This window comes from uncultured Pseudacidovorax sp., from assembly GCF_913773995.1.
In the GTDB taxonomy this organism is placed as follows: Bacteria; Pseudomonadota; Gammaproteobacteria; order Burkholderiales; family Burkholderiaceae_C; genus Xenophilus.
Genome location: NZ_CAJYES010000003.1, coordinates 1 through 42,621, shown reverse-complemented (window position 1 = coordinate 42,621; position 42,621 = coordinate 1). Strand labels below are relative to the sequence as shown.

The following is a 42,621-nucleotide window of genomic DNA, read 5'->3' as shown; positions in this document are numbered from 1 at the left end:
TGACCGGCGCGATCGAGCTGCCGAAGGACAAGGAAATGGTGATGCCTGGCGACAACGTGTCGATCACCGTGAAGCTGATCGCCCCGATCGCCATGGAAGAAGGTCTGCGCTTCGCCATCCGTGAAGGTGGTCGTACCGTCGGCGCCGGCGTCGTGGCCAAGATCATCGAGTAATTGATGTTCCGAGACGCTCACTGTCTTGGTGGCGTCTCGAAGCCTGTTGATCAGGTCTTAGGGGTATAGCTCAATTGGCAGAGCGTCGGTCTCCAAAACCGAAGGTTGTAGGTTCGATTCCTACTGCCCCTGCCACCTCCTAGCGGGTGGCGACGGGTCCGGAAGTTCACAGCACGGATCCAGCCGACTCCGATTCGGCGAAAACGAACAGCTTCAAGCCCGCCGCGCTCCGGCGGGCTTCGGCGTCTTGCGAACAGGCGTATACACAGGCCGCAAGGCCAGGAATTTGCCGAGATGGCCACAACTCAAATCGAAACGGTCCAGACGGGCGCTGACAAGGCGAAGCTGGCTGCAGCCGTGCTGCTGCTGCTGGGCTCGCTTGTGGCGTTCTACATGCTGGCCCGGCAGGGGGCATGGGTTCAATGGGGCGTGCTGCTGGTGGGCATGGCTGCGGCCGTGGCTGTCTTTGCGGTGTCCGAGAGCGGAAAACGTCTCTACGGCTTCGGCCGCGACGCTTGGCGCGAAGTGCGCAAGGTCGTTTGGCCGACGCGCAAGGAGGCCATCCAGATGACGGCCTACGTGTTCGCCTTCGCGGTGATCATGGCGCTGTTCCTCTGGGTGACCGACAAGACCCTGGAGTGGGTCTTCTACGACCTGCTGCTGGGCTGGAAAAAGTAATGAACGACACCGTCGACAACGACACCGCTGCCCCGGCACAGCCGGCCAATCCGGACCTGCGTTGGTACGTGGTCCATGCCTACTCCGGCATGGAGAAGGCCGTCGAGCGCAACATCACCGAGCGCATCAACCGCGCAGGCATGCAAGGCAAGTTCGGCCGCATCCTGGTGCCCAGCGAGGAAGTGGTGGACGTCAAGAACGGCCAGAAGCGCACCATGGAGCGCCGCCTCTTCCCGGGCTATGTGCTGGTCGAGATGGTGATGGACGACGACACCTGGCACTTGGTGAAGCACACCAGCAAGGTGACGGGTTTCGTGGGCGGCGCCAAGAACCGGCCTGCGCCGATCTCGCAGCGCGAGGTGGACGAGATCGTCAACCAGATGCAGCAAGGCACCGAGAAGCCCCGCCACAAGGTGGAGTTCATCGTGGGCGAGCTGGTGCGCGTCAAGGAAGGCCCGTTCACCGACTTCAACGGCACCGTCGAAGAAGTGAACTACGAGAAGAACAAGCTGCGCGTGTCCGTGATGATCTTCGGCCGCGCAACGCCGGTGGAGCTGGGCTTCGCCGAGGTCGAGAAGACCTGAGACAGAGACAAGAACGCGACTGGCGGCGCCGGTCGCGGCTTCGGGTGGTCCGCGCCTTTCGACTCGGCGGACCGCTTTTTTCCTGAGTCGCAACCCCGGGGAGCTGCGGACATATCCGCGGCGTCATCACCCGCAAGGAGTCAAGCATGGCGAAGAAAATCGTCGGCTTCATCAAGCTGCAAGTGCCGGCAGGCAAGGCAAACCCCTCGCCGCCGATCGGTCCCGCGCTGGGTCAGCGTGGCCTGAACATCATGGAGTTCTGCAAGGCGTTCAACGCCCAGACCCAGGGCGTCGAGCCCGGTCTGCCGCTGCCGGTGGTGATCACCGCTTTCGCGGACAAGAGCTTCACCTTCATCATCAAGACGCCCCCGGCGACCACGCTGATCAAGAAGGCGATCAAGCTCGACAAGGGCTCGGCCAAGCCGCACACCGACAAGGTCGGCAAGATCACCCGCGCTCAGCTCGAGGAGATCGCCAAGGCCAAGATGAAGGATCTGACTGCCGCCGACCTGGACGCCGCCGTGCGCACCATCGCCGGCTCGGCCCGCTCGATGGGCGTCAACGTGGAGGGCGTGTGAGATGGCCAAGCTGACCAAGAAAGCCAAGGCCCTGCAGGGCAAGGTCGAGACCACCAAGCTGTACCCGCTGGCCGACGCGCTGGCGCTGGTGAAGGAACATGCCACTGCCAAGTTCGATGAGTCCATCGACGTGGCCGTGCAGCTCGGCATCGATGCCAAGAAGTCGGACCAGGTGGTGCGCGGCGCCGTCGTGATGCCCAACGGCACCGGCAAGACCAAGCGCGTGGCCGTGTTCGCCCAGGGCGCCAAGGCCGAGGAAGCCAAGGCTGCCGGCGCCGACATCGTCGGCATGGACGACCTGGCTGCGCAGGTCAAGGCGGGCGACATGCCCTTCGACGTGGTGATCGCCGCTCCCGATGCGATGCGCGTCGTCGGTACCCTGGGTCAGATCCTGGGCCCGCGCGGCCTGATGCCGAACCCCAAGGTCGGCACCGTGACGCCGGACGTCGCCACGGCCGTGAAGAACGCCAAGGCCGGCCAGGTGCAGTTCCGTGTCGACAAGGCCGGCATCATCCACGGCACCATCGGTCGCCGCTCCTTCGACAGCGACAAGCTCCAGGGCAACCTGGTGGCGCTGATCGATGCGCTGAACAAGGCCAAGCCGGCCACCAGCAAGGGCGTGTACCTGCGCAAGGTCGCCGTGTCGTCCACCATGGGTGTGGGCGTGCGCGTGGACACGCAGTCCATCGCCCAGGCCTGAGCCTGAACGTGATTTGCCGTGCTGTCCTCGGACGGCACGGCGGATGTGGTGGGCCGGGGCCTTCTTCCTCAGGGAAGGGGCTCCGGGCCATCCAAGACCGCTGGCGGCGTCGGGGTGCGAACCTCGCCGCCTTAATCGACCCCGGGTCGGCCAGCGCAGATGGCGATCCCACTGCAAGGAATTCCGGTTCCGAAACAGTTGGTCGCTGCATGAAGGCGTCGCCCGGGCAACCGGGCGACATTGAAAAGGAGTAGACCTTGAGTCTGAATCGCAGTGAGAAAGAAGCGGTCATTGCTGAAGTGACCGGCCTCGCCGCTAAAGCTCAAACGCTCGTCCTGGCGGAATACCGTGGCATCACGGTGGCCGACATGACCCGTCTGCGCAACGCAGCCCGCGAAAAGGGTGTGAGCCTGAGTGTTCTGAAGAACACCCTGGCCCGCCGTGCCGTGGCTGGCAGCGCATTCGAGGTCGTCGGCGACCAGATGACCGGTCCGCTGATCTATGGCTTCTCCGAAGACGCCGTCGCTGCCGCCAAGGTGGTGGCCGACTTCGCGAAGACCAACGACAAGTTGGTGATTCGCGGTGGCGCTTTCGCAGGCAAGGCCCTGGACGTGGAAGGCGTGAAGCAACTGGCCAACATTCCTACCAAGGAAGTGCTGCTGGCCCAGCTGTGTGGCTTGCTGATGTCGCCGATCTCCCGCACCGCCGTGGTGCTGGGTGCCCTGGCGGCCAAGCGTGGCGAAGGCGCTGCAGAAGAACCTGCAGCCGAGGCCGCCGCGGCCTGATCCATTGATCGCGCGGCAATCAACCCAATCTGTTTTAGGAAATCAACATGGCATTCGATAAAGACGCATTCCTGACCGCTCTGGACAGCATGACGGTCCTCGAACTCAACGACCTGGTCAAGGCCATCGAAGAGAAGTTCGGCGTGAGCGCCGCTGCAATGGCCGCTCCCGCCGCCGGCGGTGCCGCTGCCGCTCCGGCCGCCGAAGAGAAGACCGAGTTCAACGTCGTGCTGACCGAAGCCGGCGCGAACAAGGTGTCGGTCATCAAGGCGGTGCGCGAAATCACCGGCCTGGGCCTGAAGGAAGCCAAGGACCTGGTGGAAGCCGCTCCCAAGGCCGTGAAGGAAGGCCTGGCCAAGGCCGACGCCGAAGCCGCCAAGAAGAAGCTGGAAGAAGCTGGCGCCAAGGTGGAACTGAAGTAATTCGGTTTCCTCTGGAGGCTGGAAGTGCCCTCGCGGGCCTTCCAGCCTTTGCCGCTTTCAGAGCGCACCCGAAAGCCCCCACCATGCGACGGTTTTCGAGTGCCTTCTGATCCCGACTGCAGAAGGACTCTTGGTTCGGGCGATGTGCAATGCATCGCCGTCCGCCATCGGCTGGTAGTGGCCAGCCGCCAAGCAGGAACGCGCACGCGTTACTGACCCTAGTCGCTGATGATCTCAAGCCCCGGAGCTCTCATGGCCCAAGCATCGACCTACAGTTATACCGAACGCAAGCGAATCCGCAAAAGCTTCGGCAACCGCGACAGCGTCGTCCAGATTCCCTACCTTCTGCAGATGCAGAAGGACGCGTACACCGCTTTCCTGCAAGCCCAGACGGCTCCCCAGAAACGCAGCGACGAAGGCCTGCAAGCCGCGTTCAACGCCGCCTTCCCGATCGTCTCCCACAACGGCTTCGTGGAGATGAAGTTCCTGGAGTACAACCTGGCCAAGCCCGCCTTCGACGTGCGCGAGTGCCAGACCCGCGGGCTGACCTTCGCCTCGGCCGTTCGCGCCAAGGTGCAGCTGATCATCTACGACCGCGAGTCCTCGACCTCGCAGTCCAAGGTGGTCAAGGAAGTGAAGGAGCAAGAGGTCTACATGGGCGAAGTGCCCCTGATGACCGACAAGGGTTCGTTCATCATCAACGGCACGGAGCGGGTGATCGTGTCGCAGCTGCACCGCTCCCCCGGTGTGTTCTTCGAGCATGACAAGGGCAAGACGCACAGCTCGGGCAAGCTGCTGTTCTCGGCCCGCGTGATCCCCTACCGCGGCTCCTGGCTGGACTTCGAGTTCGACCCGAAGGACATCCTGTACTTCCGCGTCGACCGCCGCCGCAAGATGCCGGTCACGATCCTGCTGAAGGCCATCGGCCTGAACCCGGAATCGATCCTGGCGAACTTCTTCGTCAACGACAACTTCCGCCTGATGGACAGCGGCGGCCAGATGGAGTTCGTCTCCGAGCGGCTGCGCGGCGAAGTCGCCCGCTTCGACATCACCGACAAGGCCGGCAAGGTGATCGTGGCCAAGGACAAGCGCGTCACGGCCCGCCACACCCGCGAGCTGGAGCAGTCGGGCACCACGCACATCAGCGTGCCGGAAGACTTCCTGGTCGGCCGCGTGCTGGCCCGCAACATCATCGACCCCGACACGGGCGAGGTGCTGGCCAAGGCCAACGACGAGCTGACCGAGACCGTGCTCAAGAAGCTGCGCACCGCCGGTGTGCAGGAGATCCAGTGCATCTACACGAATGAGCTGGACCAGGGCGCCTACATCAGCCAGACCCTGCGCATCGACGAGACGGCCGACGAGTTCGCCGCCCGCGTCGCGATCTACCGCATGATGCGCCCCGGCGAGCCGCCGACCGAGGACGCCGTGCAGGCCCTGTTCCAGCGCCTGTTCTACAACCCGGACACCTACGACCTGTCGCGCGTGGGCCGGATGAAGTTCAACGCCAAGATCGGCCGCGAAGAGTCCACGGGCCCGATGGTCCTGACCAACGAGGACATCCTCGCCGTGGTCAAGATCCTGGTCGACCTGCGCAACGGCCGCGGCGAAGTCGACGACATCGACCACCTGGGCAACCGTCGCGTGCGTTGCGTCGGCGAACTGGCCGAGAACCAGTACCGCACCGGCCTCGCGCGCATCGAGAAGGCCGTCAAGGAGCGTCTGGGCCAGGCCGAGCAAGAGCCGCTCATGCCGCATGACCTGATCAACAGCAAGCCGATCTCGGCCGCCCTGAAGGAATTCTTCGGCGCCTCGCAGCTGTCGCAGTTCATGGACCAGACCAACCCGCTGTCCGAGATCACGCACAAGCGTCGCGTCTCGGCCCTGGGCCCAGGCGGCCTGACGCGCGAACGCGCCGGCTTCGAAGTGCGCGACGTGCACGTCACGCACTACGGCCGCGTGTGCCCGATCGAGACGCCGGAAGGCCCGAACATCGGTCTGATCAACTCGCTGGCCCTGTATGCCCGCCTGAACGAGTACGGCTTCATCGAGACGCCGTACCGCCGCGTGGTGGACGGCAAGGTCACGATGGACATCGACTACCTGTCGGCCATCGAAGAGGGCAAGTACGTCATCGCCCAGGCCAACGCCGCGCTGGACGACGAAGGCCGCCTGACCGGCGACCTGGTGTCGGCCCGCGAGAAGGGCGAATCGATCCTGGTCGGTGCCGACCGCATCCAATACATGGACGTGTCGCCCGCGCAGATCGTGTCGGTGGCTGCATCGCTCGTGCCCTTCCTGGAGCACGATGACGCGAACCGCGCACTGATGGGCGCCAACATGCAGCGTCAGGCCGTGCCCGTGCTGCGTCCCGAGAAGCCCTTCGTGGGCACCGGCATCGAGCGCGTCTCGGCCGTGGACTCGGGCACCGTGGTCACGGCCACGCGCGGCGGCATCGTCGACTACGTGGACGCCACCCGCATCGTGGTGCGCGTGAACGACGACGAAGCGCAGGCCGGCGAGGTGGGTGTGGACATCTACAACCTCATCAAGTACCAGCGTTCCAACCAGAACACCAACATCCACCAGCGTCCGATCGTCAAGCGCGGCGACAAGCTGGCCAAGGGCGACGTGGTGGCCGACGGTGCCTCCACCGACCTGGGTGAGCTGGCCCTGGGCCAGAACATGCTGATCGGCTTCATGCCGTGGAACGGCTACAACTTCGAAGATTCGATCCTGATCTCCGAACGCGTGGTGGCCGACGACCGCTACACCTCGATCCACATCGAGGAACTGGTGGTCATGGCCCGCGACACCAAGCTGGGCGCCGAGGAAATCACCCGCGACATCCCGAACCTGGCCGAGCAGCAGCTCAACCGCCTGGACGAGTCCGGCATCATCTACGTGGGTGCCGAAGTCACCCCCGGCGACGTGCTGGTGGGCAAGGTCACGCCCAAGGGCGAGACCACGCTGACGCCGGAAGAGAAGCTCCTGCGTGCCATCTTCGGCGAGAAGGCCTCCGACGTGAAGGACACCTCGCTGCGCGTGGACCAGGGCTCCTCGGGCACTGTCATCGACGTGCAGGTCTTCACCCGTGAAGGCATTCAGCGCGACAAGCGCGCCCAGCAGATCATCGACGACGAGCTCAAGCGCTTCCGCCTGGACCTGAACGACCAGCTGCGCATCGTCGAGGCCGACGCCTTCGACCGTATCGAGAAGCTGCTGACCGGCCGCACGGCCAATGGCGGCCCGAACAAGCTGGCCAAGGGCAGCAAGCTGGACAAGGCCTATCTGTCGTCGGTCGAGAAGTTCCACTGGTTCGACATCCGTCCCGCCGAGGACGAGGTCGCCATGCAGCTGGAGTCGATCAAGAACTCGCTGGAGCAGACCCGCCACAGCTTCGACCTGGCCTTCGAAGAGAAGCGCAAGAAGCTCACGCAAGGCGACGAGCTGCCCGCGGGCGTGCTCAAGATGGTCAAGGTGTACCTGGCCGTCAAGCGCCGCCTGCAGCCCGGCGACAAGATGGCGGGCCGCCACGGCAACAAGGGCGTGGTGTCCAAGATCGTCCCGGTCGAGGACATGCCCCACATGGCCGACGGCACGCCGTGCGACATCTGCCTGAACCCGCTGGGCGTGCCCTCGCGGATGAACGTCGGCCAGGTGCTGGAAGTGCACCTGGGCTGGGCCGGCAAGGGCATCGGCCAGCGCATCGGCGACCTGCTGCAGACGCAGGCCAAGGTGGCCGAGCTGCGCCAGTTCCTGGAGCAGTTCTACAACAGCACCGGCCGCAAGGAGAACCTGGACGCCCTGAACGACACCGAGATCGTGGAGATGGCGCACAACCTGCAAAACGGTGTGTCCTTCGCCACCCCGGTGTTCGACGGCGCGGCCGAAGAGGACATCCGCGCGATGCTGAAGCTGGCCTTCCCGGACGACATCGCCAAGCTCAAGGGCCTGACCGACAGCCGCACGCAGGCCTACCTCTACGACGGCCGCACCGGCGATCGCTTCGAGCGCCCCGTGACCGTCGGCTACATGCACTTCCTGAAGCTGCACCACTTGGTGGACGACAAGATGCACGCCCGCTCCACCGGTCCGTACTCGCTCGTCACGCAGCAGCCGCTGGGCGGCAAGGCCCAGTTCGGTGGCCAGCGCTTCGGTGAGATGGAAGTGTGGGCGCTGGAAGCCTACGGCGCCTCCTACGTGCTGCAGGAAATGCTCACCGTCAAGTCCGACGACGTCCAGGGCCGTACCAAGGTCTACGAGAACATCGTCAAGGGCGAGCACGCCATCGAGGCCGGCATGCCGGAATCGTTCAACGTGCTGGTCAAGGAAATCCGCTCGCTGGGTCTCGACATCGAGCTCGAGCGCTCGTAATTGAAAGGGAAAGAGTCACATGAAATCGCTACTCGACCTGTTCAAGCAGTTCACGCCGGATGAGCATTTCGATGCCATCAAGATCGGCATGGCTTCGCCCGAGAAGATCCGTTCGTGGTCTTTCGGCGAGGTGAAGAAGCCCGAGACCATCAACTACCGCACCTTCAAGCCCGAGCGCGACGGCCTGTTCTGCGCCAAGATCTTCGGGCCCATCAAGGACTACGAGTGCCTGTGCGGCAAGTACAAGCGCCTGAAGCACCGCGGCGTCATCTGCGAGAAGTGCGGCGTCGAAGTCACGCAGACCAAGGTGCGCCGCGAGCGCATGGGCCACATTGACCTGGCAGCGCCCTGCGCGCACATCTGGTTCCTGAAGTCGCTGCCGTCGCGTCTGGGCCTGGTGCTGGACATGACGCTGCGCGACATCGAGCGCGTGCTGTACTTCGAAGCCTATGTGATCGTCGACCCCGGCATGACCCCGCTGAAGAAGTTCGGCATCATGACCGAGGACGACTACGAGGCGAAGCGCACCGAATACGGTGACGAGTTCATCGCCAAGATGGGCGCCGAAGGCATCAAGGACCTGCTGCAGTCCATCGAGCTCGACACCGAGATCGAGCGCCTGCGCGGCGACCTGACCGGCTCCGAAGTCAAGGTCAAGAAGAACTCCAAGCGCCTGAAGGTGCTGGAAGCCTTCCGCAAGTCGGGCATCAAGCCCGAGTGGATGGTGCTGGACGTGCTGCCCGTGCTGCCGCCGGACCTGCGTCCGCTGGTGCCGCTGGACGGCGGCCGCTTCGCCACCTCGGACCTGAACGACCTGTACCGCCGCGTCATCAACCGCAATTCGCGTCTGCGCCGCCTGCTGGAGCTGAAGGCCCCGGAAATCATCGCGCGCAACGAGAAGCGGATGCTGCAGGAGGCCGTGGACAGCCTGCTGGACAACGGCCGCCGCGGCAAGGCCATGACGGGCGCCAACAAGCGCGCCCTGAAGTCGCTGGCCGACATGATCAAGGGCAAGAGCGGCCGCTTCCGCCAGAACCTGCTGGGCAAGCGCGTCGACTACTCGGGCCGTTCGGTCATCGTGGTGGGCCCGACGCTCAAGCTGCACCAGTGCGGCCTGCCCAAGCTGATGGCGCTCGAACTCTTCAAGCCCTTCATCTTCTCGCGCCTCGAAGCCATGGGCATCGCGACGACGATCAAGGCGGCCAAGAAGGAAGTGGAAGCCGGCACGCCGGTGGTGTGGGACATCCTGGAAGAGGTGATCAAGGAGCACCCCGTCCTGCTGAACCGCGCCCCCACGCTGCACCGCCTGGGCATCCAGGCCTTCGAGCCGATCCTGATCGAAGGCAAGGCCATCCAGCTGCACCCGCTGGTCTGCGCCGCCTTCAACGCCGACTTCGACGGCGACCAGATGGCCGTCCACGTGCCGCTGTCGGTCGAGGCGCAGGTGGAAGCCCGCACGCTGATGCTGGCCTCCAACAACGTGCTGTTTCCGGCCTCGGGCGAGCCGTCGATCGTGCCGTCGCAGGACGTGGTGCTGGGTCTGTACTACACGACCCGCGACCGCATCAACGGCAAGGGCGAGGGCCTGATCTTCTCCGACATCGGTGAAGTTCAGCGCGCACTCGACGCCGGCCAGGTCGAGCTCACCGCCAAGGTGGCGGTGCGCATCACCGAGTGGAACAAGAACAAGGACACCGGCGAGTTCGAGCCCTCGACCTCCCTGGTGGACACGACCGTCGGCCGCGCGCTGCTGTCGGAGATCCTGCCCAAGGGCCTGCCCTTCAGCAACATCAACAAGGCGCTGAAGAAGAAGGAGATCTCCAAGCTGATCAACGCCTCCTTCCGCCGCTGCGGCCTGAAGGAGACGGTGGTCTTCGCCGATAAGCTGCTGCAGAACGGCTTCCGCCTCGCGACCAAGGCCGGCATCTCGATCGCCATCGACGACATGCTGGTGCCGCCGGAGAAGGAAAAGATCATCGACGACGCCTCGCGCGAGGTGAAGGAGATCGAGCAGCAGTACGTCTCGGGTCTGGTCACGGCCGGCGAGCGCTACAACAAGGTGGTGGACATCTGGGGCCGCGCGGGTGACGCCGTCTCCAAGGTGATGATGGCCCAGCTGTCCAAGCAGAAGGTCACCGACCGCCACGGCAAGGAAGTGGACCAGGAGTCCTTCAACTCCATCTACATGATGGCCGATTCGGGCGCGCGGGGTTCCGCCGCCCAGATCCGCCAGGTGGCCGGCATGCGGGGCCTGATGGCCAAGCCGGACGGCTCGATCATCGAGACGCCCATCACGGCCAACTTCCGCGAAGGCCTGAACGTGCTGGAGTACTTCATCTCCACGCACGGTGCCCGTAAGGGTCTGGCCGACACGGCCCTGAAGACGGCGAACTCGGGTTACCTGACCCGCCGTCTGGTGGACGTGACGCAGGATCTGGTCGTGACCGATCCGGATTGCGGCACCAGCGACGGCACCGCGATGCGCGCCATCGTCGAGGGCGGCGAGGTGATCGAGTCGCTGCGCGACCGAATCCTCGGCCGCACGGCCGCGGACGACGTGCTGCACCCGGAAAACCGCAGCGTGCTGGTCAAGGCCGGCGAGATGCTGGACGAAGACGCCATCGAGATCCTCGAAGCCGCCGGCGTGGACGAGGTGAAGGTGCGCACCGCGCTGACCTGCGCCACCCGCTACGGCCTGTGCGCCAAGTGCTATGGCCGCGACCTCGGCCGCGGCGGCCTGGTGAACATCGGCGAAGCGGTCGGCGTGATCGCCGCCCAGTCGATCGGCGAGCCCGGCACGCAGCTGACGATGCGGACCTTCCACATCGGCGGTGCCGCTTCGCGCGCCGCCATCGCCTCGAGCGTGGAAGCCAAGTCCAACGGCATCATCGGCTTCAACGCCACGATGCGCTACGTGACCAACTCCAAGGGTGAGCTGGTGGTGATTGCCCGTTCGGGCGAGATCATCATCCAGGACGAGCACGGCCGCGAGCGCGAGCGCCACAAGGTGCCGTACGGTGCGACGCTGACCGTCAAGGCCGACCAGCAGATCAAGGCTGGCACGATCCTGGCCAACTGGGACCCGCTGACCCGACCCATCATCACGGAATTCGCCGGCCAGACGAAGTTCGAGAACGTGGAAGAGGGCGTCACCGTGGCCAAGCAGGTCGACGAAGTGACCGGCCTGTCCACGCTGGTGGTGATCGATCCGAAGCGCCGCGGCGCCGCCAAGGTGGTGCGTCCGCTGGTCAAGCTGCTCGACGCGCAGGGCCAGGAAGTCAAGATCCCGGGCACCGACCACTCGGTGGCCATCGGCTTCCAGGTGGGCGCGCTGATCCAGGTGCGCGACGGCCAGGACGTGGGTCCCGGCGAAGTGCTGGCCCGCATCCCGGTCGAAGGCCAGAAGACCCGTGACATCACGGGCGGTCTGCCCCGCGTGGCCGAGCTCTTCGAAGCCCGCTCGCCCAAGGACAAGGGCCTGCTGGCCGAGATGACCGGCACCATTTCCTTCGGCAAGGAGACCAAGGGCAAGATCCGCCTGCAGATCACCGACCCCGAAGGCAAGGTCTGGGAAGAACTCGTGCCCAAGGAGAAGAACATCCTGGTGCACGAAGGCCAGGTGGTGAACAAGGGCGAAGTCGTGGTCGATGGCCCGGCCGATCCGCAGGACATCCTGCGCCTGCTGGGTTCCGAAGAGCTGGCCCGCTACATCGTGGACGAAGTCCAGGACGTGTACAGACTGCAGGGTGTGAAGATCAACGACAAGCACATCGAGGTGATCGTTCGCCAGATGCTGCGCCGCGTCGTGGTCGAGAACCCGGGCGAGTCGGGCTACATCCAGGGCGAGCAGGTCGAGCGTTCGGAGATCCTCAACACCAACGAGCGTCTGCAGCGCGAGGACAAGATCCCGGCGACCTACAGCAACCTGCTGCTGGGCATCACCAAGGCATCGCTGTCCACCGACTCGTTCATCTCCGCGGCCTCCTTCCAGGAAACGACGCGCGTGCTGACCGAAGCGGCCATCATGGGCAAGCGCGACGAGCTGCGCGGCCTGAAGGAAAACGTCATCGTCGGCCGCCTGATTCCCGCGGGTACCGGCCTGGCGTACCACCAGGCCCGCAAGGCCAAGGAAGCCATGGACGAGGCCGAGCGCCGCGCCATCGCCGATGCGGAAGCCGCCGAACTGGCCGCCTCCACCTCGGACGAATCGGCCGACGCCACGGTCGACGCGGGCGAAGCCCCGGCTGGCGAGTAAGCCGTGACGCGCATGGCCCCGTGGGGCCACGCGCTTCCTGCCCAAAGACGACCGCATCGCTTCCATGATCGCGTCCCGACGCCCTCCCGCCCTCATCGGCGCGAGGGCGTTTCTTCATTCATCGCCTGGAGAGGCCTCGCCATGAACGGCTGGGCCAGTTCGCTGACCAGCTGGGGCGTGATCGCCATCGGCGTGTTCTGGTACGTCGGCGCCCACAATCGCCTCGTGCGCCTGCGGGGCGCGGCGGTGCAGGCCTATGCGCAGCTCGATGCCGCGCTGATGGCTCAGGTGCAGCATGTGCAGTCACTCCTCGCCCAGGCGCCGATTGCTGCCGACGAAGCCCAGCGGGGCCTGGACGCCACGCTGCGGGGTGCGTGCGGACAGCTGGCGACTTCGCTGGGCGCCGCCCGGCTCAGGCCGCTGCATGCGCCCACCATGGCTGCGTTGGCGACCGCTGTGCGGGCCTGGGCGGCAGCCTGGCACCAGCATGCACAGGCCGCGGGCCAGGTCCTGCCCACCCTGCTGGCCGACGATTTGCTTGCCGGCACGGCGTGGCCGTTGCCGCCGACCCATGTCGAAGTGGCGCAGGCCCAGTTCAATGCCGCGGTGGCTCAGTACAACGCGGCAGTTCGCCAGTTTCCGGCCATCCTGGTGGCCTGGCTGGCCCGCTTCAAGGTGGCAGCACCCCTGGCTTGAGTGCCGGCCGCCCGTGGCGGCAACCTTCCTGCCGGCGCGCGGCGAGGGCGGCGCGCGGGCACCCATTACCATCGCCGTCTTCCTGTCCCACACCGATGTCCGTCGGAGATTCCTTTTCCCCTTCCGCCCCCCTCGGGCCCCCGCTCTGGCGCCAGCTGCAACTGGTGGCGGGCGTGCTCGCGGCCGTCCGTGGCGGCGCGTCCGGCACCGCCGCGCTTGACGAGGTCGAGCCTGCCCTTCGCCCGGGCGTGCAGGCGATCGCCTTCCAGACCATGCGCTGGCTGGGCCGCGGCGAGGCACTTCGGCGCCACCTGGCCAAGCGCACCCCGCCGCCGGCCGCGGACGCCCTGCTGTGCACGGCGCTGGCACTGGCATGGGACCCCGAGCGCGCGCCTTACGAGCCCTTCACGCTGGTCGATCAGACCGTCGAAGCGGCCAAGCGCCAGCCCCACACCCGCGCGCAGGCCAGCTTCATCAATGCCTGCCTGCGCCGCTTCCTGCGCGAGCGCGACGAACTGGTGGCCGCCACCGAGCGCGAACCGGTGGCCCAGTGGAACCATCCCCGGTGGTGGATCGAGCGCCTGCGACGCGACCACCCCCAGGCCTGGCAGCGCGTGTTGACGGCCGACAACGGCCCGGCGCCACTGACTCTGCGCATCAATGCACGAAAGACGTCGGTCGCCCGCTATCTGCCGGCGCTGGCGGCGATGCAGCTGCCGGCCCGCAAGGTGGCCGAGCAGGGCCTGGAACTGCGTGAAGCGCGTCCCGTCCAGCAGCTGCCCGGCTTCGAGGCCGGTGAGTTCTCGGTCCAGGATGCGGCGGCCCAGCTCGCGGCACCGCTGCTGCTCGAAGGTCTCAAGCCCGCGGGCGCCGCCCTGCGCCTGCTGGACGCCTGCGCCGCGCCCGGGGGCAAGACCGCCCACCTGCTCGAACGGGACGCCGCTGCACCGGTGCAGGTGACCGCACTGGAAATCGATGCCCAGCGCGCCAAGCGGATCGGCGAGAACCTCGCGCGCCTGGGGCTGCAGGCCGAAATCCGGGTGGCCGATGCCGCCCGTCCCGAAAGCTGGTGGGACGGCCAGCCCTACGACGGCATCCTGCTCGATGCGCCCTGCACGGCCTCGGGCATCGTGCGCCGCCATCCCGATGTGCGCTGGCTGCGTCGCGAGAGCGATGTGGAGCAGCTCGCGGTGCAGCAGGCGATGTTGCTGGCGGCGCTGTGGCCGCTGGTCCGCGTCGGCGGGCGGCTGCTTTACTGCACCTGTTCGGTGTTCCGGGAGGAGGGCTCCCGCCAGATCGACGCGTTTCTTGCGCACAACACCAACGCGCGCCTGCTGCCATCGCCCGGCCATTTGCTGCCCCAAGGTGGTGCTGGCCCCCGCGGCCTCCCGGACAATGCGTTGGGTGAGCACGACGGATTCTTCTACGCGCTGCTTGAAAAGCACGCTCCCTGAGCTGGCACGGCGGCGGCTCCTGGCGGGCGCGCTGGGCGCGGGCCTGCTGGCCGCCCTGCCAGCCCTTGCCCAACAGACGCGTGCCGAGCTCACCCAGCTGCGCCTTGAAGCCACGGACGATGGCATCTATCTGAGCGCCGCCGTGCGCTTCGAGCTGCCGGCGGCCGTGTCCGACGTGCTGGACAAGGGCATCGCCCTGCATTTCGTGGCCGAGGCCGAGCTCTTCCGCGAACGCTGGTACTGGACCGATCAGCGTATCGGCCAGGCCGCCCGCTACATGCGGCTCGCGTACCAGCCGCTGATGCGCCGCTGGCGCCTCAATGTGTCACCCACGCCGATCACGCCGCTGGCCTCCAGCGTCACGCTGGGGCAGCATTTCGACACGCTGGACGAGGCCCTGGATGCCGTTCGTCGGATCGGCCGCCTGCGCCTGGCCGATGTGGGCGACATCGCCGAAGGCGGATCGCACCCGGTGGTGTTCCGCTTCCGGCTCGACACCTCGCAGTTGCCCCGGCCGTTCCAGATCGGGTTGGTGGGCCAGTCCGAGTGGAACGTGTCGGTGGAGCGCAGCACCCGGCTGCCGCTGGAGGCGGCGCGGTGACGCAGACGCAGCCCGGTGGGCTTGGCGCAGCCCCCCCCCGCCGGCGCTCTCGGGCGCGGCGCTGGGGGGTCGGGGTGGGCGCGGCGGCCATCACGGCGCTCGGCCTGGTGCTGATGTTCCTGTTGGCCCAGTCGACCAACAACCGCGACCTCTACGAGCAGAACTACGCCCGGCTCTTCGCCGTCAACGTCGTGGTCGCCTCGCTGCTCATGCTGGTGCTGGTGTGGGTGGCCTTCCGCCTGACGCGGCGGCTGCGGCAGGGCAAGTTCGGCAGCCGGTTGCTGATCAAGCTGGCGGCGATCTTCGCGCTGGTAGGCGTGGTGCCCGGGATCCTTGTCTACGCGGTGTCCTACCAGTTCGTCGCGCGCTCCATCGAAAGCTGGTTCGACGTGAAGGTCGAAGGCGCGCTCGATGCGGGCCTCAACCTTGGCCGTGCGACGCTGGACTCCCTGTCCGACGACCTGGCGGCCAAGGCCCGCACCGCCGGCAATCAGTTGGCCAACACGCCCGAGACGGCGCTGCCCGTGGCGCTGGATCGCTTGCGCGAGCAGCTGGGGGCCAACACCGTGCAGGTGTGGACGTCCAACGGCCAACTGGTGGCCAGTGCAGGCGCGCTGCGCTTCGAGCTCAGTCCCGAGCGGCCGAGCCCGCAGCAACTGCGCCAGGTTCGCGCCGACCGCGCGACGGCCCGGATCGAGGGATTGGACGAGACGGCCGAAGCGCCTGCCACCGCCTCTTCAAGGGCGGTGGTCAAGGCCATGGCGCTGGTGCCACGACCCGGCTTCGAACTGAACGAGCCACGCTTCCTGGAGATCGTGCAGCCGCTGCCGCCGGCCATCGTCGCCAATGCCCTGGCGGTGCAGGAGGCCAACCGCGAATACCAGGAACGCGCCCTGGCCCGGGACGGCCTGCGCCGCATGTACATCGGCACGCTCACACTGTGCCTGTTCCTCGCCGTCTTCGGCGCCGTGTTGCTGGCGGTGCTCTTCGGCAACCAGCTCGCCCGTCCGCTGCTGGTGCTGGCCGAGGGCGTGCGCCAGGTGGCGGCCGGCGACCTGCGGCCGACCCAGGTCTCGCGGGCGCGCGACGAGCTCGGCGGCCTCACGCGGTCCTTCGCCGAGATGACGCAGCAGCTGGCGGAGGCGCGCGCCGCGGTCGAGCAGAGCATGAAGCAGCTCGACGCGGCCCGCGCCAATCTGCAGACCATCCTCGACAACCTCACTTCGGGCGTCATCGTGCTGGACGCGGCGGGCACGGTGCTGTCGACCAATCCCGGTGCCACCCGCGTGCTGCGCGCGCCGCTGGCGGCCTACGAGGGGCGGCCGTTGGCGGAGGTGCCGGGCCTGGCGGAGTTCGGGCTGGCCGTGCAGCGCCAGTTCGACGAACTCGAGACCGATGCACGCCAGCATGGCCTGGACCACTGGCAGCATGCCTACGAACTGCATGCCGCGGGCACGGGCGTGCAGCGCAATGCCGTCAACATCGTGGCCCGCGGCGCGCAGCTGCCGGGCGCAGCCCGCCTGCTGGTGTTCGACGACATCTCCGAGATCGTCTCGGCGCAGCGCAGCCAGGCATGGGGCGAGGTGGCGCGGCGACTGGCGCACGAGATCAAGAACCCGCTCACGCCCATCCAGCTGTCGGCCGAACGGCTCGAACTCAAGCTCACCGGCAAGGTCGCGCCCACCGAAGAGGCCGTGCTGCACAAGTCCGTGAGGACCATCGTCGAACAGGTGGATGCGATGAAGCGGTTGGTGAACGAATTCCGCGACTACGCCCGCCTGCCTGCGGCCGAGCTCAAGCCCCTGGAGCTCAACGCCCTGGTTGCCGACGTGCTGAACCTGTACGCCGCCGAGCATGCCGGCGTGCCGGTGCAGACCGAGCTGGATCCCCGCTGCCCGCCCATCCGCGGCGACGCGCAGCAACTGCGTCAGGTGATCCACAACCTGCTGCAGAACGCGCAGGATGCCACCGAGGCTGCGCACGGCGCGTCGCCTGTGCTCATCCGCACGCGGCTCGCCGATTCGGGCCAGCGCGTGCGCCTGGTGGTGCAGGATGGCGGCCATGGCTTTGCGGAGAACATCCTCCAGCGCGCCTTCGAGCCCTACGTGACCACGAAGAGCAAAGGCACCGGCCTGGGGCTTGCTGTGGTCAAGAAGATCGCCGACGAGCATGGTGCGCGCGTCGACCTGTCCAATCGCATGGCCGATGGCGAAGTGGTCGGTGCACAAGTGTCGCTATCATTTACCGTTGCTGCCGCACCCGCGGGTGGCAACACGGCCCACTCCGCGGCCTCGTCGCCTGCCTGAGCGCCGCAGGCCGCAGCAAGCAAGAAAACCCTTCGCATTCATGGCAAACATCCTGGTGGTCGACGACGAACTGGGCATTCGCGACCTGTTGTTCGAGATCCTCAACGACGAAGGGCACAACGTCGAGTTGGCGGAAAACGCCTCCGCCGCCCGAGCGGCCCGCCAGCGCGAGCGTCCCGATCTGGTGCTGCTCGACATCTGGATGCCCGACACCGACGGCGTCACGCTGCTCAAGGAATGGTCGGCGGCCGGCCTCCTGAACATGCCGGTCATCATGATGAGCGGGCATGCCACCATCGATACCGCCGTCGAGGCGACCCGCATCGGCGCCGTTGCCTTCCTCGAAAAGCCGATCACGCTGCAGAAGCTGCTCAAGGAGGTCGAGAAGGGGCTGACACGCGACGACGGCCGCCGCGCCGCGGCAGCGCCGCCACCGCCCGCCGCGGTCGCGCCGGTCAGCGCCCTGCCGGCGAACGTGCCTCCCATCCTGGCGGTGCTGCACCCCGCGGCGCCCGACCCCGGCCCCCAGGCCCGCCAGACCTTCGACCTCGACCGTCCCCTGCGTGAAGTGCGGGACGCTTTCGAGAAGGCCTACTTCGAGTTCCACCTCGCGATGGAGGGGGGCTCGATGACCCGCGTTGCCGAAAAAACAGGGTTGGAGCGCACCCATCTCTACAGAAAACTCAAGCAACTTGGCGTGGACTTGTCGAAAGGGAAAAAAGCTGCGCTATAATCTGAGGCTCGCCTGATGTTGAACAGACAGAAGGCCAGCCTTAAGGCCCGGTAGCTCAGTTGGTAGAGCAGCGGATTGAAAATCCGCGTGTCGGTGGTTCGATTCCGCCCCAGGCCACCAAATTTTCTCTGTGAAATCAGACACTTAGCCCGACTCAACCGAGTCGGGCTTTTTTGTTTTCTCAGCCATGTAGGCGTCATGTAGGCAGTTCGAAGCCAGTCCTTCACGAGGGCGATCGGACGGGGTGGCGTGTAGGGAGCAACTGAAGCCCTACTTCGGCCCGGGCATCTCCAGATGGGCTGCTAAGCCTGCTAGATGTAGCAGATGTAGCAGGAGGGCGATGCCATGACTGCACGGCGGTTGAACACGGCGCTGATCGATGCTCGGACTACATCCGCGAATCCGCGTCCCGTTTGGGCTGATGGTGGGTGGGTGGACGTGTATCAGCCGCTTGACCACGAGGCAGTCCGCATCTAGCACCAAGTGAGTCGCGCAACCTCTGAGCATTAGAGTCGAGGTCACGTTCAGATCGGCCATCGTGGACTCCGTGCATCTTGCTTAGAGAGTGCGCGGAGACTGTGCCGCGCCGGCCGAAGTGGTCGAGGAGCTTTCATTCCGCCCAGCGGGCTCCAGGAGCACGGGCTCGGGCTGCGAATGTCGCCGAGGTTCAGGCACCGTGAATGGACCAAATACAACCACTCTGCGTCGCGGCGTTTCTGTCCAGACGCACTGCCTCAACCACCGTCGACGTCAAGGGGCTATAAGAAAGCCACGAGCACCAGCGCTGGGAGAGTGTGCGCTGTCAGACGCCGTCGGCCAGCCCCAGTCATTTAGTCGCTGTACTTCTTCCGCGCGTGTTTCACGTCTCTGCGCGGCGCACAGGCCAGTAGTGACTGCCTCCCAGCGTTCTCAGGTGCCATACACGCGCTCTCGTGCGTACTCAGTCGGCGCCTGAGGTCGTTACAGCGACGGCTTGCACTCCAAGCCGACCCTGCTCGGGCGTAGGTCCGCGCAGGACGCCCGAAGCAAGTGGAGGTCAGTGAGACGTTCTGTACTCGGCACCGGTCCTGTGTGAGCAAGGCGATTCCTGACTGAAATTGCCATCTGTTCTCTTTGCTTGAACCAGCGCCAAAAATGAGCTGCTCCTTTTGGCGCCTCCAAGTTTGGCAGGACGTTCGCTGGATGGTCCAGACACAGGCGCTTTATAAAGGTCGGAGTGTGACGCTTGAATGATTAAAAAATCTGAGTAAGCAATAACTATGTGGAACTAACTCGGAGCAAGACGGAAAAACGTCGTAGCGAAAGAAAACCGCGTTCTCTGACCTCGTCAGCCGCGTCGAATCACGCGCTAGACCATTGGAGTGCCTGGGCGTGAACCCCGTTGGGCCTTAAATTGGCGGAGCGAACTTGAGGGAACGCTAACTATATCGAAAAAACACCTATCTGTTGATGGTTGTAAGCCACCATCTTGCCGGCAACGCCGTTGCAACATGTGAAGGTCTTGGCTTCATCAATCAACATAACTTGCTAGAGATCGAAGGAATTTGCATGAGAAGCAACGATAAGCCCTGGGGACTCGCTGATGCCGCGGCCCAGCACATTTCGAGATGTGGAGGCGAGGCGAGAAGGATATGGCAACAGTCGAATGTCGAAAGGTACGAAGACATGAACCCAGCCCAGCCATTGGCTCTTGATCGTAGGTCTGTCAGAGGAGCGCTTATGACGATCACTCGCGCGGCGGTCGACCTAATCCATAAGGACTGTTCGATGCTCACGCTCACGCTTGCGGACATGACCAGAGCGAGAGTTACCTGGACGGAAGAGGCTAGAAATCTTCGCGCAGCCATGCTTATTGACCTTTGCGATGTCCTAGAAGAGTTTCCCACCCACAAGTTTTCTCCCTTTGTGCATTGTTTCATGGAGTGGCGGTTCGGTTCGGTTGGCGGGCTCTATCAAGGGTCGGCGCAAGAAAGACCCGTCGATCACCAGATTGCATTACTCAGATTGTTAAACCAAGAAGTCGCTCAACTGCGCAGCGCGCTACGCGATCCTGAGCTTCGTCACGAGCAGCGCATGTTTCAGCGCAACGCCGTTGAAAAGTTTCGAGATTTGCTTAGGAGGGTTGAGGACCTGCGCAGCGTCCATCCTCAAGTACTCGGACTACGCTTCGATCTTCATCTTGACCAACGCGTCCATCAACGCCAAGGGGCGGGCGAAGACGAAAAGCAAGCACAGCTTCAAGAATTCGTGGCGTTGCGCGCCAAGTTTCACGACGCTATGGAGTACATCCTCGGTGAACGGTTCGTGGGGTACTCTTGGTCGCTGGAGTATGGGCGCCTTAGAGGCTTCCACGTCCACTACTGGGTGCACGTGCTTCCACTTAAAAGGCCCGACGATCTAGTCATCCTTAACCTCTTAGAGGCTAAATGGATCACGGCCGCTGGCTTGTACGCTTGGGTTCACAACTGCAACGCAGACCCGACCAAATACTGGAATCGCATAGTAGGACGCACGGATCTTCGAGATGCTAGAACAATCCGCGGTATAAGGCGCTGGGCCGCGTATCAGGTGCTAACGGACGCATTCGCGAAACCGCAGCTTCCGCTCAACGTCAGAACGTTTGGCATGGGAAAATTCCCAAGATTTTTACCCTGCGCTGCCGGGTCTCTGCCGCCAATCCAGATCTCAGTCGCTGAAGCAGAGTCCGAAGGTTTCCTCGATTTCGTCTAAGAACTTGGAATTAGGGTATGTGTCTGATGTAGGCCACGACGGACCGGGATTGACCAGCAGGCCATCGTGTCACAGGTGGATACGTGCGCTCTACGCGCAATTGCTTCACAGCGCAGCCTATGGCCGCAACGTGTGGGCGACACGGATCCGCGAACCGTGCCGCTTTGCAGCCGACGCCTGGGCCCAACGGGCTCGGGCAAGAGCTGGCTGGCGTGCGCGCTGGCGCAGCAGGCCTGCCGGCGGGGGCACTCGGCGCTGTACCTGCGCGTGCCGCGCCTGGCCGAGGAACTGCGCATCCTGCACGGCAAGGGTGGCTTCGCGGCGTGGCTGGCGAATTTGGCGCGCACCGAGGTGCTGGTGCTCGACGACTGGGCCCTGGCCCCGCTGGAGCCGGCGAGCCGGGCCGACCTGCTGGAGGTCATTGACGACCGTGCCGGTACTGCGGCTCGCGCCACGATCCTGACCACGCAACTGCCGGCGGAGCACTGGCATGCCTGGCTGGGCGACCCGACCATGGCCGACGCCATCCTGGATCGATTGCTGGCCAAGGAGCACCGCCTCAGCCTCAAGGGCGACTCGCTGCGCCGTGCGGCGGGCAGCGCTCAGCCCCACGACAAAGGAGGTCCCGAACAGACCCAGTAGGCCCCAAAACTACACTGACTACGCGCAAACCGCCTCTACAACCGCGCGTCGGTCACGATCCCGAAATCAGCGGTCACGATCGCCGAAATACCCAGCACCGCGCCGGACAACATGCTGTTCGCGTCAGGGGGCGTTACCTCTGGCCGAGACCCAGGGCTCGGCGCGCGGCGCGCGTAGCACCCGGCCGCCCACCGCGGCGACGCTCGGTCCACCCTTCACAGGTGGCCACTCATGAACTAAGCTATGACCCGCACAGACTGCTTGCATTCCGTGCAAGTCGTTGTCACATATGCGGTTTCTCGTCGAACAGACCGCCACGGCCCGCACCGATATCTAGAGATAATTGCTTAGTCTCAATAAATTGCTGCACATGGTTCTTTGAATTCAGGTGCGACATGAAAAAAGAAACTCTCAACGTGCTTGACTGGCTTGCGGCCCACGCGCCGCAGCTCGTGCAGCTGCTCACCGCGGTGATCCCCGTGCTGGCGCTGCTGGTCGTCGGCTACGCGCTGCATGTGATCCTCAAGCTGCACGCCTCGGGGAAGAAGAAGTGATCCGCGCGATGCCCTGGCATCGCGCACCGTCCGAGCCGGTGCGCGATGCGCTACCGCTACTGCTCTGGGCGCCCGATGGCGAACTGGCGGCGGCGACCTCGGCTGCGGCCCTGATGCTTTACGTCGCGCTGCTGTTCCAGGCCCGGACCGAGACCCAGGAGGACGGCACCACGGCCGTGATTGCGCATGCGACCTATGACGAGCTGGAAGTGGCCACCGGCCGCCCCCGCGCCATGGTCGCGGACGGGCTGAAGCGCCTGCAGCGGACCGGCCTCGTCACGCCACAAGGTTCGGCCCAGCGGCGCAGCTACGTGCTGACCGGACCGCACGAAAAGTGGTTCAAGCTGCCCTGCCGGGCCATCGTGAAGGACGGCGTCATCCAGCCGTTCACCACCTTCAGCCTGCGCTCGAAACACGAGCTGCATGCCCTCAAGCTCTACCTGTACCTGGCTGCCGTGCGCTCGAACGCCGTCGCTTACACGATGGCCGCCTACGAGACGATCCACGCGCGTACCGGCATCCCGGAGCGCGACATCCGCCGTGCCATCAGCCTGCTCATCAGCAGCGGCCTGCTCATCAACATCGATCGCGAATTCAGCCGGACGCTGAAGGTGAACGAGGCGAACAAGTACTACCTCACCGGGAACGGCGACCTGTTCCCGCGCGAGACGGTGCCGGCCGCCGCCGCATAGCCAAACCGCCGCCATAGGGGGTGACCCCAAGGCCGGATGCACCGCTGTGGTGTAATGTGGTGCATCTCCGCACACACTCGCAGCGCCCCATGGCAGTCACCGCGAAACAGCACGCTCCGGCGAAGGAAGGCACTCGCGCGTCGGTGACCTTCCCCGCAGACCTTTACGCCGAGCTGGAAAGGATCGCCGAAGACAAAAAGGTGTCCGTCGCCTGGGTCGTCCGGGACGCCGTCGAGAAGTACGTCGAGGCGCAGTACCCGCTTTTCCGCCGCCAGTAACGGCGCCGACCCTTCCAAAAATCCCAACAAGACCATGACCACCAAGCAATCACGGGAAGGTGCGCGCCTGTGAGCACGCGCGCCATCCGCCAGAAGATTGCCCGCCTGCAGGCGGGCGGCAAGCCCCGTGTGCTCGATCTTTTCGCCGGTTGCGGCGGGATCTCTCTCGGGTTCTCGGCAGCCGGGTTCTCGATCGCCGGCGCGGTCGAATTCGACCCGGAAGCCGCGGCGTCCCACGGCCGCAACTTCCACGGTGGCGACGCAGCGCATTCGCAGGCCCGCGACATCACGAAGACCAGCCCGGATCAGCTCGTGAAGGACCTGCAGGCCGGTCCGACAGCTGACGCCTTCGACGTGCTCGTCGGCGGCCCGCCCTGCCAGGCTTTCGCCCGCGTCGGCCGCCCCAAGCTGCGCGAGGTGGACAACCACGCCGAAGCGTTCAAGCACGACCCGCGCGCCCAACTCTACATCGATTATCTGCGTTACGTCGAAGCCTTCGCGCCGCTTGCCGTCGTGGTCGAAAACGTCCCCGACGTGTTGAACCACGGCGGCCAGAACATCGCCGAAGAGATCGCCGAAGTCCTAGAGAGCAAGGGCTACATCTGCCGCTACACGCTGCTGAACGCTGCCTTCTACGGCGTGCCCCAGATGCGCGAGCGGATGATCCTGATCGCCTACCGGCGCGAAATCGCCGATGTGGTGACGTTTCCCGAGCCGACACACTTCATCGACCTGCCGCCAGGCTATGAAGGCACCCGCTCGGTGGCACTGAAGTTCCTCGACAGCGGGATCGCGGACGACGCGCACCACTACATCCACGCGCCAAAGGCCACGCGCTCGCTGCCGCAGGCCATCACTGCGGAAGATGCACTCGGCGATCTGCCATCCATCGACGCGCGCAAGCTGCTCAAAAGCGGTAAGCTGCGCCGCGGCGCCCGCCGCTTCGACGTGCCCATGCCCTATGGCAGGGAACCCCACACGCCCTATGCCAAGCTGATGCGGACTTGGCCGGGCTTCGAGGCCCCGCCGGTCCTGACCGACCACGTCATCCGATATCTGCCGCGCGATTACCCGCTCTTCGCCCGCATGAACCCGGGCGACCAGTATCCCCAGGCCTATGAACACGCCATGGCGATGTTCGAGCAGCACCTTGCCGACCTCGCGAAGCAGGGGGTGAAGGTCAAACCCGGCTCGCAGAAATACGAGGACATCAAGGCCTCGATCGTGCCGCCCTACGACGTGGGCAAGTTCCCGAACAAGTGGCGCAAGATGTGGCGCGACCAGCCGGCACGCACGCTCATGGCGCACCTCGGCAAGGACAGCTACAGCCACATCCACTACGACAGCAGGCAGGCCCGCACGATCTCCGTGCGCGAGGCCGCGCGGCTGCACTCGTTCCCCGACGGCTTCCTGTTCTGCGGCACGATGAATCCGGCGTTCCGGCAGATCGGCAACGCCGTCCCGCCGCTGCTCGCGAAGGCTGTCGCGACGCAGATCATGAAGACGCTCAAACAACAAACAGAAGAAAGGGAGGCTGCCAATGAACCCCGTCGAGCGGCAGCAGCGGTTTCTTGAGGCCGCGCAGAAGCATTTCGGGACCTCGAAGGCAGTCCGCCCGCGCGAGCTGTTCGGCGTCTCCAACAGCGCCAAGATCGTCGAGGGCGGCATCCAGCTCGGCGTCGTCAATCTCGACAACGTCAAGGACGACACCGAAGCCCTGATCTTTGGCTGCGTCATGCGCTTCCCGCCCGAGGACGAGGTTTACTTCGCGGTCCTGGTGCGCAAGGACAAGGCCAGCTTCCTGGCCCGCCTCGCCGAAATGAAGAAGCTCGGCGCCGCCGCGAAGGCCGCGGGCGCCGAACCGGCCGATCTGCTGTCCGAGGGCGCTGACGAGGAAGCCCCTGAGGCTCCGGGCGCGACCATCAAGTACAGCGCCCGCAACAACCTGGTCCCGATCTACCTCGCCCGCGACGGGCGGCTCTGGCTGCGCAACGCCAAGTTCTGGGACAGCCTCGCCTTCGACATGTCGCCCTTCGGTCCGGCGACGGAACCGGATGAAATCGTCGTCGCACTGTACCCACCGACCGCATCGGCCCGGCGCAGCCTGCTGGCGCGCGAGTTCATCGGCTGGCTGGGCAGCTTGGTCGGATCACAGAAAATTCACGAGCTGCCGGTCTGGACCGATACGGCGACGCTGAGCCCGGCCATGCGCCGCATGCCGGCGAGCATCCCGGTGGCCGACATCGAAGCCGCCGTCAAGGCACTGGGCGGCCACTATCCGAACGGCGAAGTAAAGCGCTTTCATGCAGCGCTGAATTTCCTGCCGCACAAGCACTTCGTCATCCTGTCCGGCCTCTCCGGTACTGGCAAGACGCAGCTGGCCTTGAAGTACGCCAGGGCAGTGCATGGCCTGACCTCGAACACGGACGACGATCCGCTGATCTTCGAGTGCCCGGTGCGGCCGGAGTGGACCGACCCGACCGGGCTGACCGGCTATTTCGACGTGCTGACGAACCGCTATGTCGTGCCGACCTTCCTCGAAGCGGTGCTGGTCGCGACCGCGCACCGCGAGTCCCCGGTCTTCGTCATCCTCGACGAAATGAACCTGGCGCGCGTCGAGTACTACCTGTCCGACGTGCTGTCCTGCATGGAGACCCAGGGCCGGCTGCAGCTGCACTCGAACAGCGTGCCGCTTGAAGGCACGACCGGCGCCAGCATCCGGGCCGAGCTGCCACTGCCGGCGAACCTGTTCATCATCGGCACCATCAACGTCGATGAGACGACGAACCCGGTCAGCGACAAGGTCCTCGACCGCGCGTCGGTGATCGATATGTCCGCGGTTGATGTGCCGGGCTTCCTCGCTTCGCTCGAAACCCGCTATCCCGAGCTGAAGGATGCGCGTACCGCGTCCGAAGCGAAGCTGACCGAAATCCACGGCCTCATGCAGCAATACGGGCTCGGCTTCGGCTACCGGCTGATCGAGGAATTCGTGCGCTATCACGCCTTCGACGCCGCGCACCTGGAGAGCGCTGCGGCCGATGTCACGGACCAGCTGCTCGTGCAGAAGGTGCTGGTCAAGCTGCGCGGTGCCGAACGGCAACGCACGTTGCTGACCGGCCTCGACAAGGCCTGTGAAGGCCTGCCGCGCGCGCAGGCCTTCGTCCGCCGGCTGCTGACCGATCTCGACGACTTCGGCTCCTTCCAGGCGATGCGGTGAACCGTGGCGGCGCTCTACATCCAGGCGGAAGGCGGCGGACCGGCATGGCAGGTCTGGCCTGTGCCGGATGCGGTGCCGCCCGGCGCGGTGCGGGAAGGGGCGTCCTATCTCTTTGAGCTGCGCGACAGCGACGATGCGCTTGCGGCCGACCTGCTGATCGACGATGCGCCCGTCGAGGCGCTGCGCTCGCGCGAACCGCGCAAGGCCCGCTGGCGCTGGCAGCCTGGGTTTCATGCCGGCATGGTCGGGGCCGTGCTGCGCGTGCCAGGCATCGGGACGCGCCGCTTCGAGGTCACGACCGATCCAGACCTGCGCAAGCTCACGCGCGACGACTTCGACGCGATGGTGCGCGAAGTCCTTGAAGACACGTTCGCGCTGTTCTCGCTGAGCGCGTTCCGCAAGGGCATTGCCCGTCAGCCGGGCAACCGGCAGCCGCCGCTGGCCCGCCTCGAGTTCCTGCGCTCGCGCGCCGAAGCGATCGTCGCGACGGTCGAGGCGATTGCGCGTGCCCCGCGCCACTATCTGCGCGCCGAGGACATTACAGTGCCGGCGCACCGCGCCACACGCGCAACAGGCCCCGAGATCATCAAGTCCTTCCGGTCCGGCGTAATCAGGACCGAAACGGTACGGCCTTCGCGTCTGCCGGCCGCGCTGAAGGGTCGCCTGCCGGCGCACATCACGCTACGGCAGCGACGCAACAGCGTGGACATCCCCGAGCACCGGCAGATCAAGGCCTGCCTGCATTCCTGGGCGGCCTGGCTCTCCGGTATCGCCGAGCTGCTGGTAAAGGCAGGAACCACCGACGATCCCGAGACGGTTACCACGGCGGGCAGCTGGGCCGTGCGGACGCGGCGGATCGCGCGGCGCTTGAACGATGTCGCGGCGGCCGGCTTCATGGCCGAGGTCGGCGAGGGGCCGGCGCTGCTGCGCATGTCTTCGCTGTTCCGCAACGATCCGGTCTATCAGCGCTTCTATCGGCTCTGGCAGGACATGAATCTCGGCCTCGCGGCCCTGTTCGGCGACTTCCTGCAGATGCCGCTGGCCCGGACCTATGAGCTGTACGAGCTGTGGTGCTTCCTGCGCCTGCTGCGCGCCGCCGTCGAGGAATACGGCACGTCGGGCGTGGACCTGAGCAACCTGTTCCTCAGCGAGGCCGGCGGCGGCGTGACGATCGCGGCCGGCGCGATCACCGTCCCGATTGGTGGTGACCGCGTGCTGTGTTTCCAGCGGCAGTACCGCGAATACTGGGTCGAGGACAGCCGCGAGGGCAGCTTCAGCCGGACGATGGTGCCCGATGTTGTGCTGGCGGGCAGGGACTTGGGCGGCCCGGAACGGCGGGTGATCGTGCTCGACGCGAAGTACCGCATCAATGACGGCCTCAACGATGCGCTGAACTCGATCCACACCTACCGCGACGCGCTCGTGCAGGAGGTTGGCAGCGGCCGGACCGAGGGCATCGTGACAGCCGCCTATCTGCTTACCCCGCATGTGCCGGCAGGCCCGCAGACGGACTTCAAGGCCACGCCCGTACCGGGCCGGCTTTTCCATCCGGAGTACCGCGAGAAATTCCGCTTCGGCGCGGTGACGCTGCGGCCCGGCATGTCGGGCGAAGAGCTGCGGGGCTGTCTGCGCACCATCGTGGCAGACGCGGGAGCGGGAGCGTGAATGGCCGACGTGCTGACACCCGAACAGCGCCAGCTCAACATGAGCCGCATCAAGGGCAAGGACACGAAGCCCGAGATGCTGATCCGCCGCGGATTGCACGCGCGGGGCCTGCGCTACCGCCTGCATGACCGGTCACTCCCCGGCCGGCCCGATCTCGTCTTTCCGAAGCACCATACAGCCGTATTCATTCACGGCTGCTTCTGGCACGCGCATGGCTGCGCGCTGTCGAAGCTGCCCGCGACGCGGCAGGACTTCTGGCAGACCAAGCTGGCAGCAAACGCTACGCGCGATCAAAGGGCGGTCGATGCGCTGCTGGCCGAAGGCTGGCGCGTGCTGGTCATTTGGGAATGCGCGCTGCGCGGCAGTGGCCGCCTTCCTGAAGACGGCGTCCTTGACAGCGCCACTCACTTTGTCCGGAATGGTGCCGGCCCGATGCTCGATATCGCCGGGGAGAACATTGACCAAGGGAGAGCCCGGAAGTGACAACAGGCAGCCCCAGCGTACCCACGATCTACAAGCTGACCATCGAGCGTTTCCGCGGCATCAAGCACCTGTCGTGGCACCCGGCGCGCGGCGTCAACCTCATCCTCGGCGGTGGCGATGTCGGCAAGACGACGATCCTCGATGCGATCAGCCTTCTCCTGAGCCCGACGAACAGTGCGTCGGTCCTGGACAGCGACTACAACCTGCGCGACGAAGCGGCGGAATTCAGCATCGAGGCCGTGATGGCCTTGCCCGCGGGCGTTGGCATCAATCAGCTGACGAAGCCGTCGTGGCCGTGGAACTGGAACGGCGAGAACGCAACCGTTCCGGCTCACGACGAAGGCAGCGAGCCTGCCGGCGAAGAGGTGTACGTGTTGCGCGTTCGTGGCACCTCCGACCTCGAACTCAGCTACGAGATCGTTCAGCCGAGCGGGATGACGGAATCGTTGCCAGTTTCATTTCGTCGCGCGATCGGACTGGTGCGCCTGAGTGGCGACGATCGCAATGATCGGGACTTGCGGCTCGTGCAGGGTTCGGCACTGGACAGGCTGTTGACCGACAAGGGGCTCCGCGCTCGCATAGCGAACAAGCTCGCCGAGAACGACGACATGCTTTCGCAGCTATCCGACGATGCACGCAAGGCTCTCGGCAAGTTGAACAAGGTGTTCCGCGACCACAAGCTACCGAATGATCTCGATATCGCCCTTACGGGTGGGCAGGGACCGTCGATCGCCTCCCTCGTCGGATTGACGGCAATGCGCGAGACGGTACAGCTGCCCCTATCAAGCTGGGGCGCTGGGACCAGGCGGTTGTCGGCGCTGGCCATCGCCGAGCAGATTCAGGGCGGTAATCCGATCACCATCGTCGATGAAGTCGAGCGTGGCCTGGAGCCGTACCGACAGCGCATCCTGATGGCGAGGCTGCAGGATGCCTCGTCGCAGGCGTTCATCACGACACATAGCCCAGCAGCGATCTCCGCCGCCGGCAAAGCGTCTCTCTGGTACATGGACCAGACGGGCGGACTGGGACAACTCACAGGCACGAAGGTCACGAAACTCCGCGCCACCGACCCTGATGCGTTTCTTGCCCGGTTGACCATCGTCGCCGAGGGCATCACTGAAGTTGGATTCGTCCGGTGTCTGCTCACAAAAGCGCTGGCATCGGAACTCCAGCCTCTCGGGTTCCACGTCGCTGATGGCGGCGGTCATGACACGACGATCGAGCTGCTGGAATCCCTATCCAAAGGCGGCATGCAGTTTGGCGGATTCGCTGACGACGAGAACAGGCACCCGACGCGCTGGACGGAAGTGCAGAAGAAGCTTGGTCCACTGCTGTTTCGCTGGAAAACGGGCGACATCGAATCCAACATCGTCGATGCACTCACTGATGACAAGATCGAAGCCTTCATCACCGACCCCGACGATGAAAAGACCGGGCGCCGGCTACGTTCCCTGGCGATGCGTCTCAAGATCGATCCGAAGGACTTCGCCAGCATCAAGGCTAAGGCCGGGGTCGAACTGAAGCGGCTCGTCAGAGAAGCGGCTGGCGGCACCGTGCCGGAAGGCACGCCAGAGGCCGAGAAGAAGACGTATAGCAAGCAGTCGCAGGACTGGTTCAAGACGGAACGCGGCGGCCGCGAACTTGCCGAAAAGCTGTTCAGCCTTGGCGTCTGGCCCGCAGTCAAGACGCAGCTGCTGCCTTTTTGCAATGCTGCTCGCACCGCGGCGGGCCTGCCAATTCTGGAAGACCTGCCATCTTGAGCGACGCGAGTGTCAGCGCCGCCATCCGTTCCGACGCTCCGCTTGTCGTCGTGGAAGCGCCGGCGGGCTGTGGCAAGACCCATCAAGGCGCGGACTACGCCAATGCGCTGTCCGGAGCCCGCGACGCGCAGCGCATGCTCATCCTGACGCACACGCATGCCGCATGTTCAGTCTTCGCCAGCCGCACCAAAGGGGCCGGCTCCCGTGTAGAAATCGCGACGATCGACAGCCTGATTGCCAGCATTGCCGGTGCGTATCACGCGGGCCTCGGCTTGCCGGCGGACACAGCAGCATGGGTTCGTCAACGCAAGGATGGCTACGGCGAGCTTGCGCTGCGCGCGGCCGCGCTGCTCAAGCGCCATCCCATGGTCGCGACTGCTGCAGCGCGTCGCTACCCCGTCGTGCTGTGTGACGAACACCAGGATTCAAGCGGCGATCAGCATGCCGTCGTGATGGCACTAGCCGGGCAGGGGTCGCGTGTGCGGATATTCGCCGACCCGATGCAGCGCATCTTTACCGACAAGCCGGTAAAAGGGGCCTTGCCGCGCTACGACTGGAATGCGCTGACCGGTGCAGCACAAGCTTTCGAGCGGCTGGACTTTCCCCATCGCTGGGGTCGCGGTGGCTGCCCTGATCTTGGGGCGTGGACCCTTAAGGCACGCGAGACGCTGCAGAACAACGGTCGCATCGATCTGAGGTCCGGGCTGCCGGACAGTGTTCAGGTAGTGATCGCCGAAAACCAGTCGCAGGTCCGCATGGGCATCCAGCTGGCGTCGATGCAGCGGAAGCCGATCGACGACTTTGAAAAGACCCAGTCATCGTTGCTTGTCCTCACGCGATACAACGACACCGCACGGGCAATCCGGGCCATGTTCATGCGCCGCCTGCCGATCTGGGAGGGACACACCAGGGACGGACTTGACCGTCTCGTTGCCGCAATCCAGGCCGACATGGGCAACGCGGCCGCCATTGCCGCGGCCGTTGTCGATTTTATGGACGATGTCGGTAAGGGCTTCAGTCCATCAGCCTTCGGCGATCGACTGATCCGCGAAGCCACAGAGGGCTGCACGAAATCCACATCCGGCAAACCGGCCCTGATCCAGGAGCTTGCCCGTTCGCTGACGGCCGAACCCGATCATCATGGCGTGTCGAAGATGCTGCGGCGCCTGCGTGAGATGAAGGAACAGCAGGCAGCCTTCGGCGCTATCGAGATCGATCACGGCAAAGAATTTTGGGAGGCTGTGCGGCTTGGTGACTACGAGAGCCCTGACATCGGGCTCGCCGAGATCACGCACCGTCGCACCTACGCCCGGCCAAGCCCGCCCGCTCGCGCGATCAGCACGATTCACAAGGCCAAGGGCCTCGAATGCGAAAGCGTCATTCTTCTCCCTGTCAACGCTGACACGTTTCCGGACAAGGAAGATGCGCGCTGCCTGCTGTACGTCGCGCTAAGCCGCGCCACGCATCGGCTGCAGCTGGTAGTGTCACGAACGAATCCAAGCCCTCTGTTCGTAGTCTAGGTATCGCCTGCAGGACGCTGCCCCAGCACTTGGCGCGCCGCCTCTATCCGCTGCTTGGTGACATCGATTAGGTACATGTAGAGCTGCAGTTCCGCCGCGAAGTAGTTAAGCTTTGCTTGTTGCCAGAGCGTCAGGTACTGCCCGTACACGAACGTGAACTGTTGAAGCTGCTGCTCGGCAGCGGGCAATTCCCGACGCGCAACGCGCTCTCGTTCGGCAGATGGCAAAGGGAGCCTCCTAAACTCCGCGGCGTCGTAGCGCCAAGGATTGCGCAGTACATCTTCCTTCCATAAATCGAGGTAGCCTGACGCCTTCACGATCTCGCACACCGCTGCATCGTGTTGTGGGTTCTGGATGAGAAATTCCGGCAGTTGCTCAAAGGTCTGAATGTCGAGACCGCTGAGCTTGCGCACCTCGTCCAGGATGAAGTTGGTCGCTCGCGTCTGCCGCTCAATAGGGTTTTCGGACTGGGCGAACTTGATTTCGGCGGCGCGCGCCTGTCGAAGCGGCGCCGCAACCGCCAGCAGAAGCTGCGAGCTGGCAAAGTCGCTCGGGTAGCAGTAGTCCGCGTTAGGAACGAGGGGCACTCCGGCAAACGAATAGGCCTGCGCGACCAGCCGCGAACAGAACTGGCGGTTCGAGTCTTCCAGCTGATCCGCCACATCCCTAAATTTTCTTGACCTGACGGCCTCCGCCTTCGAATATTGCTTTCCGACCTGGGTCCGCGCGTACACACACGCGCGTTCCACGGCTGAAGCATCAGGAGTCCGCAGGCGCAGAACGGCTGCATCACCGAGGGCGGAGAACAACCGTCTCTGCGTGTTGCCGGAATGGACCCCGTCGCCGTCCGAGTGGATGTAGCTGTGGTCCGCCACGTAGAGCATGGCGTGAGAGAACGAGCCTCCGGTGGCCGCACGTATGCCCTTGCTAAGCAGCGTCTGGTCCGCTGTCAGGATGATGTCGCCGATGCGAAGACGATCGGTATCGAGAATGAACACCTGAACTTCCTCCACAGGTAGGCGCGACGCAGCGCACCTCTGCCAGCACCATACCGCAGCCGATGCGGGCCCGACAGGTCTTGATCCGGCCCCTTCACTTCTTGTTAACCAGTGCCTGATAAAGGACGTTATCAAGCACCGGTTAACGGCGAGGGGGCATGGCAGGGGCGCTGACGAAGATCACCGCGGACCTGCCCGTCCTGCCGGCGCTTTTCGCGCCGACGCCCGACGCGGCCAGGCGCTATCTCGAATTCTTCACGGCCAACATCCGCAACCCGAACACGCGCCGCGCCTATGCGCGCGCCGCCACGCAGTTCGCGGTCTGGTGTAGCGACGAAGCCGGCATCACCGAGCTGCGCGACATCGAGCCGGTCCATGTCGCGGCCTATGTCGAGACGCTACAGATCGAGCTGGCGCTGCCATCGGTCAAGCAGTCGTCGTCCTCAACATCGAAGTCCGCCTGCTGGGTGTCCTCAGATCACGATCCGCTCGACCACGTCGAGGCTGATGTCGTCGTTGCGCCGGTCATAGAGGCCGGTCGTGCGCGCGCTCTCATGGTTTGCCATCCATTGCGCATCTTCGAGCTTGCCGCCGTTGCGCAGCAGCTCGGTGATGCAGGTCGCGCGGAACGAATGGTTGCCGACGAGGGTCGCGATGCCGGCCGCGGCGGCGCGGCGCCGGATCATGCGGTAGGCGTCGGACTGACCCATCGGCCGCTCGGACAGTTGTCCCGTCGTGCCGCGCGCCGTGCGGAACAGGAAACCCTTCGAATCAGCACGCATGCCCGCTCCGTCGAGATAGGCCAGCAGGTAGCGCTCAAGCATCGCGTTGCAGGGCACAGCGTGCAGCTTGCCGCCCTTTTCGTGCAGGCGCACCCGGATACGGCCGCCCTGGACATAGGCGTCTACGTCAACCCGTCCCAACAAGCTCGCCTCGTAGGCCTGGCCTTCGCGGACGAAGCCGCGCTGCTCTCAGTCGACGCGACCGTCTGCATCGGCCAACATCACTCGGCCTTCTGGTGTTCCCTTTTCCAACAGTGTCCGCGTACTCCCTCTGCTTGCCGCGTAATGCATCGCAGTTGCTACATTGCCCATGTGCCGCCGCTCCGAGGGGCGGCTGGTTATGCTCCTTTGCACCGTCATCGAAAATCCCGACTGTCCGCAGATTCAGCCAGCCGCCCTAGCAGCGGTGACAGGTCGGCAAGCCGATGCGCAATGAGGTTTCGCACCTCGCCCTCGCGCTGCCATTCGCCGCGCACAGCGAGCAGCCTAGACCGCAGCATCACCTCACGCTGCTGCTCTCGCAGGCTCTTCCAGCAGATCACCTGCACCACGCCCGTCTCGTCCTCCAGTGAGACAAAGATCGTGCCATTGGCCGTGTCCGGCTGCTGGCGCAGTGTCACGATGCCGCAGTAGCGCACATGCCTTCCGCTGGGCAGGTTATACAGGTCAGCCGCGGTGCTGAGCCCCTTGGCTTTGAGCTTCTCCCTCAGCAATGCCAGCGGGTGGCGCCGCAGCGTCAAGCCAAGGGACCGGTAGTCCCAAACGATCTCTTCGCCCTCCGGTGCTTCGGGTAACTCCAGATAGTCCTCATCCACCGGTGCGTCCTGCAGCAGCATCGGCGCTCGTCGCAGCGCTGCCGCATCCCAGACCTGTTGGCGCCGGTGACCAGACAGGCTCATCAGCGCATCGGCTGCCGCGAGGATCTTCAGTTCGTGCTGTTCAAGGCCTGCCCGCCGTGCCAGGTCTTCTGCGCTGTCGAACGGCGCCTGCTCCCGCGCCTGCACGATCCGCTGCGCCGACTCACCCTTGAGCTTGTCGATCATGCGCAGGCCCAGCCGCACCGCCGGCGGATGCGGCAGACCTTCGAGCGAGCAGTCCACCTGGCTGTGCATCACGTCCACGGGCCGCACAACGACGTTATGCCGCTTCGCGTCCTGCACCAGCTGCGAAGGCGAATAGAAACCCAACGGCTGGCTGTTAAGCATGGCCGCCAGGAACTCCGCCGGATGATGGCACTTGATCCAGCAGCTGGCGTAGACCAGCAGCGCGAAGCTGGCTGCGTGACTCTCCGGAAAACCGTATTCACTGAAGCCCTTGATCTGCTCGAAGATGCTCTTGGCGAAGGCCTCGTCGTAGCCACGGTCCGTCATGCCGTTGACGATCTTGTCGTAGTACTGCTGCAGCCCGCCCTTGCGCTTCCACGCGGCCATGGAGCGCCGTAGCCCGTCCGCCTCGCCCGGCGTGAAGCCCGCGGCGAGGATGGAGATCTGCATCACCTGCTCCTGGAACACCGGAACGCCCAGCGTACGGCCCAGCGCTTCCTTCAACGCTTCGCTGGGGTAGGTCACCGGCTCCTTGCCCTGGCGCCGGTTCAGGTAGGGATGGACCATGCCGCCCTGGATGGGCCCAGGCCGCACGATGGCGACTTCGATCACCAGGTCGTAGAAGCAGCGGGGCTTCAGGCGCGGCAGCATGCCCTGCTGGGCCCGGCTCTCGATCTGGAACACACCCACCGTGTCGGCCTTGCAGATCATGTCGTAGGTCGTGCGGTCCTCCGCCGGGATGTCCTGCATCTCGAAGCGGTAGCCCCTGCGCTCGCCGATGAACTCCAGCGACTTTCGGATTGCGGTGAGCATGCCCAGGGCCAGGCAGTCCACCTTGAGCAGGCCCACGGCATCCAGATCGTCCTTGTCCCACTCGATCACCGTGCGGTCCACCATCGAGGCGTTCTCGATGGGCACCATGCGGGCGAGCGGGCCTCGCGTGAGCACGAAGCCGCCCACGTGCTGCGACAGGTGGCGCGGGAACCCCATCAGCTGTTGCGTGATCGCCACCAGCTGGCGCACCTGCAGGTCGTCGGGATCGAGGCCAACCTCGGCCCAGGCCTCCGGCCGCACTTCGCGCCCGTCCCACCACTGGTGGCCCTTGGCCAGGGCATCCACTGTCTCCAGGTCGAAGCCGAGGGCCTTGCCCACGTCCCGGATCGCCGAGCGCGGCCGGTAGCTGATCACCGTCGCCACGAGGGCGGCGCGGTCGCGCCCGTACTTCTGGTACAGGTACTGCATGACCTCTTCACGGCGCTCGTGCTCGAAGTCGATGTCAATGTCTGGCGGTTCGTTACGCTCCCGGCTGATGAAGCGCTCGAAGAGCACCGACATGCGCGCCGGATCCACTTCGGTGACCCCCAGGCAGTAGCAGACGACCGAGTTGGCCGCAGAGCCCCGTCCTTGGCAGAGGATGTGTCGGGAGCGAGCGAAGCGTACGATGTCGTAGACGGTCAGGAAGTAGTGGTCGTAGTGCAGCTCGGAGATGAGCGACAGTTCGTGCTCGATCTGCTGCTGCACCTTGGCTGAGACGCCCTCCGGCCACCGGCGGCCTGCACCTTCGTAGGTGATGCGCCTCAGATAGGAGGCCGGGGTCTCGCCCGTTGGCACGACCTCGTCGGGGTATTGATAGCGCAGCTCGTCCAGCGAGAAGTCGCAGAGTTCAACTACGCGCAGGGTCTCGCGCAGCAGCGACGCGGGGTAGAGCTGGGCCAGGCGCAGCCGGGTGCGCAGGTGGCGCTCGGCGTTCGGCTGAAGGGCCAGGCCGCATTCCGTGAGTGGCTTGCCGATGCGGGTGGCGGTCAGGACGTCCTGCAGCGGCTTGCGGGAGCGCAAGTGCATGTGGACGTCGCCAGCGGCCACCACGGGCACACCGAAGGCGTTCGCGGCCTGGCGCAACTGGTGCAGCCACATCTCGTCGCCGAGAACCCGTTCACGCAGCGCGACCAGCCAGCATCGATCCTCGAAGCTCGCCTGCAACCAGTCGGTGAGGGCGTTCAGGTGGTCAGAAGTGGTGCCGCGCGGTGGGGCCAGCAGCACCAGGCAGTCTTCGAAGCGCTGCTTGGCCAGGTGGCCGAAGGTCAGCCGGTAGGTCCCCTTGTCCGCGCTGCGCCGCAAGCTGGTGATGAACTCGCACAGGTTGCCGTAGCCCTGCAGGTTGCGCGCCAGGACGATGAAGGTGAACGGGGCGTTGTGCTCGACCTTGAACTGTGCGCCGATCAGCAGCTTGAGTCCCACCTCCTTAGCCGCCACATGCGCCCGCACGATGCCGGCCATCGAGCACTCGTCTGTGAGGGCCAGAGCTGAGTAGCCCAGCTCGTGGGCACGCTCGACCAGTTCTTCAGGATGGCTGGCGCCGTGGAGGAAAGAGAAATTGGAGAGACACCAAAGCTCGGCGTAGTGGGAAAGCGCCATGGGACTGCCTCACGCAAAGACGCCCTGCAGGAACCAGGCGCCGCGCTCGTCGTCCAGGCGGGTGTGGAACACCCACAGCACGCCGGCGTGCTCGCTCAGCGCCACCCAGTAGTCGCGCAGCACGTTGGCCGTGGACTGCTGGCCCTGGTCGTCGGAAAGCCGGTGCCACCAACCGCCTTCGACGCGGTGGGGGCCCGACAGCATGATGAGTGGCCCTTGGTAGATCGGCCGGTCGCCGCGCACCGCCAGCTTCAGCGGCTGGGGCAGCATGAACGTGGGCTGCGGCAGCGAGACGTCGTGCACGGCCTTTCGAGGCAGCGGCTGGTCGGCTGGCTGCCAATGCACCATCCACTCCATGCGGTGGTCTGCCGCGGTCACCGGGCGCAGCACGCGCTCGGGCCCCAGGCGGGCGGCCACCCGCTCCAGCACCAGCGCGAGGGACTCGCCGCTCTGCGCCGGATCGGGGAGCAGGGCGCCGCTGCGCTCTTCCAAGGGTTGCACCTCGTCGGCGATCAGTTCCAGATCGCCCACTGGCGCCTTGAGCTCGACCTTGGCCAGGTGCTCGGCCAGCAGGCGCGACAGGTGCTCGACGTTGCGCGTGACTTCGGCCGTGCGCACGGTGAGTTCGCCGCCGTCGCCGGCCGTCTTGCTGCGCATCACGTCGTGGCACCACTTCAACGTGATGGCGGTGGTCCCGCTGCGCCGGGCGGCGAGCCAGCCGCACAGCTGCAGCAGCAGGCGCCGCGCCCCGAAGAGCATGGCCGGGGCCAGCTCCACGCGCGACATCAGTTCCAGACGCTGGGCGAAGCGGTCGGCGGGCTGCACCCAGGCGTGCGTCTCTGGCCGCAGGCCGTAGGCCTGGTCCATGGCGGTCAGCAGGCCGGCATCGAAGCGCCGGCTCAGGCCGCCACGTGGCAGGGCCCGCACATGGCCCAGATTGCGGCAGCCCAGCCGGGACAGCGTGGCCTCATGCACCCGGGCGGCGCTCAGCGCATCGAAGGGCAGGGCGTCCAGCACCTCCGCCAGCGGCTTGCTGAACCCGTTCGTCTGCCCGGCCCGGGCCAGCGCCAGGGCGGCCAGGCTCGTCGGTGCCCAGCTGGGCACGCGCAGATCGAGTTCCGCCGCCTCGTTGCGCACGCGCTCCACCAGCAGGCGCTTGCCGCCGAAGAGGCGCGTACTCGCGGACAGCTCCATGGCCAGCGCGGAGGCCTCCAGGACCGTGACGCGCGGTGTGTACTGCATCGCCCACTGCGCGGCGCCATGCAGCAGCTCAGTGGAGGGCGTGTTCTCGAGTGCGGGGAGCAGGGCTGCCCACAGCATGCGAGGCCTCCTTGGCTTGGGTCAGGCGGCTCGGCGTCAGCAGCCGAGGCGTGAGGATGGAAGACAGGCCGCCCGGAATGGAAGGCAGGCGAAGCGGTGCGTCCAGGGCGGGGCCACGGCGCTTGAAGATGTCGACCTCCAGTTCCCAGTCCAGCCGGAAGGTCGTGTGCAGGCGAAGCGGCGCGGCCGAGGAGTCATGTCGGGCCGCTTCGGGTCGGCACAGGAAGACGGGGGCCTTACAGGCGAGTGCGCAGACCTGCAGGCGCCTGATCTGCTCCTGGCGCGCCTGCGGCAGCCAGGCCACGATGGCGCCGGCGGCGTCGGACTTGATCATCTGCTCGGTGACCCACAAGCGCTCGGCCGGCGTCTCGGCCTTCACCCATATCACCTGGGCGGCGCCGATGCCGGCATGCAGCAGGCCCGGCAGGTGCGGCGGCTTGGGCGGGCCAACCAGCACCACCTGGCCCCCAGCAGCGGCGACTTGGCCAAGCACGCCACCGAGCAGGCGCCATTCGCAGACGGCAGGCTGCGGCGTCAGCACCTCGGTGAGCGAGCGGCGTGGCCATCCGCCGCCCGGCAGCTGCGCATCGAGCGCGGCCCAGCCGGACGGTACGGTTTCAGCAACCTGGCTGCCCAGCTCGCTGCCGCGCCAGACGCCCTGAGGAATCTCGCCGGGCACCACGACGGCCCGCGTCCGAGCCGGCGCCTCAGGAGGCAGCTCGGGCTCGGACCAGTGGGGGAGGGCGGCGGTCATGTGAATCGAGAAGCTGTATGGGCGTACAGTATCCGATCCAGCGCCCTTGTGGGGGCGCGCCGACCGTTAAATTTCTTGTCAGCGACCTCTAGAAAGGCCTGCTGCGCGGAGCTACACCCGTGCGTCGGCGCCCCCAAGAAAAAGGCCTGCGCAGGGCAGGCCAAAGGGGTTGTAAGGGAGGGGGAATGCGCAGTCGGTTGGGACAACTGCCTTCCATGGGCAACCCGTCCGGGATGGTGGCGCGGCCTCGGCGTCCAAGCCTTACGTCGTGAGATTTCTTCAGAAAGTCGTGCCGACGTCCCGCGGCCTATCATCGATTCCATGTGCGCGAACTATCTGCCCGTGACAAACGCCGATGAGCTCCTGGCGTTCTTCGGTGTGCAGAGAGACGCGCAGGTCGAGACGCCTCCCGAGCTCTACCCTACCGGGCTGGGGCCGTTCATTCGGCTGGTGAACGGCCAGCGGGAGTTTGAGGCTGGACGCTTCGGTCTGCTGCCGCCCTGGCGCCGCGAGGTGGCGTACGGCCGCAGCACCTACAACGCGCGCAGCGAGACGGTGAGCACCAAGGCGAGCTTCAAGGAAAGCTGGGCACGCGGTCTGCGCTGCGTGATCCCGGCCAAGGCGGTCTTCGAGCCCAAGTACGCTGAGGACCTGACCAGCGAGCGCTGGCGCATTGAGAAGGAGGACGGCACGCCGTTCGGCATCGCTGGCCTGTACAGCCAGTGGCTGGAACACGGTGTCGAGAAGTTCAGCTACACGATGCTGACGGTGAATTGCGATGCACATCCCTTCTACAGCCAGTTCCACGAGCCGGGGACGGAGAAGCGGATGCCGGTTTTCCTCGATCCGGAAGAGTACGACGCCTGGATGGCATGTCCCTTGGCGGATGCGCCCCGGTTTTTCAGGCAGTGGCAGGGAGCGATTACAGGATTCCCTCAAGCCAGAGAAAAACGTCCGGGTCCGCCGAACCGCGTCGTGAAGCCTGAGGCGCCACCAGCGCCACCAGCGCCGTCAGCACCGCACGCGCCGGCGCAAGGCGGCCTGTTTTGATAGATTCTCCGGCGACTGCTATCGGCCAAGAGCGGTCAGACGCACTCGGAGTCCTGAACGCCGGCTTCAGGCTGGTTGCAGCTGCACGCGAAAGAGAATCGAACAGGTACTATCGGCCAGAAGCCGTTGACAGGGAGAGGTCGGTTAAGGCCCAGCATGCCGGACCGACGGCGCATTGAGGCGGTCGCAGCGTTTACTCCCAATCCGCGGTCCAAGCGCGCGAGTCGAGCGACGGGCGACGACGCGCCTCTGCCGACATCATTTCAATTCGAATCCGATTACTTCCTGAGCGTCGGGGTCAGCAAGGTAGTCATCAACGACCAAGAAGCTTTTGCCGAATTCGTTCAATGACAAGATCAACACGTAGGTTTCGGTCTCACCATTCTCTAAAACCGGGACAAGACCCTTGGGCGCGTTGTACCAATCGTCGAAACTTTGGCTGTAGAACGATTCCCCTGTTTCCCGGTAGTGGTACAGGTAGCACTCTGCCTCGTACTTTTCCCGCGCTCCCTTCTCATGTTCATCGCTGTCCACGGTGAAATCCGCCCAGGGAAAGAAATGTTGGAGCATGCCTTCGATCCCAACGCCGGGGGCGTAAAGAGTCGGCCAAGCCTCTCTCTCGTCCTCGGTATAGATGGTGACCTGATAGCGCGGGAGTGACTTGTTCACCCATTTATCGAAGGTCACACGAACCTCCAAACCTTCTTCGATTAAGTCCATCCAACGACGGTCAATGCGCAACCTGTTTAAACGGCGAACGTACGGTTCTGGCTGGGTGAGCGACTCCAGCTCATGCAGCGACTGCTCTGGGTTGGCAAGCATGTCAATCTTCGGGACTTCAATCTTCCATTTCTTGCCGGTGTTCGTAACTGTGTCGCGGTTCACCTCACAGCAGTGCGCCGTTTTAGTAGTCGGGTTGTAAAGGACAAGGACCACGGGCATTGAGTGTTCAACCCAATAGACAACATGCTTGTCATCGGTCCTGAAAACGAAAGACTCGTTGGTCTCCTCAGTGAAAAAGCTTGCGCCACTTTTGATTTGCAAGGCAATAAGCTTTCCGGTCGGACGCTCATTTTTTACGATTTCAATGTGCGCGTCGATCCCATAATCGTGCGTGGTCTGTTCTCGGAACAGCCAACCATGCTGCGAGAAGAAGTGGTCTAGCGCCGAAACGCCAAGACGCTCGGTTTGTGGTGCGGCCATGCAGTGCTCTCAGCTGCTCGGTGGAGTGGTGGCGGCTGCGCGTTGTGGCGCGGCCTTGAAAGTCTGCCAAGTGAGGGCTGCACAACTATAGCGGCGCGCTTCGGTTCGCCGTTACAAGTGACCCTCGCATGCGAAGGTCGGCTTACGGCCGGAATGTGCCGGTATCGCGACCGGCTGCTCCTGGCCGTCAGTCGCCATAGTTGGTGCTCGGCTCTTCGGTCCCATCAAACTTCCAAAATCGTCAGATGCCGACCTCTTGCCCTGCACGGTGATGGCCCTCTGCCGCAGGATGACCGTTGGGAGGGATGTCTCGCCAGAACCCATCTTCCTTGCCATCGACGTACTGCCCTTCAGAAGCGACCGTGCCGTCTTCGTGATACTCCACGAAAACGCCATGGCGAATCCATCGAGTCCTGTCAGGAGCCAACACCCGCGCATACCGGAACTTGATAGCTCCTGACTCGTGGGGAATCTCGGCGATGTTTAGGTCAGCTTTCAGGGTCATACATAGGCGCAAGAGGGTAAGTCGGCAGGCTGATCTGAATGTCCGGTTCTGGCGGACAACTTCCGGTTTGGCGCATCAGGCGTCACGTTCTACGAGTTTCTACAAGCTCTCGTATGTGTAGCCTCGCCGATCAACAATTAGCCTATTTGCGCGATCGAGCAAGGCCTCCGGCGGCGGCGCACCTTTCGCCAAGGCGAGCAACGTGCTCGCGACATCAGTTGCTCCGACCGCGTCAAAGGCCTCGGCGAAGGTGCGCATGCCAGGGACGCCGTATCGGTGAATTAGCCCGTCGATACCGTTGTTGTCACAGTAGACCTCCGCCTCGGAAATCGCGAACACCACCCTCTGAACCCCGGTCAGAGATTCCAAGCCATACCGTTCGCCACGCTCGATTGCATCTTGGATAACAGAATCTGGATTCATGGCGCTAGAGTCGGGAGCCTGGATGTCCGATAGCGGTCAGATTGTGCCTGCGACGCGAGCGGCCGTTGCTGGCCGACTGTAGCCGGCCATCGTGCTGGCGCAAAGGGCCCATACCGGCGTGAGCGTCCAGTCGGCCCACCTTGATTCCGGTGAAAACCAAAGGATGCTCTTCTCCACCTAATTCTTGGTGGAGAAATGGACACTTCCGTAGCCCTCAGTGAAGGCCGGCGTCGCCGGCGAATTCA

33 protein-coding genes, 2 tRNA genes and 1 pseudogene are annotated in these 42,621 nt (G+C 64.9%); 28 read left to right on the top strand and 8 right to left on the bottom strand.

Features of this window, described 5'->3' with window-relative positions:
- From QZ772_RS00315 to QZ772_RS00185, 27 genes and pseudogenes are all read left to right on the top strand, one after another.
- On the top strand, positions 1-173 hold a 173-nt coding region (locus tag QZ772_RS00315; protein ID WP_234197590.1), incomplete at its 5' end, for an elongation factor Tu.
- Between the two features lie 59 nt (positions 174-232).
- Positions 233-308: transfer RNA gene (locus QZ772_RS00310), tRNA-Trp, on the top strand.
- Between the two features lie 159 nt (positions 309-467).
- Positions 468-851 carry a preprotein translocase subunit SecE gene (gene secE / locus QZ772_RS00305; RefSeq protein WP_295521800.1) on the top strand — a complete coding sequence of 128 codons (384 nt, stop codon included), beginning with the start codon at positions 468-470 and terminating at the stop codon, positions 849-851.
- Positions 851-1,435 (top strand): transcription termination/antitermination protein NusG, encoded by a 585-nt coding sequence (gene nusG / locus QZ772_RS00300; protein WP_295521797.1) that lies wholly within the window; start codon positions 851-853, stop codon positions 1,433-1,435. Before secE ends, nusG begins: the two co-directional genes overlap by 1 nt.
- Positions 1,436-1,581: 146 nt before the next feature.
- The gene (gene rplK, locus QZ772_RS00295; protein ID WP_017762042.1) at positions 1,582-2,013 is read left to right on the top strand and encodes a 50S ribosomal protein L11; all 432 of its coding nucleotides are present in this window, start codon (positions 1,582-1,584) and stop codon (positions 2,011-2,013) included.
- Between the two features lies 1 nt (position 2,014).
- Positions 2,015-2,713 carry a 50S ribosomal protein L1 gene (rplA, locus tag QZ772_RS00290; protein WP_017762043.1) on the top strand — a complete coding sequence of 233 codons (699 nt, stop codon included), beginning with the start codon at positions 2,015-2,017 and terminating at the stop codon, positions 2,711-2,713.
- A 257-nt stretch (positions 2,714-2,970) separates the two neighbouring features.
- Positions 2,971-3,498 carry a 50S ribosomal protein L10 gene (gene rplJ / locus QZ772_RS00285; protein ID WP_295521794.1) on the top strand — a complete coding sequence of 176 codons (528 nt, stop codon included), beginning with the start codon at positions 2,971-2,973 and terminating at the stop codon, positions 3,496-3,498.
- Positions 3,499-3,545: 47 nt separating this feature from the next.
- Positions 3,546-3,920: a 50S ribosomal protein L7/L12 gene (gene rplL, locus QZ772_RS00280; protein WP_017762045.1), complete on the top strand. Its 375-nt coding sequence runs from the start codon at positions 3,546-3,548 to the stop codon at positions 3,918-3,920.
- A gap of 252 nt (positions 3,921-4,172) precedes the next feature.
- Positions 4,173-8,297 (top strand): DNA-directed RNA polymerase subunit beta, encoded by a 4,125-nt coding sequence (gene rpoB / locus QZ772_RS00275; protein ID WP_295521792.1) that lies wholly within the window; start codon positions 4,173-4,175, stop codon positions 8,295-8,297.
- Positions 8,298-8,316: 19 nt separating this feature from the next.
- A complete protein-coding gene (gene rpoC / locus QZ772_RS00270) occupies positions 8,317-12,552 on the top strand; it encodes a DNA-directed RNA polymerase subunit beta' (protein ID WP_295521789.1) in 4,236 nt (1,411 codons plus the stop codon).
- A 141-nt stretch (positions 12,553-12,693) separates the two neighbouring features.
- Entirely contained in the window at positions 12,694-13,248 is a 555-nt protein-coding gene (locus tag QZ772_RS00265) for a lema family protein (protein WP_295521786.1), read from the top strand.
- Positions 13,249-13,343: 95 nt separating this feature from the next.
- On the top strand, positions 13,344-14,702 hold the full coding sequence (gene rsmB, locus QZ772_RS00260) for a 16S rRNA (cytosine(967)-C(5))-methyltransferase RsmB (protein WP_295521783.1): 1,359 nt from the start codon (positions 13,344-13,346) through the stop codon (positions 14,700-14,702).
- Positions 14,683-15,303 carry a DUF4390 domain-containing protein gene (locus QZ772_RS00255; RefSeq protein ID WP_295521780.1) on the top strand — a complete coding sequence of 207 codons (621 nt, stop codon included), beginning with the start codon at positions 14,683-14,685 and terminating at the stop codon, positions 15,301-15,303. The genes rsmB and QZ772_RS00255 overlap by 20 nt, the downstream gene beginning before the upstream one ends.
- Entirely contained in the window at positions 15,300-17,609 is a 2,310-nt protein-coding gene (locus tag QZ772_RS00250) for an ATP-binding protein (RefSeq protein ID WP_295521777.1), read from the top strand. Before QZ772_RS00255 ends, QZ772_RS00250 begins: the two co-directional genes overlap by 4 nt.
- 40 nt (positions 17,610-17,649) lie before the next feature.
- Positions 17,650-18,342 carry a response regulator gene (locus QZ772_RS00245; protein ID WP_295521774.1) on the top strand — a complete coding sequence of 231 codons (693 nt, stop codon included), beginning with the start codon at positions 17,650-17,652 and terminating at the stop codon, positions 18,340-18,342.
- Positions 18,343-18,386: 44 nt separating this feature from the next.
- Positions 18,387-18,462: transfer RNA gene (locus QZ772_RS00240), tRNA-Phe, on the top strand.
- A 1,647-nt stretch (positions 18,463-20,109) separates the two neighbouring features.
- A complete protein-coding gene (locus QZ772_RS00235) occupies positions 20,110-21,072 on the top strand; it encodes a hypothetical protein (RefSeq protein WP_295521772.1) in 963 nt (320 codons plus the stop codon).
- 180 nt (positions 21,073-21,252) lie between these two features.
- Positions 21,253-21,714, top strand: a pseudogene (locus QZ772_RS00230) (ATP-binding protein); the annotation flags it as partial.
- Between the two features lie 416 nt (positions 21,715-22,130).
- Positions 22,131-22,268 carry a hypothetical protein gene (locus QZ772_RS00225; protein ID WP_295521770.1) on the top strand — a complete coding sequence of 46 codons (138 nt, stop codon included), beginning with the start codon at positions 22,131-22,133 and terminating at the stop codon, positions 22,266-22,268.
- Positions 22,265-22,960: a hypothetical protein gene (locus QZ772_RS00220; protein WP_295521767.1), complete on the top strand. Its 696-nt coding sequence runs from the start codon at positions 22,265-22,267 to the stop codon at positions 22,958-22,960. Before QZ772_RS00225 ends, QZ772_RS00220 begins: the two co-directional genes overlap by 4 nt.
- 89 nt (positions 22,961-23,049) lie before the next feature.
- The gene (locus tag QZ772_RS00215) at positions 23,050-23,238 is read left to right on the top strand and encodes a CopG family transcriptional regulator (RefSeq protein ID WP_295521764.1); all 189 of its coding nucleotides are present in this window, start codon (positions 23,050-23,052) and stop codon (positions 23,236-23,238) included.
- A 69-nt stretch (positions 23,239-23,307) separates the two neighbouring features.
- Positions 23,308-24,813 carry a DNA cytosine methyltransferase gene (locus tag QZ772_RS00210; protein ID WP_295521761.1) on the top strand — a complete coding sequence of 502 codons (1,506 nt, stop codon included), beginning with the start codon at positions 23,308-23,310 and terminating at the stop codon, positions 24,811-24,813.
- Entirely contained in the window at positions 24,779-26,455 is a 1,677-nt protein-coding gene (locus QZ772_RS00205) for a hypothetical protein (protein ID WP_295521758.1), read from the top strand. The genes QZ772_RS00210 and QZ772_RS00205 overlap by 35 nt, the downstream gene beginning before the upstream one ends.
- 3 nt (positions 26,456-26,458) lie before the next feature.
- Positions 26,459-28,120: a DUF2357 domain-containing protein gene (locus QZ772_RS00200; protein WP_295521755.1), complete on the top strand. Its 1,662-nt coding sequence runs from the start codon at positions 26,459-26,461 to the stop codon at positions 28,118-28,120.
- On the top strand, positions 28,121-28,603 hold the full coding sequence (locus tag QZ772_RS00195) for a very short patch repair endonuclease (protein WP_295521752.1): 483 nt from the start codon (positions 28,121-28,123) through the stop codon (positions 28,601-28,603).
- Positions 28,600-30,363, top strand: coding sequence for an AAA family ATPase (locus QZ772_RS00190; protein ID WP_295521749.1), 1,764 nt, complete (start codon positions 28,600-28,602; stop codon positions 30,361-30,363). Before QZ772_RS00195 ends, QZ772_RS00190 begins: the two co-directional genes overlap by 4 nt.
- Complete coding sequence (locus QZ772_RS00185) at positions 30,360-31,883, top strand: UvrD-helicase domain-containing protein (RefSeq protein ID WP_295521747.1); 1,524 nt, start codon at positions 30,360-30,362, stop codon at positions 31,881-31,883. Before QZ772_RS00190 ends, QZ772_RS00185 begins: the two co-directional genes overlap by 4 nt.
- Here QZ772_RS00185 and QZ772_RS00180 read toward each other — a convergent pair.
- The 5 genes from QZ772_RS00180 to imuA all read right to left on the bottom strand — a co-directional run bounded on the left by QZ772_RS00180 (position 31,880) and on the right by imuA (position 39,195).
- A complete protein-coding gene (locus QZ772_RS00180; protein ID WP_295521744.1) occupies positions 31,880-32,881 on the bottom strand; it encodes a YiiX/YebB-like N1pC/P60 family cysteine hydrolase in 1,002 nt (333 codons plus the stop codon). The two genes, QZ772_RS00185 and QZ772_RS00180, sit on opposite strands and share 4 nt — an antisense overlap.
- Positions 32,882-33,354: 473 nt before the next feature.
- Complete coding sequence (locus QZ772_RS00175; RefSeq protein WP_295521742.1) at positions 33,355-33,807, bottom strand: tyrosine-type recombinase/integrase; 453 nt, start codon at positions 33,805-33,807, stop codon at positions 33,355-33,357.
- A gap of 212 nt (positions 33,808-34,019) precedes the next feature.
- Entirely contained in the window at positions 34,020-37,121 is a 3,102-nt protein-coding gene (locus QZ772_RS00170; RefSeq protein WP_295521739.1) for an error-prone DNA polymerase, read from the bottom strand.
- Positions 37,122-37,130: 9 nt separating this feature from the next.
- The gene (locus tag QZ772_RS00165; RefSeq protein WP_295521736.1) at positions 37,131-38,441 is read right to left on the bottom strand and encodes a DNA polymerase Y family protein; all 1,311 of its coding nucleotides are present in this window, start codon (positions 38,439-38,441) and stop codon (positions 37,131-37,133) included.
- On the bottom strand, positions 38,392-39,195 hold the full coding sequence (imuA, locus tag QZ772_RS00160; protein WP_295521733.1) for a translesion DNA synthesis-associated protein ImuA: 804 nt from the start codon (positions 39,193-39,195) through the stop codon (positions 38,392-38,394). The genes QZ772_RS00165 and imuA overlap by 50 nt, the downstream gene beginning before the upstream one ends.
- Positions 39,196-39,516: 321 nt before the next feature.
- On the opposite strand from imuA, the gene QZ772_RS00155 reads away from it, so the two are divergent.
- The gene (locus QZ772_RS00155) at positions 39,517-40,245 is read left to right on the top strand and encodes an SOS response-associated peptidase family protein (protein WP_295521730.1); all 729 of its coding nucleotides are present in this window, start codon (positions 39,517-39,519) and stop codon (positions 40,243-40,245) included.
- Positions 40,246-40,503: 258 nt separating this feature from the next.
- Here QZ772_RS00155 and QZ772_RS00150 read toward each other — a convergent pair whose 3' ends face one another.
- From QZ772_RS00150 to QZ772_RS00140, 3 genes are all read right to left on the bottom strand, one after another.
- Positions 40,504-41,448, bottom strand: coding sequence for a DUF4365 domain-containing protein (locus QZ772_RS00150; RefSeq protein WP_295521727.1), 945 nt, complete (start codon positions 41,446-41,448; stop codon positions 40,504-40,506).
- Positions 41,449-41,689: 241 nt separating this feature from the next.
- On the bottom strand, positions 41,690-41,953 hold the full coding sequence (locus QZ772_RS00145) for a hypothetical protein (protein WP_295521724.1): 264 nt from the start codon (positions 41,951-41,953) through the stop codon (positions 41,690-41,692).
- A gap of 99 nt (positions 41,954-42,052) precedes the next feature.
- The gene (locus QZ772_RS00140) at positions 42,053-42,376 is read right to left on the bottom strand and encodes a hypothetical protein (RefSeq protein WP_295521721.1); all 324 of its coding nucleotides are present in this window, start codon (positions 42,374-42,376) and stop codon (positions 42,053-42,055) included.
- Positions 42,377-42,621 lie beyond the last annotated feature (245 nt).

Bases quoted from the DNA above. Each gene is read 5' to 3' on its own strand.
- secE (WP_295521800.1), top strand. From the start codon at position 468: ATGGCCACAACTCAAATCGAAACGGTCCAGACGGGCGCTGACAAGGCG.
- nusG (WP_295521797.1), top strand. From the start codon at position 851: ATGAACGACACCGTCGACAACGACACCGCTGCCCCGGCACAGCCGGCC.
- rplK (WP_017762042.1), top strand. From the start codon at position 1,582: ATGGCGAAGAAAATCGTCGGCTTCATCAAGCTGCAAGTGCCGGCAGGC.
- rplA (WP_017762043.1), top strand. From the start codon at position 2,015: ATGGCCAAGCTGACCAAGAAAGCCAAGGCCCTGCAGGGCAAGGTCGAG.
- rplL (WP_017762045.1), top strand. From the start codon at position 3,546: ATGGCATTCGATAAAGACGCATTCCTGACCGCTCTGGACAGCATGACG.
- rpoB (WP_295521792.1), top strand. From the start codon at position 4,173: ATGGCCCAAGCATCGACCTACAGTTATACCGAACGCAAGCGAATCCGC.
- rpoC (WP_295521789.1), top strand. From the start codon at position 8,317: ATGAAATCGCTACTCGACCTGTTCAAGCAGTTCACGCCGGATGAGCAT.
- QZ772_RS00265 (WP_295521786.1), top strand. From the start codon at position 12,694: ATGAACGGCTGGGCCAGTTCGCTGACCAGCTGGGGCGTGATCGCCATC.
- rsmB (WP_295521783.1), top strand. From the start codon at position 13,344: ATGTCCGTCGGAGATTCCTTTTCCCCTTCCGCCCCCCTCGGGCCCCCG.
- QZ772_RS00245 (WP_295521774.1), top strand. From the start codon at position 17,650: ATGGCAAACATCCTGGTGGTCGACGACGAACTGGGCATTCGCGACCTG.
- QZ772_RS00235 (WP_295521772.1), top strand. From the start codon at position 20,110: ATGCTCACGCTCACGCTTGCGGACATGACCAGAGCGAGAGTTACCTGG.
- QZ772_RS00215 (WP_295521764.1), top strand. From the start codon at position 23,050: ATGGCAGTCACCGCGAAACAGCACGCTCCGGCGAAGGAAGGCACTCGC.
- QZ772_RS00205 (WP_295521758.1), top strand. From the start codon at position 24,779: ATGAACCCCGTCGAGCGGCAGCAGCGGTTTCTTGAGGCCGCGCAGAAG.
- QZ772_RS00195 (WP_295521752.1), top strand. From the start codon at position 28,121: ATGGCCGACGTGCTGACACCCGAACAGCGCCAGCTCAACATGAGCCGC.
- QZ772_RS00170 (WP_295521739.1), bottom strand. From the start codon at position 37,121: ATGGCGCTTTCCCACTACGCCGAGCTTTGGTGTCTCTCCAATTTCTCT.
- QZ772_RS00165 (WP_295521736.1), bottom strand. From the start codon at position 38,441: ATGCTGTGGGCAGCCCTGCTCCCCGCACTCGAGAACACGCCCTCCACT.
- imuA (WP_295521733.1), bottom strand. From the start codon at position 39,195: ATGACCGCCGCCCTCCCCCACTGGTCCGAGCCCGAGCTGCCTCCTGAG.
- QZ772_RS00155 (WP_295521730.1), top strand. From the start codon at position 39,517: ATGTGCGCGAACTATCTGCCCGTGACAAACGCCGATGAGCTCCTGGCG.
- QZ772_RS00150 (WP_295521727.1), bottom strand. From the start codon at position 41,448: ATGGCCGCACCACAAACCGAGCGTCTTGGCGTTTCGGCGCTAGACCAC.
- QZ772_RS00145 (WP_295521724.1), bottom strand. From the start codon at position 41,953: ATGACCCTGAAAGCTGACCTAAACATCGCCGAGATTCCCCACGAGTCA.
- QZ772_RS00140 (WP_295521721.1), bottom strand. From the start codon at position 42,376: ATGAATCCAGATTCTGTTATCCAAGATGCAATCGAGCGTGGCGAACGG.